We start from the raw sequence: 56385 nt of genomic DNA, 5'->3' as shown, positions 1-56385 counted from the left end.
AATTCAGGACAGGCCACTGACTATCGTCAGGACAAGCTCGGTTTTTTGTCGGCCTTCCCACTTTTCGAATTTAAAGGAAATTCCACATTATATCTTTGAGCCCTGCTGTTCGACATTTGCAATGTTAAACCCCAGATAAAAAGGATTTGCAAAACTGGTTCCGGCCACGATTGTTGAATCGCATCCTTAAACAAAAACCGAACCCGTTAGCACAAAATTTTTTGGTATCAGATGGAAGAATTCCGCTATTTTTTTAGCGCTAAATCCAATGCCGGAAGCAGTTTCAGGGTTATGGAGATGGGCCTTGCCTGAGGCAATCGGATATAGATCGATTACCTTTACCCCGGAATAGGTACCCAGCAGTACCATTGCCAACTATCTCCTTTTACCTGGATGATAGGTTTCCTCCGCCCTTTTTTCCACATCCTCCCGGTAAAAGGCCACCTCTTTGAATTTTCCATCAGCATACATCTGTGCCTGATCGTCGAAATGCGGAGATTTCGGGTCTGCATTCTGACCTCCGGCCAGCAAACTTTTGGCCCTGACCTTTTCACCAAATTCCACTGCTGCTACAAAGCTATTGCCAGAGGACCCGTAGATTTTTTTGGTGTTTTCTTTGGCACTCGCACCAAAGGAGGCCAATGCGCCCCAGCGGCCGGATGCCAGACCCACAGGGAGGCTTTCCTTTTCATCATCAAAGGATAGGTCGATGTCTCCATTTAATCGCTGAAATCGGTTGATTTCCCCCCATTCTGTTTTCCAGGAGCCAAAGTCAGCTTCCAACTGGGCGACGGCCTGTTCAAAAGCAGCAACCACCTCTTCCGGTTCAAAATCCAGGGAGACGCCTGCCTCCTGATTAAATGGGATCAAGGCATAAGAACTACCAATAGACCGGTTAAAGGCCATCCCATAGAAATGAGCCAGGCTCATGGCCACGGATTCCTCGCTGGTCCGGTAGTCCCAATCACGCAGCAAACCAAGAGCTGTAGCCAATTCTCCTTGCGGTTCTCCGACGGTATTATAGGCTTGTAAAAGAATGGGGACAAGGTATTCGAAAGCAGGCAAGTAAGGATCATAGCCCAGGGCAATCAAATCATCCAGGGACAATTCACTGGCTTCCGATAACAATCCAACGGCATGTATGCCTCGAAAGTTTTCGGCATCCGGAGCCATATAATAGGGGTAATCTTCCTTTTTAGGACTAAAAGGACCGGCAGCGGTAAAAGGTGTAGAGTTACAATTCTGTATCCATCCAGTTTGGGGATTATGAATGACGATGCTCTCCTCCACTGTATGCAAACCCAGCCAGTCGGTGGCCGGATTGCTGCCATCTACGGGCCTCGAAAAATCAAAAGCCGTATCTCTTTTGGGAATAAAATTCCCATGAAAATAGGCAATATTCCCTTCGGCGTCTGCGAAAACAGTATTGTTGGAAGAATTGGTCCTGATATCCATCATTTCTTCAAAAGCTTCGTAATTATCCAGTTTGGTCCGGGTAAAGCTTTGTATCAGCGCATTCACAGGATCCCAGTTGATTTTGGTAGCCACCCATTTGTCATCCAGCTGATGGGTTACAGGGCCATGGTGGGTACGGAACATGGTAAAAGACCTTTCTTGCAATCCTTCCGGAGAGCTGTATTTTAGCGTAACCGGAATTTCCTCCACTTTCCTCCACGCATCTCCATAGGCATATTCATAGCCCTCGCCAGACTCCCGTACGGTTTCCATAAACTCATCCATAAAATCCAGGCGGGTGGATGTATGCATCCAGCCTGTTTTTTCATTAAAACCCTGATAAACAAAAAACTGACCCCAGGTAACGGCCCCATAGGCATTCAAGCCCTCTTCACTCACCACATGGATTTCAGGCCGGAAATAAAAAGAGGTGTGCGGATTAATCAGCAATAGGGCATTGCCCGATTTGCTCAATTCAGGTGCGATGGCGATGCCATTGGAACCCTTTGGTTCTGCATAGGGATCAGGGTGTAGCAGCCCATCGCCAAATTCGGAATAGGCCAGGGGCTCCTGATCTTCATAAAAAGCTTGAATTCTTTGGGTGGAAATCCGCTCTATATCTCCCCCAATGGATCCTTCACTGAAAAACATGGGAAACCAGGGTTCATAGTGGGTCAAAACCTGCGGTACTACCTCCGGATGGGTTTCCAAATAATAATTCACCCCATCGGCAAAAGCATCACACAATTCCTGAAGCCATTGGGGCGCTTCCTCATAGGCAGCTTTTGCCTCGGCCTCGGTCATGTAAAGCCTGGCTCTCAGGTCGCTGAAAAGGGCTTCTTCTCCTTCCAGTTCTGCCAGGCGGCCGGTGGCCCAAATGTAATTCCTTTCTACTCTTCTAAAATCATCCTCACATTGGGCATAAAGCATCCCAAAAACCGCATCGGCATCCGTCGAAGCATAAATATGAGGGATACCAAAATCATCCCTGATGATGGTTACCCTCTCAGCCCTTTTTTCCAGGTCATTTGAGGATGTATTGACTGGAGCCTGGCAAGCCCAAAGCAAAAGGGCCAGCAAGGATAATTGTAATTTTCTCATGGTTGGTGGTTAAGCGTTTATACTTGAAGTTACCTCAAATTGGCAAAACTGTTTTGACATGCCTGGTCGCAGACCTGATTTAACTGTCGATCAATAATAGGCAAAAATCATGTTTCAGACAATAAAAAAGAATAATCCCCTGATTTTTTACCTGTAAAAATAAAAAACGGGAATTAAATAGAAAATTTATCTGCCAAAAACAGGCTGATTATTAAAAGTTTACCAAAACTGATTTTTTTTCCCCTTTGGATTATTAAAGGGATATAGGAGTAAACAAGCCAACAGGAAAAGACCCTTGTTTTTCCTGTTGGCTCAAAAAACCTGCTATTTAAATATCAATTTACTATTTCAATTTTTCCGGAACTCACTTCCCCTTTGATAGTATGCGCAGAACCATTCATAATTTTCAAGGTCCCGGATGATTCGCTTTCTCCTACCTTCACCCTTCCGCTACCTGCGTGGATTTCATAATTAAATGCGGAAATATTACTGTTGGTCTGAATGGAAATATTTCCTGAAGAAGCTTTTAAAAAAGTATGTTCACTTAAACCAATATCCCTTCCTGTGGCTTTGCCAGAGCTCAGCGTTACCCTGCCCAAAGCCTCGACCTGTTCCATGTCAATGTTTCCGGAACTCAATTCCGCATTCAAAAGACCCTTTACTCCCTGAAATTCCATATTTCCACTAGATGAAGTAGCATCCAGATTACCATCAACCTGTCTTAGCGTCAATTTTCCAGACGAAAGGTCTGCAATGGTATTACCCTTGATATTGGCTGCCAGCACCTCGCCAGAGCTGGCAGCAAGGTATACTTCGGTAGCTTCCAGATTTCTAGCCCCAACCCTGCCGGAATTTACCTCCAGGTGAATCCTGTCGCCCACTACATTTTCTGCAAAGACTTCACCGGATCCTGCCTGAAGCTGTAAGGACATTTGAATAGGACCGGAAAGCCGGATATGCCCCTCTGATCTGCCCCTTCCCAGGCCATTCTGATCAAAGCTTACATACAGCTTATCCTCTATCACCTGATAAGAGATATTCTTTCCTCCATTGACATTTGACCTGAGTAAAGCATCAAGATAAACATCTTCTTCATCGGGGCTGCCCACATATTCAACAGGTAGAGACCCTGCTTCTACCTCAATGGCAGTAATACCTGCAAAACTTTCTTCATAATCCACCAGCGTTTCCAGTTCCGGATCCAAACAAGAGGTGAATAATATAATGCTGAGCAGCAGTGTCCCGCTGACATTCAAATGCTTTTGGAAAGGGAAATAAAAATTCCACACTTTTTTTTCCAGCTTACCACGTAGTGTTTTCATGAATTCAATCAATAAGTGCTATTAGTTTTTTTTCAAAAGAATTAATCCAATCAAGTGCCAAATTCCAAAAAGCTTTTCTTTTGCGAAATTTAGCCTATTCTACGAATGAACAATTTTTTCAACTGATCGAAAACGGACACAAAAAAATGTTTACCGGACAAAATCAAGGATAAGCCTAAGTAGCTTATAAATAAGCCGAAATCAGGCCGTGAAAGCTAAAACCAGCGAAGTACTCAGAAAACAGGAAAAATTAAACTCCTTGCAAAAGCTTTTCCATCAAAAGATTTCTGACTGAATGCATCTACCTAAAATACACGTTACCCGATTTGCCCCAGGATCCGGAAGTAATCAGACCTGATATTTCCTCAAAATCAGTCCCTAAGCTTTTCTGTTGCAAGGTAGGGCTGGATTTTCCTGCAGTTTCAGTGTTTAGAAAGATTCCTGCTGCATAATCCGGGTTTGATCATTTTTTGTTACTTTTATTGGCATCTGTTATATTGAACCCATGCTATATTTTAAAACTGAATTGGATTAAAAATTAAAAAATAAACTTCCGTTTTTAAAAAAAGTATTTTCGCCCATGATCAGTAATACCCCTCCAGCTCCCTATTATGCGGTAATTTTTACCAATATCCGAACCCCAGGCGATCAGGGTTATGCCGAAATGGCCCAAAAAATGGATGATCTTGCCCGTCAGCAACCAGGGTACCTGGGTCATGAATCGGCAAGAGACAAACTGGGCATCACGGTCAGCTATTGGGAAAGCAGGGAGGCCATCACCGCCTGGAAAAATGAAAGCCAGCACCGCCTGGAAAAATGAAAGCCAGCACCGCCTGGCACAAAAAGCCGGCAGGGAAAAATGGTATCAGCATTTTAAAATCAGAATTTGCAAGGTCGAATCGGATTATGCTTTTTAATCGAATATCCCTTTTCATCCTCACTTACTTTAACCACATGACAAACAAGAATCTTCTATCAATCGGAATTTGCTATCTGATGCTGCTGGGAGCCTGTACCGGACCCAAAGAACAGGCAAGCCATATTTTCACCAATGGCATCATTTACACCGTCTCTCCAGACCAGCCTAAAGTAGAGGCCATTGCCATAAAAGGTGGCACAATCCTTTTCACAGGTAGCCTGGAGGAGGCAGAAAAGTACAAGGGAACAGAAACGGCCGTCATTGACCTGGAAGGTAAAACCATGACTCCGGGATGGATTGAAGGACATGGACATTTCATGGGCATGGGCTACAACGAATTAAACCTGGATTTATCCGACACCAAAAGTTTCAGGGAGATTGCCGAAAGGGTAAAAGTTGCTGCGGAACAGATTCCGGAAGGTGAATGGATTATAGGCCGGGGCTGGCACCAAAGCAAATGGACCGAGTCTCCCGGAGAACAAGTAAACGGATTCCCTTTACACCAGGCCTTGAGTGAAGCCTCCCCGGATCACCCGGTATTTTTGTACCATGTCAGTGGTCATGCAGGCTTTGCCAATGCAAAAGCCATGGAAATTGCGGGCCTGAATCCGCTGGGAAAAGAACAAATGAATGATTCAAAGCAACTGGAAGGAGGCGAAATTATCCGGGATAAAAACGGTAATCCTACAGGCGTTTTCAATGAAAGGGCCATGGGGTTGATCTCCCGGCATATTCCTGAAAGTAGTCCGGAAAAGGACAGGCAGGCATTTGAGTTGGCCCAGGCTGCCTGTTTTCAAAATGGCATTACCGGATTTCATGATGCAGGGATAGGGTCTGCTACCCTTGACCTTTTCCGGCAAATGAAAGCTGAAGGAAAAATGAAGCTCAGAATGTACACCATGATTGCAGGCGGCAACAGGGAATTACTTGAAGAATGGTTCGAAAGGGGACCTGAAATTGATTCCCTGCTCACCATCAGGTCCATCAAATTGAGTTGTGACGGAGCCCTGGGCTCCCGGGGGGCCTGGTTATTGGAAGAGTACAGTGATAGGCCCGGTCATTTTGGTCACGAAACCCTGCCCATGAGTTATGTGCAGGAGGTTGCTGAAAAGGCCCTGCAACACGGATTTCAGGTTTGTTCCCACGCCATCGGAGACAGGGCCAACAAAGAGGTATTGGATAGGTATCAGGCGGCATTTGAAGCTCTGGAGGGAAAAGTTCCTGATCACAGATTCAGGATAGAACATGCCCAGCACCTGCATCCGGAAGACATTCCCAGGTTTGCAGAACTGCGCGTACTGCCAGCCATGCAGGCCATCCACCTCTCTTCAGACAGACCCTGGGCCATCGATCGCCTGGGAGAGCAACGGATTAAAGAAGGAGCATATATGTGGCAGGCGCTTCTAAAAACTGGTATTCCAGTCATCAACGGTACGGATGTCCCTGTAGAACCCCTCAATCCTATGGCTAATTTTTATGCCAGTGTTACCCGAAAAACCCTGGAGGGTAATCCGGATGGGGGTTACGAAGCAGATCAGAAAATGACCCGGGAGCAGGCATTGAAAAGTTATACCCTGGATGCGGCCTATGGCGCCTTTGAAGAAAATATAAAAGGAAGTCTTGAACCTGGGAAATTGGCAGATCTGGTTGTTTTTGACCAGGATATCATGGAAATCCCGGAGGCAGAAATCCTGCAGACAAAGGTTGTCATGACAATAATAAATGGGCAAGTGGTCTATAAACAGTGACATTTATCATGAGGGCAGTCATAATAAAACCCCCAAACAATTTTTAAATTGCAGGAAACAGTTAATTAAATGATCAATAAGATAATCACTTTTAGCGTTCAGCATAAATTCATTATTCTTTTAGCCGTACTGGGCATGATCATTTGGGGACTTTTTTCCTTTCAGCGTCTGTCTATCGGGTCTGTCCCTGACATTACGAGTAATCAGGTTCAGATCATTACTGTAGCCCGAAATCTGGCTACTGAAGAGGTAGAACAATTTATCACTTTCCCAATAGAACTTTCCGTGGCCAATTTGCCCGGCGTGGAAGAAATCAGGTCCGTTTCAAAATATGGCCTATCCACCATTACCGTGGTTTTTGAGGAAGGGATGGGCACCTACCTGCCACGACAATTGATTGGGGAAAAACTGGCGCAGGCCAGCAAAGACATCCCAGCTCATTTTGGCAGTCCTGAAATGGCCCCGATTTCTACAGGACTGGGAGAAATATACCAATATACTTTGGAAACCAAGCCGGGTTATGAAGATCAATATACCGTCATGGACCTGCGGGAAATTCAGGATTGGCTGATCAAGCGGCAGTTGACCGGTATCAAAGGGGTAGTGGAGATCAATACATGGGGAGGTTATCTGAAAGAGTATGAGGTGGCCATGCAGCCGGAAAAACTAAGGAGTCAGGACATCTCTTTATTGGAGGTTTTGGAGGCCCTAAAAGACAATAATGAAAATGCAGGCGGGGCCTATTTGGAAAAAAACCAGTCCAACTACTTTATCCGGGGTGAAGGTATGATTCAATCCCTTGAAGACATCCGGAAAATTGTTGTAACCAATCGAGACGGTTTACCACTTACCATAGGGGATCTGGCAGACGTGCGTTATGGTTATGCCACCCGGTTTGGGGCCATTACAGGCAACGGACAAGGGGAAAAAGTACTCGGGCAGATCATGATGTTGAAAGGTGAAAACTCCTATGCCGTTATCAAAACCGTCAAAGAACGCATTGCCGAAATAGAAAAAATCCTTCCCGAAGGGGTGTATATCAATGGCTTCCTGGACCGCTCGGTGCTTATCGACAAGACCACTTCCACCATACAGGAAAACCTCGTGCTGGGTGCCTTGCTTGTCATCTTCATTCTGGTAATCCTGATGGGAAACTTTCGCAGTGGGTTATTGGTAGCTTCTGTTATTCCACTTTCTCTGCTTTTTGGTATTTCACTGATGAGTCTATTTCAGGTGGATGCCAACCTGCTGAGCCTTGGAGCCATCGACTTTGGAATTTTGATCGATGGAGCGGTAGTGGTGGTCGAGTATGTCGTCTACCAAATGAGTAAAAAGTTTCCCGGATTAAAAGGAAAAGCACAAAAAGAGCAGGTGGACAAGCTGGTTATTGATAGCTCAAACCAGATGATGAATGCAGCCATTTTTGGTCAGATCATCATTTTGATAGTTTTCATTCCCATCTTGAGTTTTACCGGAGTAGAGGGGAAAATGTTTCGACCCATGGCGCTAACCTTTATGTTTATCCTGGGAGGAGCCATGATCCTTTGCCTGACTTATGTGCCGGTTATGGCTGCCCTTTTTGTCCGCCCTTCGAAAAATGAAAAAAGAACACTTTCCGCCAGGATTATCCGAACCCTACACAGTTGGTATGAGCCCGTATTGGTCAAAGCCCTGGAACATTATAAATTCGTTTTAATCACTGCATTGATAGGTTTTGGTATCAGTCTGTTTATTTTTTCGCGACTTGGTGGGGAATTTCTGCCTACACTTGATGAAGGCGATTACGTGATCCAGCCCGTATTGAAGCCGGGCACTTCCTTGTCACAAACCATTGATATCACCACAAAGATTGAAACCATCTTACTGGAGAAATTTCCCGATGAGGTGGAGCAGGTGGTCAGTAGAATCGGAGCTGCTGAAATTCCCACCGACCCCATGTCCATGGAAATGTCCGATATCATTATCAAGCTGAAGGAACCGGTTGATTGGTCAAGGGTAGATTCTAAAACAGAGCTGGCAAACCTTATGACGCAGGAACTCTCCGTCCTCCCTGGCATCACCTACCAGTTTACCCAACCTATAGAAATGCGGTTCAACGAATTACTTACCGGTGTGCAATCGGACCTGGCGATCAAGATCTTTGGGGAGGATCTCGAAACCCTGTATCGCTACGGATTGGAAGCGGCTTCCATTATACGGGATGTAGAAGGAATCGATAATATTAAAGTGGAGCAGTTGGTCGGGTTACCGCAGGTTTCCATTCGCTATGACCGGGATAAACTCGCGCTATATGGTTTAAACATTGCCGATGTCAACCAGGTAATTCGTACCGCCTTTGCCGGGAGCAGCGTAGGCACTATTTTTGAAAACGAGCGCAGGTTTGACCTTGCCCTTCGCCTGGACAGGGAGACCGTGAATACCGAAGTGGTAAACGAGTTGAGCCTGCCGCTGGAAAACGGCGAAAAAATACTATTAAAACAAGTGGCCGACATTAGCTTCCAAGCCGGCCCGGCGCAGATATCCAGGGATGATACTAAAAGGAGAATCGTTTTGAGTCTGAATGCCACCGGAAGGGATGTAGAATCCATTGTCACCGATGTGCAGGCATTGCTGGAAGCTGAGTTGAATTTGCCTACAGGCTATTCTATCGCCTATGGGGGGCAGTTCGAAAATCTGAACGAGGCCCGTGACCGCCTGATCAAAGTAGTGCCCCTGGCCTTATTGTTGATTGCCATTATGCTTTACTTTACCTTTAATTCTGTATCGGAAACGGTTATGGTATTTTTATCCATTCCATTGGCAGTAATCGGCGGAATTGTAGCTCTGTGGATCAGGGGTATGCCCTTTAGTATTTCTGCGGGAATTGGATTTATTGCGTTGTTTGGGATTGCGGTGCTCAATGGTATCGTACTGATCAGTTACCTCAATGACCTGGAAAATAGCGGTGAATCCGATATCCGGAAACGCATTTTGAAAGGCTGCAAAAACCGCTTACGTCCGGTATTATTGACAGCTTCCACTGATATTCTGGGTTTTATACCCATGGCCTTGTCGACCTCAGCTGGTGCCGAAGTTCAACGGCCAATAGCAACAGTGGTAATCGGTGGACTAATCACGGCCTTTTTTCTAACTTTAATTGTGTTGCCAGTGGTGTAATTTGTTGTGAAATCAAAGAAAACAAGGGCCTTTGGCTTAGGAAAAGCCACTTTTTTCCTGATCTTGGTGACCGGGTTTCCCGTGCTTGGTCAGGCTCAGGAAAGTCCAATTCGACCTGACGAAGTGTGGTCCCGGGCATTGGACAACAATTATGAGCTTGCTGCCGCCCGCCTGGAAGTAGACAAGCGGAGCGTCCTGACCAAAACCGCCTGGGACCTCCCCTCCTCTCTATTATTTGTCGGAACCGAAGAAAACCAGCGAAATCTGGAGGGGGACGGGGTGGATGCATTTGGTTTTCAACAATACATTAATTTTCCCGGAGTATATATTGCCCAAAAAAAGGTATTGGAAAAAGAACGTTTGCTCGCGGAAGACACCTACGATTTACAGACACTGGCATTGAAAAAACAAGTGTATAAGGCTTGCTACCAATTGGATTATCTGGCGAAGAAAAAGCAGCAATATGCAGGTTTTGATTCCTTATACCGCAACCTGTTCAGGGCATCCGAAAAGCGGTACACGTCGGGAATGACCAATAAGCTCGCAATGGTAATGGCAAAGGCAAGGTCCGAAAAAATTCGCGTAAACTATTCCCAGATAGACCAACAGATCCAGATTGCTTACCAACAGCTGCAGGAAGTGGTGCAGTCTTCGGATACGTTACGGATCACGGTGCCTCCCCTGGCCTTGGAACTCTCATCACTTCCCAGTCTGAAGGATCATCCCTCCTACGATTATTTGGTTCATCAAAAGGAGCGGTTTGAAGCAGAAAAAAAACAGATGCAAAACAAATTTTTGCCTGGATTTTACCTGCAGTATATGTTTCAGAAAGTGGATGGCGTTAGCGGATTTTTCGGATACCAGGCCGGCATTCAGTTACCACTTTGGTTTGGGCCCACCCGGGCACGGGCGCAATCCGCCCGCTTGTCTGTGTACCAATCCCAAAATAAGATGGATGATCTGAGTATCCGCTGGCAATCGGCAATAAACCAGAAAAGAACAGCCTTGGAAATGCACATCAAAGAGCTCGATTATTATACACGGGAAGCACTGCCACTGGCGAAAGAAATCGTCAGCACGGCTCAAACGAGTTTTGACAAGGGGGAAATAGACTACCTGGAATACATCCGCAGCCTGGAATACGCCACCGAAATCGAATTGGATCATTTAGACCTGATGAATGAATACAACCAAACCCTTCTTGAAATCCGCTATTTTACCTTGCCATGAAATCGGGCATGACAAAAGCGACACACAGAGGAATGCCCCAACAGGCCCGATAGCTATCGGGGGGGTAAACATGCGAGATTCTCCCGAGAGTCGGGACAATTTATGACCACCGAAAAACAAATTATAAGCAGATGAAATCGACACGATTAAAATCATCATTAAACACACAGGGCAATGATGATTTTAATCGTCAAAGATTCCATGTGGCCTATTAAAAACAAATTATAAACACATGAAACGACTTAATCTTTTCATTCCCATTTTAATTATAAGTTGCCAATTCGCCTGCCAGGAGAAGACTAGTAGCGCTGAGGGAAATGTAGATTCTCACGATTCCACTACCCTCAGCGAAGCCAGCGTTCAATTGAGTCCGGAACAAGAAGTCATTACCGGAATCCGTCGGGGAAATTTTCTAAAACAACCCCTGGCTGATTTGGTAAAAGCGCCTGGATTCATCGATTCCCCGCCACAGTACAAAGCTAGTATTAACGCTTTTATCACCGTCTTTGTAGAAAAAATTCACTTTATCGTTGGCGACCGGGTAGCCAAAGGACAGGTGGTAATCACAGCTTCAAGCCCGGATTATGTGTCCCTGCAGCAGCAATACCTGGAAATTCTAAATCATCATGCCAGTCTGAAAAGCGACTTTGAACGCAAGCAAGCCCTGCGGGAAGACAATATTTCGTCTCAAAAGGAATTCGAGGAAGCAAGGGCAGCATTCCAGACGGCCCAGGCAAAAAAATCCGCGCTGGAAAGTAATTTGCAGTTGATGGGTACGGATATTCCCTCCCTGGAGCAGGGTACAATTCAGTCAAAAGTATTTGTAAAAAGTCCTATATCAGGAAAAATTTCCGCCTTACAGACTTCTGTTGGTCAACACAGTGCTCCGCATGAAGTGCTCATGGAAGTGATCAACGCCGAACACCTCCATGTAGAGATGAAAGTTTTGGAACAGGATATTACCAAGTTAAGAGAAGGGCAAGCGGTGGTTTTCACCTTACCTGATTTTGAGGAGCAACTATTTCGGGGACATGTCTATCGGATCGGAAACACCATTGACCCGAAGGCTCGCGTGGTGCAGGTCCACGCTCATTTAGACGAGGAAAACGATTCCTTCCTGCCGGGAATGTATATTAACAGTCATGTGGTAATCAATCAGGATTCCGTATGGTCTGTACCTTCGGATGCCATTGTCCGGGAAGGCAGCGATACCTTTCTTTTTGTATTGCAGGAAACCAATGAATCAGGAAAAGTATACCTGCGAAAACAGGTTCGAACCGGGATCGAAGCCATGGGCTACACGGCCATTTTACATCCTGATGAAGCATTATTTCAAGACAGCGTGGTAGTGGCTGGCACCTATTATTTATCCAATGCGCTAAATGAAGCTGGAGGGCACGATCATTGAAAAAGTTATTCTCCGATCAACTTTTCACTGGTTTTTTCAAAAAGAATGCAGCTAATTTCCTTTTTCAAATGGTAAACCTGAAACCATTCAAAAAACCAGATAACCAATCCTTTATTACCCTGTACAACCTGGCCAGGCATTAGGAAACGACACTTGGAAGTGGCCTTTTTCTTAGGTATGCGGTATAGGATATAGATCGCATCAAGAAACGCCCATTCACAAAAGCTTATTCCATGATTAAATCGCTAAAATGCTATTCTTTTGGTCTTCTTTTAACTATCGTTGGATTACCACTGGCAGCCCAGCAAACCCTATGGGAACCGGTAGCCGACAAGGCATTCCTTCAGGAAAAAAGTGAAATCATTCCCACTGCCACAGCCGTAACACAGGTAGCCCAGCTCGCAGGCCGTTCCTTTGCCGTCTTGAATGGAAAGTTGCAGGAATTAAAAACTGGTCAGCTTCAGCCGCTAGTAAACAGCCCTGCTGGAGTTATTAAGATGGAAGTTTTCGGCAGTAACGCCTGGGTAATGGCTTCTTCCGGTTTTTTCAGGTTTGATGGGAATGATTGGCAAAAAATCAGCGATGACAGCTTTGTTGATGTGTGCCTGCATCTGGACAAGGTGCACGCAGCTACCAGGGATGCCATTTATGTATATGAAGGTGGGAAATTGACCAATATTGAACCTGAAGGCGGATACCTATCCAGTGATGTAACCATGCTGATGGAAGACGGCACCCAACTCCTGGCAGATCCTGTCAAACCGGGTCCCATCACAGCCATCGCCAGCTACAGCGGAACGCTACATATTCTCCAGCCCGGAAAACTGGTACAACTTTCCGGAAAGGTGGTCAACGAGCACCTGATCGACTGGGGCAATTTGCCTTCCAAAAGCACCCACGAACTGCTGAGTATGGGTAGCCGCTTGTTTATCAGTACCGACCGGGGATTGGGCGTACTGAGAGGAGCATCGCTTCAGCAAATCAAAGGAGAAGATGGTCTTCCGGTGGAAGAAACCCGCCAACTGAAGCAGGGATTTGACCGGGATATATGGATCGGTACTCCCAGGGGAGCCATACGCATGCTGGAAGACGACTGGCATTATTTCGGTGCCGATCACTGGCTGCCGGACAACCAGGTCAATGATATTGCAGTGGCAGAAAACGAAGTGCTTATTGCCACGGATGGTGGGATCGGAATTATCCGGTACGAACCATTTACCTTGCGAAAGAAAAGCGATCATTACGAATACTGGCTGGACCAATACGGACATAAGCGGATGGGTTTTATCCATACCATTCATAAATACGAGAATGAATGGGTGCGGGAAATCAGCGATAACGACGGAGCGCATACTGCCACCTACCTTTCGGCCATGAGCTACAAATATGCCGTTACCGGAGAGGAAACAGCAAGGAGAGAAGCGGTGGATGCCTTCCAGGCCATGCTCTGGCTGGAACGGATCACCCCGATCGATGGCCTGATTGCACGATCCATCTGGTCCCGTAAGGGTGATAAAGGAGAAATGGGACGAAGGGGATCCGGCGGCTTGCCTGCCAAATGGAATGCCACCTCAGACAGCCTGTGGTACTGGAAAGGCGATGCCTCCAGCGATGAGATTATTGCGCATTTTTACAGCATGGCCTTGTTTCACGACCTGGCGGCCAAAGGCAAAGAAAAAGAACTGGCCAAAGAGCACATGCGCCGGATTGCCGGATACATCATGGACAACGGCTGGGTTTTGATTGATGCCGATGGCGAACCTACCCGCTGGGGCCGCTGGAACCCCGAATATCTGCTGCGGCCGTACGGCTGGTCAGACCGGGGTGTCAATGGATTGGAAGCGCTGGCATTTTCCTACGCTACCTATGCGCTGACCGGGGAAGAAAGATTCAAAAAAGGCTATGAACAATTGGTGGATTGGGGCTATGCAGAAAACACCATCAAACAAAAAAACACCTTCCCTCCTTCCCAGATTGCCCCCTGGGATGACAATCTGGCCTTTGAGGCCTACAATACCCTGTTGCGCTACGAAAAAGACCCGGACATGCGCTCCATCTACCTGAGAAGCCTGGAAAGGACTTTTGAGATCAAAAGAATGGAAAAGATCCCCTGGTTTAACTTCACCTATGCAGCCATGACCGGCAATGATGCGGACCTGGATGCGGCCGTGCAGCACCTCCGTGAATGGACCCTGGACTGTATCGAGCACAATTACCGAAATTCTCACCGGGATGACCTGTTTGTAGAAGAAGGTTATACCTCCTATGAAGGCGGTGTCAAAGCCATTTCACCCCGGGAGGCGGCCGTCACCCGGGGTGCCAGAAGGGCAATTGTCTTGGATGGTGGGCAAAACAGTAATCGCATCATGGAGCCGGTAGGTTTTATCCGGGATTACTGGATGGGGCGGCATTATGGACTGATTCAGGCGCCCGAAACGGAAGATCCGGAATTGTTGGAAGTGGAAAAAGGTTCAGGGGAAAATTCGGGTGCAGCGCCTTATGCGGGGCCGGATAGGCCGGATTTTTTGTAGAGTAAAGTGAAAAACAAAGGGGAGGTACCAGTGCCCTAAGGGTTGTAGCATGTGCATTATTGACTGCTAAATGATGGCAAAGCCATTGAAATGCTATCTTTTGGAATCGGCTATATTCCTTTTGAAGAGGTTATGGAAGTGAACCATTGCCTGAAATCTGGATTTTGGTGTATGATCAATTGCCTACTGCTTTAGCGGTAGGCATATAGGGTCTATCAGCAGCAGCATCGGCTTTAGCCAAATCTTTTGAACCGCTCGCTTTCCCAATCATATGCCCCGTACATTTTCGCTATTTTGGCTAAAACCAGGGTATTTAGAATTCTGTTTTTTGGAATGTCCTAAATTTCTTTGCAATTGAAGATAATTTGATAAAAATTATGGCTATAGAGTTGTTTGCCAACCGCCTAATTCCAAAAAATTTTTGTCACACATAATATTTTATTCATCATAAAAAACTTATCACCTTATTCAAGGGCAAGAACGATGCGGATATTCTCCATTACCTTTTCTATTAACTCATCCGGCAAGGTTCCAATTTTCCTGGTGAGCCTTTTATTGTCTATGGTCCTAATCTGGTCAATCATGATATCACAGGGCTGATTCAGATTCGCTACACCCTTGTTTAAATGAACCCTTAAAATCTCTGCTTTTGCTTGTACGTTTGTTGTGATTGGACAAACAATAGTTGAAGGGTGTGGAATTTTATTGAGCAGGTTTGTTTGAATGGCCACCACCGACCAAATCATTCTCGGTTCCGTTCCAATCTGAGGAATTAGATCTGCTGTCGTTATTTCTTATTGCTTATTCAGCATAATCAAAGGCTTCAAAATCCTTCAGAACTTTCATGGAATCCGCTTTTACCAGGTTGGATTCTATTTTCAACTTCTTCCCAAGAAGCTGCTTGCGTCGAAATTTATTATAAAAGGAGATTGCTTCGTTAATGTAACGATTCCTGGGTTGTTTCATTCGCTCGCGTATTTTTTAGGTTTCACGAAAAACCAGGTCGTCAATTTTAAGGGATTTATTCTTCATGATAGGTTTTTATTTTACAAAAGTATATATTTTCAGTATATCATTCAAGTATCAATTATTTAAGCCAACATCAGGTTTTTTTGTCAGGGATGTAATTCCCTGAAGTAATTTCCAAACCATTTTGACGTGCACTTTTTCCATTTCTTTGACCCAGAAACCTTTGATGTAAAAAACAAGTACTTCCATTGTGGTAACAAACTGTACATTCAAAAGACTTTATGAACGGGATCGTACTGTGGCAATCGGTTGCTTTCAATGGCTACAGACCTGAGCTAAAAACTAGGATTGCTGACTGCCATTTTACACTTTGGAAGAATCTTCAAACAAAGGTTACCCTCCCATTGATTTACGCCAAAACACGCTGCAACCTCGGCCGGTTATACCGCTGCACTGCAATGGGGTAACCATTCAACACGACATTCAAAAAAAAGAGCCAAAACGACTCCCTGATCCCATAAAAAAATGCCACTGCAGTACCGAAAACCAAAACGACGATGAAAATAATTGCGTGCCCAAATTCCGATTGGCGGGTTTTGTATTCTAATTGTTCTAAGGCAGCCCGGTCCTTTTTTACCGGTCTTGAGGTTTTATTGAGTTTCTCCCAGCCAATCCAAACCAGCAATTTCCTGAAACCGTTCACCCCAAGCCATCGATACACCGTTCCCCCCTTTTCCCACTTTTTGGTCTCAAAATAGTCCGATTGCAATGCGGGCTGCAGGGTTTCGGTATAGGCCAACAGCGCTGTCATCAACAGGAAATTCAATACCCAGGCAAACGAAAATGTATGCAATCCCTGCCAACTGCCTACCGCAATGATGCCGGCAACTACAAAAAGCCAGGTCAGACCCAGGATTGCGTATTTTCGCATCCGTTTTTTTCCCATAGCCCGGTAAATCTATCAGGTAAACAAAAGTGGACCAAAAGGGAGGTCTGCAAAAGAAGAAAAACCCGTTTGCAGCCTACCAAAATAAACTATATTCATACTCCAAATTGCGTCAGGTGGTGGTCCAGGTGCTTGTAAAACATGTTGTTCCATTCGTCTTTGGACAACTTGCCGAAGGACAAGGATTCCCTTCCATCGAAATGATCTGCTCCCAACTCCACGGTTTTGTGCAAATACTGGATCAGGCGTGCTTTCTCAACCTCAAAATCCCGCTCATCTGCAATGATAAACGCCGGTGCCGTACGGACGTTCTTTTTGTAGGGGGTTTCATTTACGACCATTTGATTCACAAAGGCTTTGAGGATTTGTCTCATTAAAAAATTTGGCTTGGGATGTTTGTTTTCATAAGCCATTTCATAGGTCACATTGCAATGGGCCAGCATCTGGGCCACATTCATTTTACCCCATTGAGCAGGGGAATTGGACTTAAGCGAATTAACCCGCCGGATCAGCTCATCTGCCACTTTTTTGTCGAAAATATTGGGTAAAGCCATATTGTCTGTAGTTAGTTTTGGTAATGATACCAGTTTAAAACCAAATTTTTTCCTTGAGCATCAATTGATTACAATTTGTTTCACAGAACCCGGGTCATCCTTAAAATAAATGATACTCCCTCCAAATCAACACCAAAAGGCCTATTCACAATATACCCGTAAAAAGATAATTTACAAAAGCTTGATTTGCCTGAATAATCCTTTCCAAAAAACCATCAGCTGGCTCTTAAACCAGCTTAATTTTTGCTTAAAGAAATTCTCTACCTGGTAAATTTATCTATAGTATCCTGTGGTGCTATTTTCGGTGCACCGGGGAATGAGTTTCATAACGTACGCTATTTTAAATGTAGTTCGAATTTTTTTAACCACATAGTAGTAAATCACACATAGGTAATCCTGGATCCAAAAGGTAGCTAAAAAAAGATTGTCGTACGCAAATCACAAAAAAAGCATTCGTGAAAATGGTTGATTCACAAAAAAATCCCTCCCGACTAGATTCTGGACAGTATCAGCCGACTTGGAAATGGGGATTTGTGTTCGGTGGATTTGGTCAGTACCTCACCAGCCTTGCACTTCTTTAGCCGATTAAAATTTACCAAGTTCAGCTTTGATCACCTACTGCAGGGAGTCTTCCATATCAAGGAAATTTGACGAAGAAACACGAACCGACAGCCTTTTTACAAATTCAACCAATAATTCAACTTCATTACAAATGCCCTTTGTTTGGAAGCAAAGGTGTCCGGGAAATAATTGTCCGTATAAACCACAAACAGATCAGATACCGGGGCATAGCGCCATTGAATCCGGGTATTGATGTTGATATTGTCGATCTGATTGTTGTACTGAATAAAAGTGGTCCAAAACAGGCTTCGGGTAAAAGTAAGATCGATGCGTGGGCCGATCAGGAAGAGGTCGGCATCTGTTTGTGGCTCTGGAAGCCGGATCCGGCTATAGCTCAGGTTCATGGAAATATTCGCCAGGTAACCAATCCGCCATTGTGCCATTCCCGTAAAATTGGCCATGGTCCCGCTGTAATATTGACCTACTTGTCCGGTACCCCTGAGTGCCAGTGCTTTCCTGGGGTCAGTACGAAAATCAATCCCCAAATAGTTGTACCGGTAAGCCGTGCCATCCGCCAGCGGTTCTCCTCCGGTCCGTGTAGGGTCAAAAGGGAAAAACAAATAGGTATATTGGTTATTGGCGCTAAGGGTTACTTCGGCGAAGGAGTGAAACTGCACCAGGTAATTCAGGGTATGCAGCTCATCTGTTACTCCCAGGTATGCATTCCACAAGGTTTCGGACAAGAAGCCGGGACCATGTCTGTTCACATGCTCGGATTCCGGAAAAAAAGTGTACCCTATTTCCGGCGCAATCCGCTGGTATCCCGCCCGGGGTGTGTATCCTACCAAAGGATTGTAGTTTTCTCCCACATTGGAGTAGGCCAGGCCCGCATTGAAGTTCACATCATTAAAGGCCAACTGTGCATGTCCGGTACCAACATCTTCCTGTACCCCTTTTTCAAATGTTCGGTGGTAAAAAAACTTTCCGCTCCAGCGGTTGTCTTTGGAAAAAAGATTGTAGTCTATTCCGGCGAGGCGGTTGTAGTCCCCTCCTTTCAGGTTGGCTCCCCCCCTTTCCATATCCACGGTTTCCCGGTTGATCAGCATGACACCCACATTGGACCTGTTAAAGACTTTCCGTTGGAGGGCAGCAACAGAGAAATTTTTGCCGCTAATACCCCGCAAGGGATCGCTGCCCGTTTGCATGTTCATGGCTCCGATCCTCCAGTCATCGGTCAGTTTCCCACTTAACCTGGCACCATAGAGGATCTGGTTCTGCACATTCTGCCCTGTGGATTCATCCCTATCTACTCCTATCCGGCGAGAGAAAAAGGGCCGGATACGGTCTGTTCCAAAATCAGCAAATAAATCCACATTTTCCAGGAAAAACTGTCTCCTTTCCGGGAAGAAAATTTCAAAGCGATCCAGATTGGTCACCTGCTCATCCACTTCTACCTGCGAAAAATCAGGATTCACGGTCAGGTCCAGGTTCATGGCCGGACCCAGCCCTATTTTGGCATCTCCTCCAAATGAAGGCTTTAACGGTTCGCTAATGCCCTCAAGCGAATTATTCGAAGTAGCCATTGCAGCATACGGTATGACCGAATAATTCCCCCCTGATTTTGGTAGTGGTTCCGGGAAATACAAATTCCGGGAAAAGGCCATGTGGGTCACATTGAAGTTACGGGGAATGGGTGTCCAGGTAGTTTTTTCGGAGTATTTGCTGTCAATCCTGTAAATGTTCACGTTCCAGTTGTCTGTTGCATCTTTGTAGCGCAGCGTAGAGAAAGGGATGGCTATTTCAGCTACCCATCGGTCCTCCAGTATTACCGCCTCGGAATACCACTTGTTGTCCCAGGCCAGGTTAAAATCTGTGGGTTGCAGTCCACCATTCCCCATCATGGCTTCCCGCTGCACCCCATATGGATTTACACCAAAGATGTAGCCATTGGTTTTGTCGTTAAACGTATCAATCACAAAACTGATCCCATCATTTTGATTTCCCCGAAAATCGCGCCGCAGGGAGGTGCTCACGTAGGCCTCCCGGGGTTCCGGGCTGAGCATAATGGCGGCAATGTAAAGGAACTTGTCGTCGTAGGCGATTTTCACCCTGGTTTCGGCAATAGCCGGCAAAGTATCGGTGGGGAAGGTCTGGATAAAATCGGCAATCCAGCCCTCTTCCTGCCAGACTTTTTCATTTAATTCACCATCTATGGCAAGGGATTCTTCTATTTTCACGGCGAACACACCAACAGACTCCTGACCCTGGCTAAGAACAATTAAATTAGTTAAAAAAAATATTAAATGATATAAAATTAGTTTTTTCATGAGGTTTGGTGTTTAAAGACCAATTTAAGCCCTTAAACACCAAACATATTACTTTATTTACATAAATGGTACCTTGAAAGGGTAAACATTTGAAGAAAGCCGTTGTTATTCCTGGTTTTTCAACCAAACATTAATAAAGCCTTCGGGAAGCTCCATTGCTACTTTAAGGTTATCATATTTCATTTTCAAATCCAATTCAACAGTTTCCTTTCCCAAATCTACCTCTCCCAATAATCGATAAAGGTCTGAATTGCCATATCGAAATTGATTGGTTGGAGTAGCCCATATTTTCACCTTTCCACCGGAGCCATAATCCTGCCAGTTCAGTGTCAAATGCTCCCCATTAAGGCTGCCTTTCAAGTGAGAAGCAAAAGCTTCTCCCAATAGGGAGACTCCGTCAATTTCCATGGCCTGATTTTTTGGAATTACCACCCCCATATAGCGGGCTATGGTGGGAAATAAATCTACGATTCCGGGTGTGTTACCGGAAATTTCATTAAATATTTTGTTGGAAATAATCCAGGTTGCCCTTTCTTCATCGGATTGGCCTCCATGATGAAAACCTCCCTCTCCCCTGCCGTGATCGGTGGTGATAGCAATCATCCAATCTTCATCAAATTCTTTCTCCCTTTCCTTAATCGCTGACCAAATCAGTCCCACTTGTCTGTCTGCTTCCTGAATGGCCAGGTCCATTTCCGGGCTGGCACCGAACCTGTGGCCCATATCATCTGTGTATTGCAAGTATACCCAGGTAAGGTCAGGTGCCTTTCGGGAAATATCCTTCGCCGCATAAGCGGCCACTTCCTGATCTATTTTTTTGATGTATTCGCTTTTATCGTCATGGGGATAACCCAGGGTATCTACCTCCAAGCCGTCAAAATGGTAATCCAAATGCAAGCGTCCGGTTGCTTCCAGATTCTCACCCACCAACTTGGTCCGGTTGTCCAGCCAGGTAGAATATACTGCAGTGGTTTTATTGGGGTAATTTTCTTTGAAATGCCGGAAAATAGTCCAGTAATTGTAATTGGGGCGGCGAATGCTGTTTCCCTTTACATTGTGCTTGTTTACCCAAACACCTGTAAGCAGGCTATTGTAACCAACAGCCGAAATGGTGGGGGTTTCTGAATATCCTCCTTTTGCACCTCCTACATGGGCCGGAAAATATCCTCCTTCGGAGATGATTTCGTCCATATTGGGTGTGGGGTTTTTGATCAGCAATTCTCGTTGGATTCCGTCCAGAATAATAAACAAGGCTTTCTTTTCCTGAGCCTTCGTCTGAAAAGAAATTAAAAAAATACCTGCAAAAAGGAATGGAAGGGTATAAATGCTAAGCTTCATAGGATGTTTTTTGTAATAATTTTGTAGGTATAGAAAAAAGTAAGCTGCCCGCAATCGCCGGCAGCTTACTTGTAAGAAACTTTCAATTAATTATTCCCAGCCGAAGATTTGTTCTAAATTCGGGTTCAGAGTTGTCTGTTGAAAGGGAATGGGTCTGTAATAGTACTTGGGATCTTCGAATGTTCGCTCCGCCGTTTCAGTGACCAGTGTACCTCCCTGTGATCCGTTTTCCATGTAAACCGTCACATTGTCATCCACAGTACCAGCTTTGTAATAGATCAGCATTTTTCCCAGGGAGTTGGTCTCCTTCTGTGGGTCACCCGGAACGTCCGCACCCTTGTCAATCAGGATAATGTCTTCAACACCATCCCCTGTCAAATCGTACTTACCAAGACCCGGAAAATACATGCCTTCGGGGATGTTTTCCAATAATTTTCCGGAAGACCAGCGCATCAGGTCATCGTAACGATATCCCTCCAGGGCAAACTCTACTCTTCTTTCTCTGCGAATCTCCAAAATGGCTCCAGTCATGGGCCCACTTACATTGGGATGTTTGGCCGCAAGAAAGGCATCTGGCTGGGCGTTGACCAATGAGACCTGCAAGTCGGGCATACCGGCTCTTTGCCGCAAGAGGTTGACTGAAATATCTGCATCTGCCTGAGTCAGGCTGCCCAATTCTGCCAACGCTTCTGCATAGGTCAGCAAAACTTCTGCATACCGGTATACCGGAAAATCCAAGCTGCCCAATGCCACATTATCCGTGGTATTGTTGTATCCCTTTTGTTGGAAATAACCTGTAAAGTTTCTGCTTAGAATAGGAATAAATGCATCAGGCTCCGGGGCCCTTACCCAACCCGGATATACCAGCGTTTGGGCCATACGGGGATCCCTGTTTTCAAATTCTTCCACATAGCCCAGGGTTTCAAAACCAGGTTGGTCGGTAAACCTGGACCCATCCTGCATCAGGTAGGTTTGTACCAAATCCCTGGACGGAGATTGCTCATAAGTTCCAAAAACAGTATAATTGATATCACTGTTCCTGTCCTTATTCAGGTCATAGGGGTTGAAAAGTATTACTTCCGAATTACCTGATAGATCCTGGCTGTTAAACAAGGCCTTGTAATCACTTCCCGGATTTCCGGTTTGGTGCAAGGAAAAGTTACCGGAGTCCATGATTTCCTTGGACAGGTCTCTTGCCAGTGTAAGAAAATCATTGGCCGATCCCTGAAGGCCCAATTCGTCATGATATTTCCTGAAAGTACCTTCGTACAATGCCACCCGGGCATAAAGGGTTTTTACAGCCCAGTTACCAGGGGTACCTGAGGGTACGTCTTCCCGCACATGTTGGGCAGCAAAGGCCAGATCTTCCATTACCCCATTCATAACGGTTTCTCTGGAATCCCTACCCTTATACAACAACTCTTCATCGGATGGATTTAACAGTTGACCGTACCAGGGTACATCGGAGTATCGCTTGACCATTTCAAAATAAAACACTGCCCGATAGAACCTGGCCAATCCTTCATAATGCTGAATGGCCTCAGGGCTGGCAGCTGCATTGGGGCTATTTTCAAGGAAGTAATTGATATTTCTCAATCTGGCCCAATTCCAGCCTCCGGTGATGTTTTGGGAATTGGGTGTTCCTGTCATCATACTTTTGATTTCGATGGCCCCTGTGGTGGCCATGTTATCACTGCTTTGATCTTGCTGGTATTCAAACATACCGGGCAAGGAAAGCAAACCGTTCACATAAAGCCTCAGGTCTTCCTCGGTTTTGAAAAACTCCTCCGGGGAAATCGATGTCTGTGGATACCTTTCCATGAAGTCTTCATCGCAGGATGCCATGAAGAGCATGCTAAAGGCCAATAGGTAAATGCTATATTTTTTCATTTTATTTCTTCTTTTACAAGTCAATGTTAACACCAAATGAATACCTTCTCTGGAAAGGATATGACCAACCATAACCGTTATTTACGGCTTCCGGATCCACAAAGGATTTGATGGCCGAAAATTCATACAGGTTTTCTCCGGTCACGAAGAATCGTATCCTGCTGGCGTTGATTCTGGCTGCTATTTCCTGTGGAAGGGAGTATCCAAGAGTTAAATTTTTTACCCTCAGATAAGCGGCATTGAGAAGGTAGCCTGTTTGAGGAATATCCAGCCCGGATCCATAATTGTTGTCCGCCAACCAGGACTGCAGTACCGGATACCTGGAATCCAGGTTCTGATCTGCCAAACCAGCATCCAGATAGGATTGACTGTGCTGGGCACGGAGGGCTTCCCCGTCGGCCTGTCCCCTGTAAAAATCCAGGTTCCAAGGATAAATATTGGCATAGGGCTGTTGATATGGACCCCAGAAAATGTAGTGTTGGGGATAATAATCCTGACGACCTACTCCCTGCAAAAACATAGAAACATCAAAACCATTCCATGACACATTCAGGTTTGCTCCCAGCTGGTATCGAGGCCTGCTATTGCCAATAATGCTAAGGTCTTTAGCATCGGTTTCCGTAAGGCCCTGTTCTATTTTTCCATCATTGTTCAGGTCTACATATTTTGGCCAGCCGGGCACAATGTCCAGGGCCCCCCAGGGTACGATTGCCGTTTGGTCCAATTGGCTGATCTCATCTTCCGAGCTGAACATTCCATCATTGACCAATCCCCAGATTTCTCCAACTTCCTGACCTACCCGGTAATTGGACAGCAATCCTTGTTCGTTTTCGTAGCTGGTGATCCATGATCTGGAATCAGAAATGAAAAACTTAGAAGAAAACTGTACGGGATTTTCATAACTGCCAAACTGGTTTCTGTAATTTAATGTCAGTTCCCAGCCTTTGGTTTGCAAATCAGCCGCATTTTGCTGAGGAGGTGAGGTGCCCAATACGCCCGGTAATTCTACAGGGTTGGTGAGCATGTCTTTGGTATCCCGGATAAAGTAATCAAAAGTAGCAAAGAATTTATCCTCCCAGAGTCCAAAATCAACCCCGAAATTGGTGGTAATCACCCTTTCCCAGGTGTAGAAATTGGGATCCACAGCCAGTGCCGGAGCACTGTTCACTACCACTTGCCGGTCGCCTCCAATCAGGTAGTTGGAAAGCCCTGTAGGTAATGCCTGTAAATAGCCAAAGTTAGACACGTTTTGGTTGCCCAGGCTTCCATAAGAACCCCTGAATTTGAGGGTAGGAGCTGCTCCCATGGCCATGTCTTGAAAGAAACCTTCGTCGCTGATAATCCAGGCACCGGAAATAGACGGGAAAAAGCCCCATCGGTTAGAGGAAGGAAAGCGGGAAGAACCGTCATACCGTCCATTGAATTCTAAAATATATTTATTGTCATAGGTGTAGTTGGCCCTGCCAAACACACTTTGCGTCGCATAGGAGCTGTATCCCGGTCGAATAAAAGAATCTCCGGTAGTCAAACCAAGGTAAGGCAAAGAAGAGGATATCAATACTCTTCTTTCTGATTCCACGGAAGAATAGGAATAACTTTCCTGATTGTACCCGGCAAGAATGTTTATGGAGTGATCTCCAAATGATTTGGTATAATTTCCATAAAGATCAAAAATCGTGTTTTGGAGGTTCCCATTTCTTTCTGCCACCAGGCCATCTCCCCCTTCGGTTCTGATGTCATCCGGACCGAAACCAATGTCAAACTTCCTTCTATCCCAACCGTAAATCCACTGCTCTCTTTTAAAACTACCATTACCTGTCACGGTAAGATCACCATCCAGGAAGGTACCTGTGGCCCGGAGGATATTGTGGAAACCGAACATGTCCTCCCGGTTTCTTCCTCCGTCTACTAGTCTGGCGGCAAGTCTGCCTGCATCGGTATTGGCCCAGGTTCCATCGGGGTTTTCAGCAACTTCTATTGGAGTTAGGTAATAAATATCTGTGATGTTATTGGTAGATTCCGCCCTTTTGGTCTGGTAAATGTTAAGGTTGTTGTCCAGTTTCAGCCATTTTTTAGGAGTCGCGGTAATGCGAGCACGCAGGGAATAACGGTCCCAGTTATCGGGCTGCAATTTATTCATGCCGTTTTCCCGGGTGTAATCTCCGGACACATAATAAGTCATGGGAAGGTTTTCATTGTTCGAACTCCCGCTGATGGCCAGACTCTGATTGGTGGAGAAGCTGGCATTGTTAAAAAAATAACCGTACCAGTCATTATTGCCCATATAGGCCCACTGATTGGGATTATTGGGATCTACCCGAACATCCTCCACAGAAGGGTCTGCAGATCGCTCTCTGGCCCATTGGTAGTGAAAATCATTGAAATTGATGTAATTCCATGGTGTGTTGCTGGTCGCCTGGTCCATCACCCTGGAATAAATATAGGGATCTGTTACCGGCTGAGGAAGGACTGTGGGTTTTCCCCAGGAAAAATTACTATTGTAAGAGATGGTTTGCTTTTCCCCACCTTGTTTGGTAGTGATCAGCACCACCCCAAAAGCAGCTCTTGCTCCATAAATGGCAGCAGAGGCGGCATCTCTCAACACTGAAAACGACTCAATATCTGCAGGATTTAATCGTAACAAATCCTCATAGGCTACTGCTATACCATCAATGACGATCAAAGGTCCTCCTCCATTAATGGAAGTAAAGCCCCTGATATTGATATCCGGTACCGTGCCGGGGCGGCCACCGGAATAGGTGATATTCAGACCTGGGCTGGCTCCCTGCAAACCTTGCATGACATTGGCTACAGGTCGGTTGATGATATCTTCTCCGGAAACCTGATCAACGGCCCCTGTCAGGTTGATCTTCTTTTGGGTACCATAGCCCACGACCACCACCTGCTCCAAAAGGGTTTCTTCTGCAGATAAAGTCACGTCTATGGTACTTCGATCTCCGACGATGATATTCTGCGTTTCGAAACCGATAAAGGAGAAAACAAGCTCTGACTGAGCAGAGGCCACTTCAATGCTGTAGGCCCCGTCAATATCTGTAATGCTTACATTATTCCCGCCTTTTTGATATACAGAGACACCTGGTAATGGCAGATCTTCTACCCCATCTTTGACAACACCACTAACCGTAATCTGGGCCAGGGCTGTCCACGTCACCATCAAACTCAGGAGCAAGCTTAAAAAAGCTGCTTTCTTGTTGATGTTTTTGAATTGATGTAAAACTTTTTCCATGTATTATTTAGGTATTGGTGATAAAATATATGCTGATTCGGATCGCAATTTAGGCGACTACTGTTACCTCAATATTAAACCCCTGTTACTTTTCATTTATTGAATATTCATTCAATATTAAATATTTTAAATTAAATAAAAAATCGCTATAAAGAATACTTTTTTGACTAAATTAGCCTTTTTATTTTACGAAGGTATGAAAAAGAAGGTAAAAGCGGAGAAAAAAAAGGAAATCATTACAGGCTTTTATGATTTATCCCGTCTGGAGGGAATTGAAAACGTATCGATTGCCAAAATTGGCAAACACCTGGGCATGCCACCAAGTCTGATCATGCACTATTTCCCAAACAAGAGGCTTTTGGTACTGGGATTGATTGCCCATATACTCCACCAGTATCAACTGATTTATAAGCCAATCATTAACAAGTTGGAAAAAGACCATAAAGTTTACCCCGAACTGTTGGTCAACCGGCTTTTTTCAAGAGAATGGAACCTGCTATTTGATGATGGTGTGTTTTTTAGTTGTTTTGCGATGACATTTCGGGATGAAACCATCAAAAAAGAATATAAAAAGCTCCATATTAAACTACGAAATACGTTAAAAACTTTATTGGACAAAGACCCTGTTTTTGCCAGAGGGGACACGGCATTATTGGCGGAAAAAATTTTTGTAGTCATTGAAGGGGCTTATTATTACCTCTCCCTTATTGAAGATGAAAAGGAATACGAAAGAAAATTAAGTATTTTTAAAGATCAGGTTTTTCAGCTACTTCAAGTGGAAAGTCAATTGATTCTGGATGAAAATGAGTGATCCCAATAAACTACACTTCTGATTGGGGAAAATTCCCGGAATAGGCCATATCCATCTGGGGTCTTATCCGACCAAAAGACCTTCTATAAAAAAACATGCCCGTAAGCCGGTATAAATATTTTATTTTGTGGTACAAATAAACATTATGCGTTTAAGGTTTATCCCAATTATTATTCTTTTGACTATGCTTTCACCCATTCTTTGGGCGCAGGAAATGGGAGAAATTAAGGCTTACCGATTAAAAGTAAATGATTCTCCGGTCATGGATGGTAGGTTGGATGAAAGTTTTTGGAAACAAGTAAATACCGCAACTTCATTCCGGCAACAGGAGCCACTTGAAGGCCAATTGGCAACAGAGCAAACGGCTGTTCAGGTTGCTTTTGATGAAAGAAATCTTTACCTGGGTGTGAGAATGTATGACAGCGAGCCTGGAAATATTAAAGCTTATCAAAGAAGAAGAGATGCGGATCTGGCTACAGATGATTTTTTTGCCTTGATTCTGGACACCTATGATGACCAGCGGTCGGCATTTTATTTTGAGACCAACCCCCTGGGGATGATGGGAGATGGCATTCTCCGAACGGGACAGGGGGCGCAAATCAACAGGGACTGGAACGGCATATGGAGGGTTTGGGTCAGTAGGGATGAAAAAGGATGGATTGCAGAGTTTAGGATTCCTTTCATGACACTGAATTTCAACCCAAATAATGAAACCTGGGGAATTAATTTTTTAAGAACGATTCGAAGAAAAAATGAAATCACCCTTTGGGAAGGGTACAGGAGAAACCAGGGAATAGAAAGGCCGCAGGATGCTGGCAAACTAACCGGTTTGTCCCAAATCAATCAGGGCTTGGGCCTGGAAGCCATTCCCTACGCCATAGCCTCAAGGTCCCAGACCCGGATTGACCCTGAAACCCCTGTGAGGCAGGAAAGTACTTTCAATGCCGGCGGAGAATTGAATTATAATATCAACCCAAATTTAAAAGCAGGAATAACCATAAATACTGATTTTGCGGAAGCGGAAGTCGATGACAGGCAGGTAAACCTCACCCGTTTTCCTATTTTATTGCCCGAAAGAAGGGATTTTTTCCTTCAGGGAGCCAATGTTTTTCAATTTGCCCCATCCAGTAATCCCAATCCTTACTTCAGCAGGCGTATCGGACTCCAGGATGGAAGGACCATCCCCATCAATTATGGGGGCAGGCTTATCGGTAGAATTAACAACACAGATATCGGCATGATCCATGTAAAAACCGGTGAGGCGCGAGAACTCCCCGGCGAAAACTTTACTGTTGCCAGGGTGCTACAGAATATTTCAAGCGAAAGTACGGTTGGTGCCATCTATACCAGAAGGGAAACCGCAGGAGACAGTTTACCTGTAAGAGAAACTTTCGGGGCCGACATCAGTCTGAGTACTTCAAAATTTTTAGGAAACAAAAATTTCCAGTTTGAAACTTTCTTTGTGGGTCATACACCTTCTTTTTTCAATGATAGCAGTAGTTTGATGGACAGGTCTGTCAGAGGGTTTCGGTTTAACTTTCCCAATCAACCCTGGGATGCTCATGTATCGTATCGGGAATTTGGTATTCAATACAACCCGGCAGTAGGTTTTGTTCCCCGTGTTGGATTCAGAAGGCTGCAGCCCACAATAACCTATAACCCCCTGATGGAAAAAAGCAAGATTTTGAGGGAAATCAGCTGGGAATATGACTTTGAATACCTGATGATGATGAATTGGGAACCAGCCACTGTAAATCATGAAATCCGTGTCCTTGGATTAAGATTTGAATCCGGGGACATTCTAAATTTTTCCGCTTTGCACAATTATGAATTTCTGGATTATACATTCGATATCCTCAGGGATGGCACCTATTTGATCCCCGAGGGCAGGTACCAAAACAGGGGTTATTCCATTGAGGCCATATCAGCTCCCTTTAGGAAGATCGGAGGATCTGCCACCTGGACCAATATAGGCTTCTGGACAGGCAGGCAGTCCAATCTGGAAGCAGATATTTTTATGAGACCTATCGTGGGGCTGAACATGACACTTAGCTATATCTACAGTAAAGTTGATCTTGAGCAGGGAAATTTCAAAACTCATTTGTTAAGGTTGAATAGCAGCTATGACTTTTCACCCTGGGTATCCATCAATTTCAACATTCAATACGATAATGTGACCAAGAGATTGGGGACCAATAGCCGCTTTATCTGGATCATCAATCCGGGAAACACCTTATTTATCGTACACAATCATAATTGGCAGCGGTTTATGGACAGACTTCGTCCCATGGAGATACAGTCTACCATCAAATTGGCCTATACTTTTAGATTCTGAAAATTAGGCTTTCCAATATTTTTTAGATTATTTTGGTATCCTATGAAAAAATTTTCCCGGCTTACATTTTTTGGCTGTAATACTTTATTTCAAGGCTGTATAGCAGTTACAATCCTGATTGTTTTTGTGGGTTGTGCAGAAAAAGAAGAATCATACCAACCCTTATCCCCAAAAACTTCGGATATCCTTGATAAATCAAGTAACCTGTTAAACAGCGGGCAATTCAGAAATTCCTTAAACTTTATAGACAGCGCCTACCGGCATATAGAAGATAAAGGCACACTGGATTTATGGGAGAAATACAACTTTTTGAGCAAAATTTATCTGACCTATGACATTGACCTGGACAAGTCCAAGCAATATCTGGACAGCATGTTTTGGCTTTTGGAAGACAGCAGGCATATTTATGAAAAAGAATACGCGCAGACAAAATTTTTGGAAGGAGACTGGTATAAAGCCAAAAAGCAATTTAACAGTGCCTTTGAAAGCTATTTTGAAGGCAGGGAGTTCGCAGGCCAGAATCTAAGCAATTGCCTGATCAGCAACCTCACCTACCAAGTGGGACTTTTCCGGTACCAGCAAAATAAATTTGAGGAGAGCCTTCCGTACTTCAGACAGGCAATCCGGGAAAATGAAGATTGTTGGGGAAATGGAATGCTGGACCAAAATCTCTATTTTCCGCAGATGTACCGCAATACTCTTGCGCTGAGTTTTGAGAAAATGGGTTTGCTGGATAGTGCCGTTGTCCATTACCAAAAGGGGATCAATTTTCTTGAAAATGCTGAAAATAAGTATCCCGGAGAAAAACACTTTATCAGTCTGGCAAAAGGTGTCTATTTTGGAAATCTTGGTGGTGCACTGGCTAAATTGGGACAAGACAAAGAAGCTGAAAAATTTCTTAAAAGAAGCATTGCCATCAATTCCAGACCTGAATATGACAGAAGAGATGCCCAAACATCCAAGGTAAAATTGATCGAACTTTTGATTCGTCAGAGCCGACTGGATGAAGCCCGGACTTATTTGGATCAATTGGATGTAGAACTTACCGAGGCTGAGGTCAAAAACCGTAGCTATATTAATACCCTTATCCAATTGAACAGGGTAAAGGGGGAATATTTTCAAAAATCCGGAGCATCTGACAGGGCCTACCATTTTTTAAAAGACTACTATCATTTGAGGGATTCCATTGAAAAAGTGGATGAAGAACTCCGGCTGGTAGACATGGAGGAATCCTATGAAAATGCAGCCCAACAATATCAACTCTCTATCGTAAACCGAGACAACCATATCAAAAATATTTATTTGGGTGCTGCAGTGGGATTTACGGTATTGCTGGTTGTCTTTTTGGGATTGGCCTGGAGAGGTCTCAAACGGTCCAAAAATATCAACAGGGTAATCAGCCAGCAGAATATAGAACTGCAGGAAACGCTCGGGGCACTGGAACAAAGCCAAGCGGAAAACACCAAAATCATGTACATGGTAGCTCATGATTTGAGAAACCCGATCAGCAGCATGGTCATGATGTCTGATATACTCTTATCGGATGAGCAGATTACAGGTGAGAACAGGGTTTTGCTGGAACACATTAAAACATCCTGCAACAATTCGCTTAACCTGGTATCTGAAATGATGCAATCCAACAAAAATTCGGCTGCTCTTACAAAGGAACCGGTAGAAATAGACCGGCTGTTGAATTATTGTGTGGAACTTTTGCAACACAAAGCCCAGGAAAAAGACCAAAAAATACTGCTGGAAACCATACCTGTGACAGCCTCTGTAAGCCGGGAAAAACTATGGCGGGTAATCAGTAACCTCATCGCAAATGCCATCAAATTCAGTCCAAAAGGGAAATCCATCCGGGTCAGCATGCGGAAAAAATTCAAAAAAATACTTATTTTAATAAAAGATGAAGGTATTGGTATTCCCGAAGAAATAAAAAACCAGGTGTTCGAGTGGTACACCGAAGGGAAAAGACATGGAACAGAAGGAGAAAAGCCATTTGGCATGGGCATGGCAATATCCAAACAAATCATCACTGCCCACGGGGGAAATATATGGTTTGAGAGTGAAGAAAACAAAGGTACTACTTTTTATGTTGAATTGCCCATTTAAAAATAACGAATGAATATCACTACTAAATTGTAGAGAATGAATACCAACACAGTAGCATTGAGTGCCGAATATTCCGGTTTTAAGATAACCATGTCCTAAATGTAAAGTTGTAAATACTGAACTTTTCCGCTGATTAAAAAAAGAAGCCAGGCTGGATTTAAAACGGGATATATTTTTTTCAAAATCAAAACTTTTTATCCGCATTTGGGTATAAGTAAGTGTAAATAAAAGAGACGGTAAAGTCTAAAAGAAGATGGTAGAGGAAAAGGAAATTAAAATTGAAAAAGGTCAATTCAAAGAAGTGAATTTTGATCAATTCGGAATACGCTTGCTTTCGTCAATGTCCGAAAACCCGGATGGGTATGAAGCCATTTCTTTTGAATTATCAGAAAAATGGGCTTCGCTTTATGGCTTATTGAGGGGATTAGCCGAATTGTACAAAAGCCCGGCCGCCTTTCTGACCAATAACCATCCCAATAAAAATTTCACTTTTTATTACAAGTCGACTGCGAAAAAGGAAATTTCGGCATTCTTAAAATACATTTACGAAACCCTGAACAAAGAGATGCTATTCAGAAAAGCCCTTGGTAAACTTTTAAAGACTAAAATCAGGCAAGACAAGGAAAATAAAATGCTTTTCAAAAGTTTGGGCTAAAGATTATGATCCATTTTTTCCACAAAAAATGGTTTGATTAGTCAGATTTTGGTGCAATTTTTGGATCTTATACAGACCAAATAGCAATTGCAAGCGCAAATTATGAACAATTATATCGACCTTATCCAGCAAACTTTTGATTTTCCAACCAAAGAATTTAATGTAAACAACAACCAGCTGCATTTTAATGGGGTAAATTTAATGGATATTATTAAGGAGTATGGGACACCCTTGAAACTGACCTACCTGCCCAAGATTTCCGAAAATATCCAAAATGCCAAAACCTACTTTGGCAATGCCATGCAAACACATGACTACAAGGGCAGCTATACCTATTGTTATTGTACCAAATCCTCTCACTTCAGCTTTGTGATGGATGAGGCTTTGAAAAATGGTGCACATATTGAAACCAGTTCTACTTTTGACATTCCCCTGGTAAAAAACCTGTTCAAAAACGGGAAAATTACCAAAGATACCTTCATCGTTTGTAATGGGTTCAAAAGGGAACTTTATAAACAATATGTTTCCGAATTACTCAATGAGGGTTTTACCAATTGCATTCCCGTGCTGGACAACCTTACGGAGATCGATTATTATCTGGAGCATGTAAAGGTACCCTTTAAAGTTGGTATTCGGATTGCAGCGGATGAAGAACCCAAATTTGGCTTTTATACCTCCAGACTTGGGGTCAGGTACCATGATATCATCAAATTATATGAGGAAAAAATAAAAGACAATCCCAATGTAAGTCTAAAGATGCTCCATTTTTTTATCAATTCGGGAATAAGGGATACGGCGTATTATTGGTCGGAACTGACTCGGTTCATCCAGAAATATGTGGAATTGAAAAAAGTCGCTCCTGAATTGGACACGATGGATGTAGGTGGCGGCTGGCCCATCAAAACAAATGTATTTTTTGATTATGATTACCAGTACATGGCAGATCAGATCATCAAGAATATCAAGTGGATGTGTGCCAAAAACAACACCATTGAGCCCAATATCTTTACCGAATTCGGAAGTTATACCGTAGGAGAAAGTGGTGCGGTGATATATTCCATTCTTGATGAAAAACTTCAAAATGACAAGGAATTGTGGTACATGATTGATGGGTCATTTATCACCCAGCTACCGGATAGCTGGGGTTTAAACCAGAAATACATCATGTTGGCCGTCAACAATTGGGACAAGGAATACCACAATATTTCTTTGGGCGGACTGACTTGTGACAGTATGGACTATTACAATTCCGAAGCCCATCAATTCAATATATACCTTCCCAAATTGGAGAAGGGCAGCACCCAGTACATTGGCTTTTTTCATACAGGTGCCTATCAGGAATCTCTGGGAGGATATGGGGGGATCCAACACTGCCTCATTCCTGCTCCCAAACATATAATTATTGATCGGAAAAGTGATGGAAGTATTAAACATTGGATGTTTGCCCCTGAGCAGGAAAGCAGCAGCATGATGAAAACCTTAGGATATTGATTGAGATTTTTTTCACATTTTTTTTAGGGAGGGTTTGATAACAAATCCAATCTCACACCACAAATTATTCCTGCAAAAAACAAATTCAATTGCTGGAATATGGAAATAAATAATTTGATGAGGGTTCACAATAACCCTTATCAAATTATTTATTTTTAAGAAATTTTAGGAAAAAAGTTATTTTTCAATAACCATTTTGCAAAATCCGGAAAGAAACAAATTGGATAGTGTTTATACTATCAAAAGAGATTTTTTTAGACTCCTGATATTACAATCAACTATTTTTTACCATCCAAAACATCTATTAACCCATTCATCAAAAAAATATTGGAATGCTTTTTGATATTTTAGCAATCATACCCGTCTTATCAGCCAAAAACAAATCAATAGGGCTGGAATGAGGATAAAATTTTATTTAAAAATGAGACTAAAAAATTCAAGTATTAATTATAATCTATTTCTAATACCATTATTTATAATAGGTTCTTTGGTTAATTATTCATGCGACAGCAAAGGAGAACAGGTAAAAGTGGAGACACTATCATTGCCGGTGACCACTGTGAAAAGGGATTCTGCGGTGACTACATTTGAATACCTGGGAGCTATTGAAGGCAAGGTAAATGTTGAGATTCGTCCCCAGGTTGAGGGATTACTGGATGAAATCCACGTTGACGAAGGAGACTTTGTAGAAAAAGGGCAATTATTATTCAGTATCAATTCCCTGCCATATCAGGAGCGGCTTAAAAATGCACAGGCTGCTGTAGAAGTTGAGAAAGCAAAACTAGAAAATGCAAGAATTGAACTTGAAAGACTCCAGCCTCTGATAGACCATGAGGTGATTTCAGACGTACAAATGAAAACTGCTGAATCGAACTACGAGGTAGCTAAGGCTTCGCTCGCCCAGGCCGAAGCGTTGAAGGCAACCAGCCAGATAGACGTACAGTTCACCCAGATAAAGGCTCCTGTTAGTGGGTACATAGGTTTGATTCCTAAGCGGGTGGGAAATTTGGTAGCAAAAGGAGATGATGAGCCCGTAACCACACTATCAGATATAAGTGAAATATACGTGTATTTTGCCATGAGTGAATCTAATTATTTGTTTTATAAAAAAATGAAAGAAGATTCTACTGCCCGGCGGCTTAACCCGCATGTAAAGTTAATCCTGGCGGACGGTACGGTTTATTCGGAAGAAGGGGTAATCGATGCTGATGCCGGTCAAATCGATCGGACCACCGGTGCAATTACCCTTAGGGCAAAGTTTGATAACCCAAACAAATTGCTAAGAAGCGGAAATACCGGCAAAATTATTTTGGAACAGATCCACCCTGATGTGTTGATGGTGCCCCAAAAATCCATCACCAAAGTGCAGGACAAAAATTTCGTATTTACACTGAGTGCAGACAGCACAGCGGAAAGAAAAGAGGTCCACATCAATGGCAAGGCCGGAGAGAATTTCATCATTAAGGACAGCAATATCTCTGAAGGTGAAACCATCATTCAATCAGGTGTAAATAAGGTTAAAGACGGGATGAAGGTGGAAGCCTACCAACAAACCGACCGTCCGTAGGTGATCCGATTTAGCGCAAATTAATTACTTCAACTTTTAGATGTATGATTAAGAAAATAATCGACCGGCCAGTATTTGCCTCTGTAATATCTATACTTATTGTTATTGCGGGACTGATCAGCCTAATGCGGCTCCCCGTAACCCGCTTTCCGGACATTGCACCACCCAGTGTCAATGTAAGGGTAAGTTATCCTGGTGGCAATGCGGAAACCGTAGCCAAATCCGTTCTCCTCCCTTTGGAAGAGGCCATAAATGGGGTAGAAAACATGACCTATATTCGTTCGAAAGCGACGAATTCTGGTAGAGGTAGCATCAATATATTTTTTGAACCAGGTACCGATCCGGATATCGCTGCTGTCAACGTCCAAAACAGCATATCAAGAGAAATTGGGGAACTTCCTCCTGAAGTAATTCAGGAAGGTATTTCAGTAGTAAAACGGCTTAGTGGTAACATTATGACCATTAACATTGTTGCTGAAAGTGAGGACTCTCCCTACGATGAAACTTTTATCCAGGCCTATTCCAGAATCAATGTTAAGCGTGAATTGCTGCGGGTAGAGGGGGTCGCCCAGGCTTCTTTCGTCGGAAGAAGGACCTATTCGATGCGGGTATGGCTAAATCCGGAGAAATTAGCGCTATACGGACTCGTACCACAAGATGTAACCAATCAAATTAACGATCAGAATTTTGAAGCAGCACCAGGACGCTTTGGAGAAACTTCAGAGGAGATTTTTGAAACCATCATTAAGCACAAGGGAAGATTTAGCACGCCGGAAGAATACGAAAATATTGTTATTAAATCGAATAAAGACGGATCTATCCTATACCTCAGAGATATTGCAAGAGTAGAACTTGGTGCATCTAATCTGGGTAGCGACAATACGGTCGATGGGAAACCTGCAGCAACGATCAATATTACCCAAACAAGTGATTCCAACGCAAAGCAAATCGATCAGGATATCCGCGAAGTGATGGAGCGGATTTCCAGGAATTTTCCAGAAGGAATCACTTACGACATATCCTACTCGGTACGAAATCAGATCGATGAATCAATTGATCAGGTGGTGCATACAATATTGGAAGCATGTATCCTGGTATTTATCGTCGTTTTTATTTTTCTCCAGGACTTTAGGTCTACCATAATTCCGGCGATTGCCATTCCGGTATCGTTGATAGGTACGTTCTTCTTTTTGCAATTATTGGGATTCTCAATTAACGTACTGACCATGTTTGCTTTGGTATTGGCTATCGGTATTGTAGTAGATGATGCCATTGTGGTAGTAGAAGCGGTGCACCATAAATTAACCCATGGCAAAATGCCGGCGAAAAAAGCTACGGTGGAAGCGATGAAAGAGATTTCCACAGCCATCATTTCGATTACTATAGTGATGGCAGCCGTTTTTGTTCCAGTGGGATTTATGGAAGGGCCTGTGGGACTTTTCTACCGGCAGTTCGCATATACCTTGATTTTTGCGATTCTTATTTCAGCGGTGAATGCCCTTACCTTGAGTCCTGTACTATGTGCTTTACTTTTAAAGCCTGCAAAGCCTTTTGATGATCAATCGGCCAGTAAAATGGGAAGGTTAAAACATCGGGTATTTACATCTTTTGAATCGGGATTTGAAGCTTTTACCAACAAATATGTACGCTCGGTTACTTACCTACTTAAAAAGAAATGGATACCAATTAGTGCACTTGTAGTGCTATTAGCGCTGACAATAATCATGTTTAGAAGCACACCTGGGGCATTTATTCCGGCTGAAGATGACAGTTTTCTTACTTATTCGCTCACCATGCCTCCGGGTTCCTCCTTACACAGGACATCCGGTCCAATGAACCAGGTGGACTCTATCCTTAGAAATCATCCTGCCGTCAGAAGCGTCAATAGCATTTCGGGGTTCAATGTTATGGAAAACGCCCCGAGCCCATCCTTTGGTATGGGATACATCAATCTCCACCCAATTGATGAACGCGGCGAAACCCAGGACATCAATTTGTTGATAACCGAACTAATAAATGACCTGTCTCATATTCCTGAGGCTGAGATCAATGTTTTTGCCAGGCCAACGGTTCAGGGTTTTGGAGAATTCTCCGGATTGGAAATGATCATTCAAGATAGGGTTGGAGAAAGTTTCACCGATTTTAATCAGGTAGCAGATGAATTTATTGCCACGGTCAACGATCGTCCTGAAATCGAGAAAGCATTTACCACCTTCGATGCTAATTTTCCGCAGTACCAGATGAACATTGATTACGTTAAGGCAAAAAATATGGGCGTCAGTGTACAGGATATGATGAAATCGATCCAAGCTTATTTTGGGAGATTGCAAACGGGAGATTTTAACAGGTTTGGAAGGCAGTACAGAATATTTGTTCAAGCAGATATCCCCTATCGTACGGAAAAAAAATCACTGGATGCCATTTTCGTACGTAGTAAAACAGGGGAAATGGTTCCTGTAAACACAATCGTGTCACTTGAAGAGGTAATCGGTCCGGAAATCGTAAACCGCTACAACCTGTTTAATTCGATTACAGTCAATGCTACCCCGGCAGACGGTTACAGTACAGGTGACGCCATGAATGCCATTGAAGCGGTCGCTGCGGAATTACCGATAAACTATAGTTATGAATGGACGGGTATGAGTCTGGAGGAAAAGGAATCAGGTTTCCAAACAGCCATTATTTTCATCTTGAGTATTGTATTTGTATTCTTCCTCTTAGCGGCCCAGTACGAAAGTTACCTATTGCCATTTGCTGTATTGCTATCGATTCCCTGCGGACTTCTTGGCGTTTTTGTAGCGATTAATCTGGCTGGTATTGACAACAATATTTATGTTCAGGTAAGTATCATCATGTTGATAGGCTTGCTGGCTAAAAACGCCATACTAATTGTTGAATTTGCTTCTCAGAAACGAAGGCAAGGCATGAGCATTTTTAATGCGGCGATTGAGGCTTCCCGCTTACGTATCCGGCCCATCATCATGACTTCCTTTGCATTTATAGCTGGCCTGATACCTTTAATGCGGACCGTTGGGGCCTCTGCGCAAGGCAATAAATCAGTGAGTATCGGTGCGGCAGGCGGAATGCTATTCGGCGTAATTCTAGGGATTTTCATTATCCCTACGCTTTATTTGGTTTTCCAGTATTTGCATGAAAAAACCGCCAGAAAATCACGGGAGAACATTCCTGTTGAGGCTTAAAAATTAATGAATATGTCTTTGATAAAAAACATTAAACGAATATACCTACTCCCCTTTACGGTCGCCCTATTGGTGGCTACTCTTCTTTGGGGTTGCAAATCAGGAGAAAACTACGTAAGACCTGATCTCCAACTCCCCTCTGCCTTCAAAGCCTTGCCGTCAGACCAAACTGATAGTACGGCAGCATTTACTGAAAATATAGCAGAAATAGCCTGGGAATCCTTTTTTGAGGACACTTCGCTGGTGAAATTAATAGATAAGGGGCTGAATAATAACCTGTATTTAAAACAAATTCAAAAGGAAAGTGATATTGCCAATGAAGCCTTTAAGCAGACAAAAGCCAATTTTTTCCCTCAACTTAACACCATTTTTGAAAAAAGAAACGATCGGTACTCTCAAAATTCCACTACCAGGGAGAGTGTCAAATATTACCAGGGGAAAGATACGCCTAATCAATGGTATGTAGCCAGAGCACATAACATAGCGGCAGTTCAATCGAGTTGGGAAATTGATGTTTGGGGTAAACTCCGTCGACAAAAAGAAGCCAACCGCGCACAGTTTCAACGAAGGGAAGCCATTACCAAAGCGGTTGAAACCGATTTAGTAGCGGAAATAGCAACTGCCTATTACAAACTGCTTATGCTTAAGGAACAACAGCAGGTTGCAACTTATAACTTAAGACTCAACGATTCGACATTAAGTATTGTCAAATTACAATTTAGGGCAGGGGAAGTTTCTTCCCTGGCGATAACTCAAACAGAATCTCAGAAAATGATCTCTGCCTCGCTTGTTCCGCAAATAGAGCGGGAACTGGAAATTCAAAAAAATAAATTAAACGAATTACTGGGGGAATATCCCAACGAATCCATAAACGTAAACAAAGGCCTTGGAGATACCAGATTATTAAGCGATATCTACGTAGGTCTGCCACTGGAACTGATAAAAAACCGGCCAGATGTTAATGCTGCTGAATTGGCACTGGTGGAGGCGAATGCCCAGGTAGGCGTCTCTCAAGCCATGCGCTATCCGTCTCTTTCATTGAGTGCCCAGTTGGGTTATGATGCGATTAGTTTTTCCAATGTCCTGAATCCCGGTTCATTATTTGGCGTATTTATCGGTTCATTAACTCAGCCTATCTTTCAAAACAGAAGGCTAAAAACAAGGTACAAAATTTCCCTTGCAGAACGGGATATAGCTGAACTTGCCTTCCGCGAAAAAGTGATACAGGCAGTTTCAGAAATTTCTAACGGCATGGTGACAATTGAAAAACTGGAGGAGGAATATGAATTGGCTGAACAAAGATTGATAAATGCAAGAGAGGCTGTTAAAGAATCGTATTTATTGTTCAGCAGTGGGTACGCAACTTATCTGGAGGTGATCAATGCACAAAGTAATGCACTTGAAAGTGAATTGTATATGGTCGATGTGAAAATGCAGATGCTTGTAGCAAATATTGAATTGTACAGGAACCTGGGTGGGGGTTGGAATTGATTGACAAATGGTTCGTTCTACATCTAGAATGAGAAAAGGAATACTATAGGGAAATTAGGAGCATTTGTTCCAACAACGTGAAAAAAATTCCTGTTGTATGAATTCACTACTCGATGGGTGAGATAAACAATAATACCGATAATAAAAGAAGGATTTTAAGCTGGTTCAACGTACAAGTCAATCTGAAGTTCAATGATCTCCTCTACTCTCACCAAGCCTCCCAGCCGACTGGGAGCTTCCAGTTCCAATTCTTCAAAAGACAACTGAACTTTACCTTGCAATTTCTCCCGGTTCCGGTCAAAGAACACGTTATTTAACTTCAAATCTTTACCAACAAGGTTAATGGCCAAATCTCCATAGATGTTTTTTTGACCCCGAAAAAGACGCATTACCCGTACTGCACAAACAGGATATTGATCAGCTTTCAAGGTTCGGCGAAAATCACTGTTCAATAGGAAATTGCCACAACCAAATTCCTTAACCGGTATATTAAAATCAAGACTGATATTAGGAGTATTTCCCAAATATAAGGTATCGCCAATCTCTTCCATGCCGTAGCTGCATTCAAAATCACCAATAGAAGTTTTTCCCTTTACGATGATTTCTTTTTGCTGGATGATAAAAGCCTCCTTTTGAAGGCTTCCCATCCACAGGATACAGCAAAATAAAAGACTGGCGATACGCATGATTTAATGTAATATAAAAGATTAAAACCCTATGACACCTTCAATCATCAGTCCATTGAACTTACCACCATTTCGTATATCGGTAGCGGCAAAGTCCTCATAATTTTGGCTTACATACTCTAATTTAGCTAAAATATTTTTGGTAATAAACCAGCCTCCTCCGATCTGCACCCGGGAGATGGAAGGTTCCAGTCCATTGGGCATTTCTCCGCCGACCTGATTGTACCTGCCCGCCAGGTAAAACTTATCCATTGCACCAAACCGGTAAACGGCATCCAGGCCAACCTGATTCCAGGTCCTGTCTTCAGATTCATTGGCAGCCTTCCCTTTGGATTGCTCCAGGGTACCAAATAATTCCAGCCCCTGAAATTCAACAAATGGATTTAGCACCAATGCAGTGACATTGTCCCGCATACCGGGATTAAAACGACCGGAGGTAAAATTACCTGAAGTAGATGCAAGGGTATTTTCCATGGCCAGATAATACCTGGACCCTGCCCTGTCACCTGACCAAAGGGTATTGTTTACCGATCCGGCGGTGGTATAAACAGATCCGGTTAGCCTCAGCCTTACATCATTTTCAAGGGTCTTATCATATCCAAGTTTCCCGATAAATGAAGGCTTTCTCCGGCTAGGATTGGTTACCCCACCCTGGATTTCACCACCAGTCATGGAGGCGACTGCCAGAAAACCATTGTCTTGAAATATGACTTCAGCACCTATTTCTGTAGCAAATGCATCCATGATATAATTGCCTACAAAAGGGTTGTAAAAGGCATTTCCATTATCCGATCTCCTGTAGTGAGAATCACCGTAATTGATCTCCATATGACCCACTTTAATGGTCACTTTTTCCATGATTTGGTCGAATACAGGGCTGTTCAAAAAATGGAGCTTGTCAAACTGCAGGTATCCTCCTTTAACCCAGGTCTCGGGGTGGTGCCTGGAGGAAAGGTAGGTGATCAAATTCAGGCGTATCCCATCGGCCAGCGCCACATCAATGTTCAGATTAGCGGTGGCCAGGTTAAATCCCGAGCCTATATCCATTAGTTGGTTGGTATTGACACCATTTTCATTCATCACCGGGTTAGCGGAATTTTCATGGCTTAGGGATTGAAACTGTTGGGCAAAAGCCCCTCCAATCCTTACCCTAACCCCATCAAAGGCCACGGTATCTGCTTTTCCGGTTTCAAATACATTGATACCTCTCTGGTCGTAAGCTCTCCAAAATTGCATGTCCCGCTGCTGGGCCATGCTTCCAAAAGACCATAAAATGGCTGCTGTGAGTAATATAATCTTGTTTCTCATGATAATAAAAGTTTTAATTTACTGGGTTAAGATTCAAATCAATCGTTATCGTCATTTCATCGCCGGTCTTGATCGTTCCAAAAACAGCGGTGGGGGGATCCACTTCAAAATCAGTCAATTTTATCTGGGCGGATCCATTTACCCTTATTTCATTTCCATCGGGTGATACACTTAATTGAAAGGGCACGGTCCGTGTTTCGCCAGCAATCTGAAGCCTTCCAGTAGCTTTCCAGTCATTGCCCCCATCCTGGTTGGCCTCAAGCAGTGTAAAGGAAATGTTGGGATGATCACTTTCTTTAAGGGCCTTGTAGGCATTGTTATCCATTTGGCCTTTCCCGCTTTTTAGGGAGGCTACAGGCATGGAAAACCTGGCTGAACTTATACTGGTTACTTTTCCGGCAGAAATTCTCAGGGATGCAGTCCCTTCTGCTTTTGAGGAAACCATGTCCCAGTCATGAAGAGTGGAAGTACCGGAAACTTTCATTTCTGGCTTTCCAGAAATTTCATAGGACTGTTGGGCAAATGCCTTGGTGGAGATTACTCCTGCAGTAATCATTACCAACAACAGGAAATTCTTTAAAATGTGACGCATAATTGTATGGTTTAGGCCTAAAATCTCAGTATTCTATGGATAAAAACCCTGATTGTTTGTTTTGATAGGTCAAAGGTAAAGAGTAGTTCATTTCTAAAACATGAGCAAAGTCAGTAAAAAATATGATCTAATTTTGGGTCTTAAAAGTGTGTACCGCACTACATTTATTCCTTAATCCGAACCAGGGCATATCATATTACAAGAAGTTTCTTACAAACTCAGGAAAGAAAAACACTTAAATATGCCTTAAGCATGCCTATTCCTAAATATTGACGCAGGTGCCAGCTTATTAATCGGAACGCTTCAAATTTCAGTCCGCACCCTACCGATGAAGTATTTTTTAAATGTCTGTAAATCAATTCATTGAAAAAAAAAAAATTCTCATCCCGATTTCTGCGTTTTTCAAAAGATTAGGTATGAGAAACAATCTAAAAGCACCTTCAATTAAAAAAAATGAGCTGGGAAATCACAAAAAATAGATGATAATAATTATTAATTAGTTAGTTGTGTCAGTTAAAAAAATAAGCTATGAAATAGAATTTCATAGCTTAAGTCAATTAACAATAAACCCAAAATAACCAAGTTGTAAAAGAAGGATTTGAACCTCCCATGAAACTAATCATCTCCGGTCCCTTTAATAAGGTATTACAAGTTTAAATCCCTTTGATTTAATAATACAAAGATATAGAAAAAATATTATTTTAAAAAAGAAAGACTGTCTTTTTATAAAAATTTACTTTAATTAATTTTTTTCCCCGAAAAATTACGGATCATTCAATCTTGAACCTAAAAAATCCTTTTGTTTTAACAATATTATATTTCGTTACAATAGATATTTAATGGTTAAATAATACAATATTTTAATAATTTAAAAAAACCATCTTCATTGATTAAATTATCCTTCCCATACCATTATCCATTGACTTAGCGAAGCTGCCATTTAAAATTAATTCTCCACCATTCAAATTTTACGTAAAAACTGCATCATTAGGACCTCAAAACTCAAAAAAGGGTACAAATACCCATTTTTTCGTATCTTTAAATTTACGTATTGAATATTTTCATTTCTATACCTGAAAAATGACCAAACCATTCATTATAGCTGTGCTTTTATTGCTGCTTTCATGGAAAAGCATGGCACAAGAGGGTACAAACCAAATAAATATCGGATTCGATGCAGGGATAACCCTGAACGAATATTATCAGACTCAATTCCCTGCAGGTTTTGGTGCGTCCCTAAAGGGACTTTATGGACTGGGGCTAAACGGCCAGGTTTCCCTGACTGGAAACTACCTGTATTTTCCATTGGACCCGGCTTATATTTTACCGGCTGGTGAAAATCTATCACTTCATCTAATCCCAGTTTTGGCCGGTTACCGGTTGAATTTTGAACCTTTTTTCTTTGAACCCCAATTGGGTGGCACCCTTTTTATCAACCATTACAAAAACGAACCCAATACTTATTCTGAAAGTAATTTGGAATTCACTTTTGCTGCAGAATTAGGCTATATATTTAACAATGTAGAGTTGGGTATACGTTACCAACATGCAGGGCCCGCTCCTTTTCAATTGGCTTTATTAGGCATTCGGGCAGCTTATATACTTCCTATAGGGCTTTAATCAATTCCTATTAAAAAAACCGGTAGAAATATATCCCTACCGGTCTTAGTATATTTTAAGGGATACAAAAAAATCAGGTCGTGTACACAGAATTGAACATGACATAATCGGTGGTAAGGTCAGATCCCCAGCCCACTGCCTCTTGCTTACCGGTGTTGAGTTCCAGGCGAATTTTAACATGGGATTCCCTCAGCAATTTTTTCATGTGGTTTTTGTCAAAAGAGGTGGGGTTACCCCTTTCCAATACCAATACCTGATTGTTTGCATCTCCAAGATATAGATTGGCTTTTTTGTAATTAAAACTTATGCCAGCATTTCCACAGGCAGCAATGATTCTTCCCCAATTCGGGTCCCTGCCAAACATGGCTGTTTTTACCAAGGTAGAATCCGAAATTGCCCTAACCAATTTCATGGCTACATTTTCAGATATGGCTTTGCAAACTTTATACTCAATAAATTTCGATGCTCCTTCTCCATCGGAAACAATCAGCTTCGCCAGATGAATCAATATCTCCTGTAATTTTTCTTTGAAAATCAGAAACAGGGGATCAGTCTCGCTGGTCACTTTTTTGTTTCCTGCCATACCATTGGCCAGTATAGCTACCATATCATTGGTAGAGGTATCTCCATCTACCGTTATCATATTGAAAGAGCGATCTACACAATATTTAAGGGTCTTTTGCAGGAGCTTTTCATCAATGGCAATATCAGTAGCCAAAAAACTTAGCATGGTGGCCATATTGGGATGGATCATTCCTGATCCTTTGGCAATCCCACCTATAGAAATGGTATTTCCCTCCCATTCAAAATCCACAAAGCCTTCCTTGGCAAAGGTATCAGTAGTCAAAATGGCATTGGCCAAAAAAGAACCTGCCTTGGTATCATTGGATAATTTGGGAACGGTAGATTTTATCCCTTCCACGACTTCATCTGTCGGAAAAGGTTCCCCTATCAATCCGGTAGAAGCAACAATCACATCATCGGGTGAAATATTCAGGGCCTCTGCCACGGTATCTGCCATGGCTTCGGCTCCTTTGCGACCCTGCTCGCCTGTACAGGCATTCGCATTTCCCGCATTACATACAATCACCTGAGCTTTATTGTTTTTCAGATTTCTTTTGGTCACTTTAATGGGCTCAGCCTGCACTTTATTTTGAGTTAAAGTAGCCGCAGCCGCAGCCGGTACTTCAGAATAGATCAAAGCCAGATCCCTTCTCATGGATTTGATCCCCGAATGGGCTCCCCAACACTTGATCCCCTTTACACTGGTAATATTTTTTATCATTCTTTCTATGCTTTTATGGTTGCATGGGTACCTGATTCAAACCGGTGGATTCCTCCAATCCCAGCATGAGATTCATGTTGTGCACGGCTTGTCCGGCAGCCCCTTTAACCAGGTTGTCAATCACAGTCACTACAATCGCTCTTTTGGTCCGGTCATCCCAAAATGGATAAATATCGGCATAATTGCTTCCCCGAACCTCCTTGATGGAAGGGGCCTGATTTCTTAGCCTTACAAACGGCTTGTTGTTGTAAAAATCCTGATACATTTTATCAAGTTTTTCCTGATTCATCGCTCCTTCTACACTAATGTAGGCTGTTGCCAAAATACCCCTGTCTACTGGTAATAGATGTGGGGTAAATTGTAAATAAACCGATTTTTTCAGTAAAAATGAAAGCTGTTCCTGAATTTCCACCGTATGCCGGTGATTGCCAATACCATAAGCTTTGAAATTATCATTGACATTTGAGAAATGCGTCGTATTACTGGCTTTAACCCCCGCACCTGTGATTCCTGACTTGGCATCAATGATTGCTCCTTTGGCATCCACTTTCCCGCTTTGAAACAAAGGGGCAAGGCTCAAAATAGAAGCCGTTGGATAACAGCCGGGATTCGCCACTAAGGTAGCCGACTTTATGCGTTCTTCATGCAATTCAGGCAAGCCGTAAACAGCATGTTCAAATCCCCCGGGGTATGTGTGATTTTTTTTGTACCAGTCTTCATAAACCTCCGGAGTTGAAAGCCTGAAATCTCCAGATAAGTCGATGATTTTTACTCCGGAATCTTGCCAGCGTTTTACAAATTCCATGGAAACCCCATGTGGAAGGGCCAAAAAAATCACATCCAAACCAGCCACATCCACCTCATCCGCACTGATCAGTGTAAGGTCTAAAATTCCTGAAAATTGTGCGTGAAGATCAGAAAATTTTTTCCCCTGATGAGATTCAGAAGTGATACTGACAATCTCTATTTCCGAATGATTGACCAAAATCCGGGCCAGTTCAGAACCCGTATATCCAGAAGCACCTATGATACTGGTTTTATATTGTTTACTTTTCATTTTGCTCTACAGATATTATGATTGCTTTTAATTTGTCCAGAACCTTTACCAGGTCTTCTTCCGGAATATTTAGTGGTGGAACCAGGCGCAACACGGATTCTGCGGTGGCATTGGCAATGACGCCATCTTCCATCAGGGCTTTCACAATGGGCGCAGCTGGTCGGTCCAACTGAATGCCGATCATCAATCCTATACCTCTTACTTCCTTGATCATAGGATGATCCTTTGACCAGGAACGGACGATGCTCATTAACCAATCCCCTTTGTCCTTAGCTGCCTGACAAAGGTTTTCATCCAGAATGGTTTTGATGGTAGCCAGTGCAGCAGCCGACGCAAGGGGATTGCCGCCAAAAGTGGTTCCATGGTCTCCAAAATCAATGGCTGCACCTACTTTTTCATTACAAAGGAAGGCTCCTACGGGCATCCCACTGCCGAGGCCTTTCGCCAAAGTCATGATATCCGGCTGAACGCCAAAATGATCCTTGGCAAAAAGATGGCCTGTCCGTCCAATTCCACATTGAATTTCATCAAAAATCAGAAGTACATCATTTTCATCGCATAATTTTCTTGCAGCCTGCAGATAGGCCTTTTCGGCTGGAATAATACCTCCTTCTCCCTGTACAGGTTCCAGGATGACTGCTGCGGTATCGGGCGTAATGGCATTCTCTAAAGCCTTGATGTCATTGAAATCCACTTGTACAAAACCGGTTGGAATGGGCGCAAAACCCTTTTGATATTTTGCCTGCCCGGTGGCGATGGTTGCCAGGGTCCGGCCATGAAAAGAAGTTTTCATAGAGATGATTTCTCCCCCTTTTTGCTTTTTTGAAGCATACTTTCTCGCAACCTTAATCGCTCCCTCCACTGATTCAGCACCACTATTGGTTAAAAATACGTAGGACAAACGACTCAGGTCTACCAGTAATTTACTGAGTGCGACCTGCGGAGGACTCACGAAGAAATTGGAAATATGCATCAATTCGCCTGCTTGGTCGCAGATAGCACTCACCACCTTGGGATGGCAATGTCCGAGATTATTTACCGCAATTCCTGCAAGCATGTCAATATATTCCTTTCCATCCGCATCCCAGACCCTGCTACCCTTTCCTTTGATAAGTGCTAACGGGAAGCGCTTAAAAGTAGGTAAGTAATGTTTTTTATCTTCCTCATATAAATATTCATTCGAAATCTGCATGTTTATTGAGTTATGGTTGTTCCTATAGTTCTTTGATTGATAATATAATCTGAAATCTGATCGGGCTGTGTGCCATTTAAAATGACGGCTTTCTTTACACCTGCTTCTAAAGCTGCCACACAGGATTCAATCTTTGGTATCATCCCACCTTTTATCGCTTTACCATAATATTGTGGAATGGTTTTTAGATTGACTTCTTTCAGAATAGAGGCAGGGTCAGGGTAGTCCAGGTATAGGCCATCCACGTCTGTGAGTACAATATAAGCATCTACTTCCATAGCTGCTGCAATTTTTCCTGCAAATACATCCCCATTGATATTGAAATCATGGCCTTTTTCGTCTGAGGCAATACAGGTAATCACAGGAGTAAAACCATTATCAAGTAAAATTTTTAACAACAAAGGGTTTACGACTTTTACATCCCCTACCTGCCCAAGGTCCACCTGACTCTCTTCACCTGCCTCATTGCGTGCCAGGTGCCATCTTTTTTGCGCTATGGCCAGTTTGCCGTCCTTTCCGGAAAGGCCTACTGCCTGCAAGCCCTGCCGATTGAGCAAATTTACCAACGAGCTGTTTACTTCTCCTTTCAGTGTTTTTTCTATACAGCTCAATGCTTCCGGGCTGGTATGTCTGTGGCCATCAAAAAATTGTGAGGTTATACCTGCATCTTCCAAAGATTTGTTGATAAAAGGACCTCCTCCATGAACCAAAATCACCTGGACGCCATGATTTTGCAAGGTTTTTATTTTTTGGGCAATGGCTTCTTTTAATTCCTGGTTGACCATTGCATTCCCACCATATTTGATGAGAATCTTTCGGTATTCCATTATATTTTAATTTGGTTGAAATTCGATTTAAAAAAACATTGCAAAATAAAAAAGCAATAATTATACCAAGGAAAAAAATTTATATCGAAAAGAGGATAAAAAATAAATTGATTAGAATATTTTTATCCATTATTCAAATAATCAAAAACTTAAAAAAATTACTGACATCCTGTCATCAGGAAACTTCTCTATTTTTCGATCTCATAAGTACCCGTCAGGATAACCTCTTCTTCTGCCAATTCAACGAAGAAGCGCCCACCTCTGGGACTCAACTGATGAGCTGTCATGTTTTTCTTATTCAATTTTTCAGACCAATAGGGCACAAGAAGTGCGTGGGAAGATCCGGTGGCATGGTCTTCCAGTTGCTGCACATGGGGCACCAGGGTCCGGCTTACAAAATCAACCTGATCCCCTTTGGCTGAAATGGCATAACCAAATATATCTGACTGTCTCAGTCGGACAAAATCGGGTTGCATTTGGGCTACTGCTTCTTCGGAGTCTGTTATGATCAGGTGCTTGTTGGCTGTTTTATACATTTCCAAAACCGGGATTCCCAGGCCATCGAGAATGGCTTGGGGAGGATTTATTTTCTCAAGCACAGGAATCGCCTCCAGATGCATGGAAAACCTTCCCCCGGCAAACTTCACCCCAATAACGCCTCCCTGAAAATGAAGCTTAACTTCACCCGTAGCATTTTTTAGTGCCAGAAATATGCCTGCAGCAGCTGCACCATGCCCGCAAAGACCAATTTCTTCATCCGGTGCAAACCACCTGACGTTGTATTTCCCTTGGGTATCCTGAAACAGGAAGGAGGTTGCGGGCATACCAATTCTGGAAGCTTGCTCTTGCATTTCCTTCTCTTTCAATGCAGTTAGGGAAAGCACAACAGCAGCAGGGTTTCCCCTAAAACCCAACTCAGGTGCAGTGAATACAGCAATTACAGTCGGTTTCATAAGTTTGTATGTATTTTAGTTGGCACGCCAAAAATAGGGAGTAAACAATACCAAAATGGTAAACAGCTCCAATCTTCCCAATAACATCAAAAAACTGAGAAATAATTTCGAAAAGGGGGAAAAAAAGGCAAAATTATCCACTGGGCCCACCCTGCCAATGGCCGGCCCCACATTTCCAAGAGAAGTAGCTACAGCTCCAAAAGAGGTAATCATGTCGTAACCAGCAAGAGACATCACTATGGATCCCAAAACAAATATCATGAGGTAGAGCAGTAAAAAATTCATGATATGGGTGATGACTTTACCCGTGACCCGCTCTCCATTGATTTTTAATGGCACCACGGCACGGGGATGTACTATGCGCTTGAATTCCAAGGTGGAGTTTTTTACAAAAGTTAGGTGCCTGATAAACTTGATTCCTCCACTTGTAGAACCGGCGCAGGCACCAATAAAAAGCATCATAAAAAAAATGACCGTCAAACCATTGCTGTAAGCGGTATAATCTGCTGTTACATAGCCTGTAGTTGTTATCAGGGAAACTACCTGAAACATGGCTTCCCTTAAGATCTTCTCCGGATTGCCTGGTACCAAATAATAAATGGCCATCGCAATCGCTATAATTAAAGCTAATAATGATATCAAATAAGCTCTAAATTCATCACTGGCCCAAATCCTCTTAAATCTGCCTTTAAAGGCAAAATAGAGAAGCGTAAAATTCGTGCCTGCCAGAAACATAAAAAGGATGGCTGTATACTGGATTAGGGGATTATCAAAATACGCCATGCTTGCATTTTTGGTAGAAAATCCCCCTGTAGACATGGTGGTCAGCGCATGATTCATGGCATCAAAAAAAGACATTCCTTCAAGATAATACAATACTACGAGAAGAACTGTCAAGCCTACATATATGTACCAGAGCCGCTTGGCCGTTTCCCTAATCCGGGGATGGACTTTATCAGACGTAGGACCTGGTGATTCAGCAACAAACAGCTCAATCCCCCCAATTCCCAAAAGAGGGAAAATGGCCACCGTTAAAACAATGATTCCCAGGCCTCCTATCCATTGGGTCATACTCCGCCACAATAGAATTCCCTCCGGAAGTTGCTCAATATCCGTTAAAATCGTTGCACCAGTGGTGGTAAACCCTGACACGGTTTCAAAAATAGCGTCTGACACCACGGTAATACTTCCACTAAAAATATATGGCATCATCCCAAACACGGACATAATGATCCAACTCATGGCCACAATCATATATCCCTCCCGCTTTCTGATATTTTGATCCTGCTTGGCAAAGGAATAAAAGAATGTCCCCCCTACAACGAGACAAATCAACGAGGAGCCAATTAGCGTTATCTGGTCACCGCTTCGGTAATAATAAGAAAAGGCAATACTTGGAGACATCAGGACACCAAGGAGCATCATCAGCCCTCCCATTACTTTTAGAATAGCCTTGTAATGGATCATGGTCAATTAAATAGTTTTTCCAAAACGGGCTTGGCTTCAGGAAGTGCCAAAACGATGGCTTTATCATTTAGCTTTAACTGGAATTCCCCATCAGGAATAAACACTTCCTCTCCCCGGATTACTCCCGCAACAATAGCCGAATTTGGAAAATGGAGGGCTTTAAGGTTCTTTTTGGTCAGCCGGTTATTTTTTGTCACCAGGTATTGCACAAATTCTGCTTCCACGCCATGAATTCCGGATACCGCCTCTACCTTTCCTTTGGTCAGATAGCGGCTTACGTGATTGGCCGCCACCAGTTTTTTATTGATCAGGGAATCCACCCCTATGCTATGCGAAATATGGATATATTCCCGGGTATCCACATGGGCTATGGTTTTATATACACCATGGTTTTTGGCACTCAGACTGGTAATAATATTGGTTTCTGAGCTATTGGTTAGCGCCAAAAATCCATCCATGGTCTCCAATCCCTCCTCAATCAGTAGATTGATGTTTTTGTAATCCCCATGAATTACCAGGGTAGCATCCAGCCTTTCAGCCAGCCACTTACAGCGTTCTTTATCATTGTGGATAAGGGTGATACCATATTCATGTTCCAATTCTGTCGCTGTAGAATAGGCCAGGTCATCTCCCCCAATCAGCATCAGGCTATGTATTTCTTTCTCCTTATGCCGCACCAATTTTTTGACAGTATCAACGGACTTGTTATTGGAAATAAAAAAGACGTGGTCATTATTTCGGATATAGGTATCCCCTCTTGGAATGAGGGTCCTGTGGTCCCGTACGATGGCAATGATACGAATATCTTTAAATATCGGATCAGTAGCAGCATCGGACAGCTTTTTATTCACCAATGGTGAATTGTATTCCAGGGTTATTCCCACCACGCTCAATTTACCCCCTTCAAATTCGATAACATCAGAAAAAGTAGAACGTTTTATCAAACGCGAAATTTCCTTGCTGCACAGCATAGATGGAGAAATAATGGAATCTATGCCCAGGTTTTCGAAGTATATTTTATTTTCAGGATATAAATAATCGTGGTTTCGAACCCTGGCGATTACCTTCCTTGCACCCAATTGCTTGGCCAAGATGGCGGAACAAATGTTCGTCTTTTCAGAGGTAGTGACCGCCAGCATGAGTTCAGCATTATGGATATTGGCCTTTTTCAGGATATCTATGGAAGCTGAGTCCCCCTCAATGGTCAGTACATCTAGTCGGGACCCAATATTGTCCAGAACATCTTTGTCCAAATCGATCAAAATGATGTTCTTGTTTTCGTAACAAAGCTGTTCCGCCAGGTGGTACCCCATATCTCCTGCTCCCGCAATCACAATATTCATTGCCATAGGCTAACTTTCTACAATCTGGTCACAATATTAGGTAAAAAAGATGCAAGACCAATACTTATTTCTTAATTTTCCAATATTTTGTGTTTTCGCCAAATAAAAATTGGAAATCAATCGATTCTTTCAAAAACCAAAGCAGTCCTGTTGGTCATATAAATGCTGAGCATCTGATTTTGGTCGGTAAAGTAAGTCATTTTACCATCAATTCTTCCAAATCCGCCAAATTGAGGGTCATCAGAATTCAAAATTAGCCTGTATTGACCCATCGCAGGTGCTCTGAACTTGTAATCGGGAATGGAGTCCTGGGGATTAAATGAAACCGCAAATAAAAGCTCATTTCTCCGATATATCAATACCTTGTTTTTGGGATCAGCGTGGAGTTGCTCAGCGAAAGGGCTGGGAAGGATGCGATGCTTCTTTAACATGTGAACCATGGCCTTGTCCCAGTTTTCCAAAAACCTGTATTTGAGTTTTGGGTCTTTGGCCAGGCTCCATTGCCTGCGGGCGTATTGAAAACTCCAGTTATTGCCTTCTCTGGGAAAATCAACCCACTCGGGGTGTCCAAATTCATTTCCCATAAAATTGAGATATCCTTCACCCCCCAGACTACTGGTAAAGATACGGAAGAGCTTGTGCAAGGCTAGCCCCCGGTCAATGATGATGTTATCATCTTCAACCTGCATGTGAAAATACATTTCCTTATCCATCAGCCAGAAAGCAATGGATTTATCACCCACCAGTGCCTGATCGTGTGATTCTGCGTAGGCAATGGTTTTTTCCTTATACCTGCGGTCACTCAATTCCTTCCAGAATTCCAGTACATCCCACTCTTCATCCTGCTTTTCCTTTAAAGTCTTGATATAGAAATCCGGAATGCCCATGGCCATGCGGTAATCAAATCCAACTCCTCCTTCTTCCGGATTCCTGCACAATCCCGGCATGCCACTGACTTCCTCAGCAATGGAGATGGCTCCGGGTTTAACCTCATGAATCAGGGCATTTGCGAGTTGCAAATAAATGATAGCATCCCAATCCACATCTTTATGGAAATACTTCTCAAAATGGTCAAAGGTGATTAATCCATGGTGGAAATACAACATGGAAGTAACTCCGTCAAAGCGAAATCCATCAAAATGAAATTCTTCCAACCAGTATTTTAGGTTTGAAAGCAAAAACCGCTTGACCTCCCATTTGCCATAATCAAATAATTTGGAGTCCCATACTTCGTGATAGCCCCTGGGGCCTGAGTGAAAATAGTGGTGGTCCGAGCCATCAAATTCATTGAGTCCTTCGGAAACATTCTGAACTGCATGTGAATGTACCACATCCATGATTACGGCCAGACCCATATCATGGGCTTTATTGACCAGGTACTTTAAGTGCTCCGGCGTACCAAACCTGCTGGAGGGACAGAAAAAATTGGATACGTGGTATCCAAATGAACCGTAATAGGGATGCTCCATTATTGCCATCAACTGAATGGCATTGTATCCCAGTTTTTTTATACGGGGCAAAATTTTATCGGCAAAATCCAGATAAGTACCAACGGCTTCCTCTTCCTGCCCCATGCCTACATGGCACTCATAAATAAGTGGCCCCTCTTTCTGATAACGCATAAAAAAATCATGATCCGTCCATTCAAACGGCCGGTCAGGAAACCAGAGTTGCCCTGAAAAGTCCTTGTTGGCCTCATCCTGAACCACACGCCTGATATACGCCGGAATACGGTCCCGGGCAGTACCTCCTCCCTGCACATGAACTTTGATCAGGCTTTGATGAACAAAGCGATCCTTATAGGATTCAAAAGGCAGAAAAATCTCCCAAACCCCCCATTGGTTTCTTTCCATTGGATGAGAAGTCCGGTCCCATTCATTGAACTCTCCGATTAAAAACAGGGCATCGGCCTCCGGTGCCCATTCCCTGTAAACCCAACCGTGTCGATGGGGATCGAAATTAATTCCAAAATACTCATGGCCACTGGCAAATGCGGAAAGGCTTCCGTCCACATTCACCAACTCCTCTCTGGCCAATTGAAACCTCACCCACCTTTGATATATTTCTTCCTTGTAATCTTCCAACCAGGGGTCTTCTTCAACTATCTTTAGTTTCATTTTTATATTTTTTTATGCGGTGAGATGAAAACTCGCATGTTGCACATTTATCCCACCTGTGACTTTCTAGTCCGGCCTGTTTGCCTCAGTCAGGATCAATTATAAAACTGTTTTAGACCTGATAATCCTCCAATTCAATCAGGGAACTACCGGGAAACCCTCCGATTTCCAAAGATCTATTCCCCCTTCCAGATGGTAAACATTTTTAAACCCGGCATCCATCAGCTGTTCGGCTGCCCTGGCACTTCTACCTCCTACCTTGCAATACACCAAAACGGGTCTTTCTTTGTCAAGATCAAGTTCTTCTATTTTTTGTTGAAAACCTTCTTGCAGGAAATCAATATGACTGGCACCGGTAATGATCCCTTCATCTACTTCTGCCTGCGTACGAACATCCAGAACCAATGGATCTATTTGGGCCTCTGCCAAAGAAAAGGTCTGAGGGTCCAAGCCAATTACCCCTTCATTTCCTTCACCGAAAGTGAAGTTTTCAAGGTTGTTTCCAGTATTGAAAGGATTGATCCTGGTATATCTTGAATTTTCAAATACTACCTGATACCTGCTATCCCACCTTTGATCAGGAATGTAGTAGTCCGTACTTATCAGCTGAGCTCCGCTTTCGAATGCTTTATTCCTTCTCTGTGTGTCGTTGGTTCTGGCTTCCTGCGTATCGGCATCCGCCCTTGTTCTTACCAAATAACCCTTTTCCACCAAGTCCCTGATTTGCGCTTGCTGGCTTACTGGATCATTGAGAATAAAGATCCCTGCCATAGGGTGGTCTTCGGCTACCGTTACAAAAAAAACACCACCCTCTCGGGCCTCCAGTGTGGACAAATAAGCTTCCTGCTTCTTCGCTTTTTCATCTAGAATCCAGATAAACTTACCTTTGGCCTCCTCAAGTTCGGGCCAGCCATTTGTTGTGATTGCCGTCCTCAGGTCGGGCTGACTACCCTTTACATCTGCTGGTCTGATTAACTTATCCTTTCCCAGATGATAAAAAATGGCCTGATCCAATGCCTGAAAAGCCTGTTTGTCAAAAGGAAGTGCCTCGGTCAAGCCCTTTTCCGGATAATTCTGATCCTTGGCATTCAGGGTAATAAAAACGGGGAGATGGTTTGGATGCAGGTCTGACCAACTTTTCAATTCTTTCAGGTAATCCTCTAACAAGGGGTGGTGACTTCTGTAGTCAATATCCTGCACGTGAAAAACCTTAAATCCGGGGGTGCCAAAATCCGGATCAATTGCTTCTCCGGTCATCTTTACCCCCAAAGGCTTACTAAACCTAGCACCTTCCGGATCATGGTAGACATCCAATTCTAACAAACGCAAGCCCATATCCAGTTGTTGCCAAATGCCTGGATGGCTGTAATCCAGGCTGGCCGCCAGACCGGGGTTTTCTGAACTGATTTGATCCATTATGACCTGGGGAATAGCTTTCTTGTAGCTATTGTGGCTTCCAATAAATTGGATATGATTGATTCTAACAGGTTCCGGCAGCTCAGTTGGTTTTTGTCCACATGAGCAAATGATAGAAAAAACAGCAAAAACAAGGAGTCTGAAATACATTTTATCCG

At 43.3% G+C, this 56385-nt stretch carries 37 protein-coding genes; 15 read left to right on the top strand and 22 right to left on the bottom strand.

Annotated features, from left to right (window positions below; translation table 11 throughout):
- Positions 1-375: 375 nt before the first annotated feature.
- Positions 376-2556 carry a penicillin acylase family protein gene (locus tag HUJ21_RS16310; protein ID WP_291371652.1) on the bottom strand — a complete coding sequence of 727 codons (2181 nt, stop codon included), beginning with the start codon at positions 2554-2556 and terminating at the stop codon, positions 376-378.
- 335 nt (positions 2557-2891) lie between these two features.
- Positions 2892-3878, bottom strand: coding sequence for a DUF4097 family beta strand repeat-containing protein (locus HUJ21_RS16305; protein WP_291371650.1), 987 nt, complete (start codon positions 3876-3878; stop codon positions 2892-2894).
- A 580-nt stretch (positions 3879-4458) separates the two neighbouring features.
- On the opposite strand from HUJ21_RS16305, the gene HUJ21_RS16300 reads away from it, so the two are divergent.
- The 6 genes from HUJ21_RS16300 to HUJ21_RS16275 all read left to right on the top strand — a co-directional run bounded on the left by HUJ21_RS16300 (position 4459) and on the right by HUJ21_RS16275 (position 14870).
- Positions 4459-4698, top strand: coding sequence for an antibiotic biosynthesis monooxygenase (locus HUJ21_RS16300; protein WP_366483702.1), 240 nt, complete (start codon positions 4459-4461; stop codon positions 4696-4698).
- Between the two features lie 134 nt (positions 4699-4832).
- Complete coding sequence (locus tag HUJ21_RS16295; protein ID WP_291371648.1) at positions 4833-6545, top strand: amidohydrolase family protein; 1713 nt, start codon at positions 4833-4835, stop codon at positions 6543-6545.
- A gap of 69 nt (positions 6546-6614) precedes the next feature.
- The gene (locus HUJ21_RS16290; protein ID WP_291371646.1) at positions 6615-9701 is read left to right on the top strand and encodes a CusA/CzcA family heavy metal efflux RND transporter; all 3087 of its coding nucleotides are present in this window, start codon (positions 6615-6617) and stop codon (positions 9699-9701) included.
- 6 nt (positions 9702-9707) lie between these two features.
- Complete coding sequence (locus HUJ21_RS16285) at positions 9708-10931, top strand: TolC family protein (protein ID WP_291371644.1); 1224 nt, start codon at positions 9708-9710, stop codon at positions 10929-10931.
- Between the two features lie 232 nt (positions 10932-11163).
- On the top strand, positions 11164-12339 hold the full coding sequence (locus HUJ21_RS16280) for an efflux RND transporter periplasmic adaptor subunit (RefSeq protein WP_291371642.1): 1176 nt from the start codon (positions 11164-11166) through the stop codon (positions 12337-12339).
- Positions 12340-12572: 233 nt separating this feature from the next.
- The gene (locus HUJ21_RS16275) at positions 12573-14870 is read left to right on the top strand and encodes a hypothetical protein (protein ID WP_291371641.1); all 2298 of its coding nucleotides are present in this window, start codon (positions 12573-12575) and stop codon (positions 14868-14870) included.
- Positions 14871-15334: 464 nt separating this feature from the next.
- Here the strand turns inward: HUJ21_RS16275 and HUJ21_RS16270 are convergent, their stop codons facing one another.
- From HUJ21_RS16270 to HUJ21_RS16235, 8 genes are all read right to left on the bottom strand, one after another.
- Entirely contained in the window at positions 15335-15661 is a 327-nt protein-coding gene (locus tag HUJ21_RS16270; RefSeq protein WP_291371654.1) for a type II toxin-antitoxin system PemK/MazF family toxin, read from the bottom strand.
- 10 nt (positions 15662-15671) lie between these two features.
- The gene (locus HUJ21_RS16265) at positions 15672-15836 is read right to left on the bottom strand and encodes a hypothetical protein (RefSeq protein WP_291371639.1); all 165 of its coding nucleotides are present in this window, start codon (positions 15834-15836) and stop codon (positions 15672-15674) included.
- 412 nt (positions 15837-16248) lie between these two features.
- Positions 16249-16770, bottom strand: coding sequence for a hypothetical protein (locus HUJ21_RS16260; protein WP_291371637.1), 522 nt, complete (start codon positions 16768-16770; stop codon positions 16249-16251).
- A 110-nt stretch (positions 16771-16880) separates the two neighbouring features.
- Positions 16881-17339 (bottom strand): DUF1569 domain-containing protein, encoded by a 459-nt coding sequence (locus HUJ21_RS16255; RefSeq protein WP_291371635.1) that lies wholly within the window; start codon positions 17337-17339, stop codon positions 16881-16883.
- Between the two features lie 677 nt (positions 17340-18016).
- On the bottom strand, positions 18017-20227 hold the full coding sequence (locus HUJ21_RS16250; RefSeq protein ID WP_291371633.1) for a DUF5916 domain-containing protein: 2211 nt from the start codon (positions 20225-20227) through the stop codon (positions 18017-18019).
- Positions 20228-20332: 105 nt separating this feature from the next.
- Positions 20333-21565, bottom strand: a complete 1233-nt coding sequence (locus HUJ21_RS16245; RefSeq protein WP_291371631.1) for an alkaline phosphatase family protein — start codon at positions 21563-21565, stop codon at positions 20333-20335.
- Positions 21566-21655: 90 nt separating this feature from the next.
- The gene (locus tag HUJ21_RS16240) at positions 21656-23455 is read right to left on the bottom strand and encodes a RagB/SusD family nutrient uptake outer membrane protein (protein ID WP_291371629.1); all 1800 of its coding nucleotides are present in this window, start codon (positions 23453-23455) and stop codon (positions 21656-21658) included.
- Positions 23456-23468: 13 nt separating this feature from the next.
- Complete coding sequence (locus HUJ21_RS16235) at positions 23469-26702, bottom strand: TonB-dependent receptor (RefSeq protein ID WP_291371627.1); 3234 nt, start codon at positions 26700-26702, stop codon at positions 23469-23471.
- Positions 26703-26898: 196 nt separating this feature from the next.
- On the opposite strand from HUJ21_RS16235, the gene HUJ21_RS16230 reads away from it, so the two are divergent.
- The 8 genes from HUJ21_RS16230 to HUJ21_RS16195 all read left to right on the top strand — a co-directional run bounded on the left by HUJ21_RS16230 (position 26899) and on the right by HUJ21_RS16195 (position 40364).
- Entirely contained in the window at positions 26899-27513 is a 615-nt protein-coding gene (locus tag HUJ21_RS16230) for a TetR family transcriptional regulator (protein ID WP_291371625.1), read from the top strand.
- 184 nt (positions 27514-27697) lie between these two features.
- Positions 27698-29848, top strand: coding sequence for a carbohydrate binding family 9 domain-containing protein (locus HUJ21_RS16225; RefSeq protein ID WP_291371623.1), 2151 nt, complete (start codon positions 27698-27700; stop codon positions 29846-29848).
- Positions 29849-29890: 42 nt separating this feature from the next.
- Entirely contained in the window at positions 29891-31960 is a 2070-nt protein-coding gene (locus tag HUJ21_RS16220) for a tetratricopeptide repeat-containing sensor histidine kinase (protein ID WP_291371621.1), read from the top strand.
- A 253-nt stretch (positions 31961-32213) separates the two neighbouring features.
- The gene (locus tag HUJ21_RS16215; RefSeq protein ID WP_291371619.1) at positions 32214-32615 is read left to right on the top strand and encodes a hypothetical protein; all 402 of its coding nucleotides are present in this window, start codon (positions 32214-32216) and stop codon (positions 32613-32615) included.
- 102 nt (positions 32616-32717) lie between these two features.
- Complete coding sequence (locus HUJ21_RS16210) at positions 32718-34106, top strand: arginine decarboxylase (RefSeq protein WP_291371618.1); 1389 nt, start codon at positions 32718-32720, stop codon at positions 34104-34106.
- A 487-nt stretch (positions 34107-34593) separates the two neighbouring features.
- The gene (locus HUJ21_RS16205; RefSeq protein WP_291371616.1) at positions 34594-35673 is read left to right on the top strand and encodes an efflux RND transporter periplasmic adaptor subunit; all 1080 of its coding nucleotides are present in this window, start codon (positions 34594-34596) and stop codon (positions 35671-35673) included.
- 44 nt (positions 35674-35717) lie between these two features.
- Positions 35718-38873 (top strand): efflux RND transporter permease subunit, encoded by a 3156-nt coding sequence (locus tag HUJ21_RS16200; protein WP_291371614.1) that lies wholly within the window; start codon positions 35718-35720, stop codon positions 38871-38873.
- 12 nt (positions 38874-38885) lie between these two features.
- On the top strand, positions 38886-40364 hold the full coding sequence (locus tag HUJ21_RS16195; RefSeq protein ID WP_291371612.1) for an efflux transporter outer membrane subunit: 1479 nt from the start codon (positions 38886-38888) through the stop codon (positions 40362-40364).
- Between the two features lie 155 nt (positions 40365-40519).
- Here HUJ21_RS16195 and HUJ21_RS16190 read toward each other — a convergent pair whose 3' ends face one another.
- Genes HUJ21_RS16190 through HUJ21_RS16180 form a run of 3 tightly spaced genes read right to left on the bottom strand, consistent with a single transcriptional unit; the run spans position 40520 to position 42950 of the window.
- On the bottom strand, positions 40520-41050 hold the full coding sequence (locus HUJ21_RS16190) for a hypothetical protein (protein ID WP_291371610.1): 531 nt from the start codon (positions 41048-41050) through the stop codon (positions 40520-40522).
- A 21-nt stretch (positions 41051-41071) separates the two neighbouring features.
- Positions 41072-42358: a hypothetical protein gene (locus HUJ21_RS16185; RefSeq protein WP_291371608.1), complete on the bottom strand. Its 1287-nt coding sequence runs from the start codon at positions 42356-42358 to the stop codon at positions 41072-41074.
- A 13-nt stretch (positions 42359-42371) separates the two neighbouring features.
- Positions 42372-42950 carry a YceI family protein gene (locus HUJ21_RS16180; RefSeq protein ID WP_291371606.1) on the bottom strand — a complete coding sequence of 193 codons (579 nt, stop codon included), beginning with the start codon at positions 42948-42950 and terminating at the stop codon, positions 42372-42374.
- Between the two features lie 1080 nt (positions 42951-44030).
- Between HUJ21_RS16180 and HUJ21_RS16175 the strand changes: the two genes are divergently transcribed.
- A complete protein-coding gene (locus HUJ21_RS16175) occupies positions 44031-44570 on the top strand; it encodes an outer membrane beta-barrel protein (protein ID WP_291371605.1) in 540 nt (179 codons plus the stop codon).
- Between the two features lie 73 nt (positions 44571-44643).
- Here HUJ21_RS16175 and argJ read toward each other — a convergent pair whose 3' ends face one another.
- From argJ to HUJ21_RS16130, 9 genes are all read right to left on the bottom strand, one after another.
- A complete protein-coding gene (gene argJ / locus HUJ21_RS16170; RefSeq protein ID WP_166151209.1) occupies positions 44644-45855 on the bottom strand; it encodes a bifunctional glutamate N-acetyltransferase/amino-acid acetyltransferase ArgJ in 1212 nt (403 codons plus the stop codon).
- Between the two features lie 13 nt (positions 45856-45868).
- On the bottom strand, positions 45869-46912 hold the full coding sequence (gene argC / locus HUJ21_RS16165; protein WP_291371602.1) for an N-acetyl-gamma-glutamyl-phosphate reductase: 1044 nt from the start codon (positions 46910-46912) through the stop codon (positions 45869-45871).
- On the bottom strand, positions 46902-48104 hold the full coding sequence (locus tag HUJ21_RS16160; RefSeq protein WP_291371600.1) for an aspartate aminotransferase family protein: 1203 nt from the start codon (positions 48102-48104) through the stop codon (positions 46902-46904). The genes argC and HUJ21_RS16160 overlap by 11 nt, the downstream gene beginning before the upstream one ends.
- 2 nt (positions 48105-48106) lie before the next feature.
- Positions 48107-48931 (bottom strand): acetylglutamate kinase, encoded by an 825-nt coding sequence (gene argB / locus HUJ21_RS16155; protein WP_291371598.1) that lies wholly within the window; start codon positions 48929-48931, stop codon positions 48107-48109.
- A gap of 188 nt (positions 48932-49119) precedes the next feature.
- Positions 49120-49884 (bottom strand): PhzF family phenazine biosynthesis protein, encoded by a 765-nt coding sequence (locus HUJ21_RS16150; protein ID WP_291371597.1) that lies wholly within the window; start codon positions 49882-49884, stop codon positions 49120-49122.
- A 15-nt stretch (positions 49885-49899) separates the two neighbouring features.
- Positions 49900-51351 (bottom strand): potassium transporter TrkG, encoded by a 1452-nt coding sequence (locus HUJ21_RS16145; protein WP_291371595.1) that lies wholly within the window; start codon positions 51349-51351, stop codon positions 49900-49902.
- 2 nt (positions 51352-51353) lie between these two features.
- A complete protein-coding gene (gene trkA / locus HUJ21_RS16140) occupies positions 51354-52700 on the bottom strand; it encodes a Trk system potassium transporter TrkA (protein ID WP_291371593.1) in 1347 nt (448 codons plus the stop codon).
- 110 nt (positions 52701-52810) lie between these two features.
- Positions 52811-54811 carry an alpha-amylase family glycosyl hydrolase gene (locus HUJ21_RS16135; protein ID WP_291371591.1) on the bottom strand — a complete coding sequence of 667 codons (2001 nt, stop codon included), beginning with the start codon at positions 54809-54811 and terminating at the stop codon, positions 52811-52813.
- A 138-nt stretch (positions 54812-54949) separates the two neighbouring features.
- The coding region (locus HUJ21_RS16130) for a Ca2+-dependent phosphoinositide-specific phospholipase C (RefSeq protein ID WP_291371589.1) at positions 54950-56385 on the bottom strand (1436 nt) is incomplete at its 5' end.

The organism is Cyclobacterium sp. (genome assembly GCF_014762705.1).
Lineage (GTDB): Bacteria > Bacteroidota > Bacteroidia > Cytophagales > Cyclobacteriaceae > Cyclobacterium.
The sequence above is the reverse complement of the archived record's forward strand: the minus strand, read 5'-3'. Positions and strand labels throughout refer to the sequence as shown.

Bases quoted from the DNA above. Each gene is read 5' to 3' on its own strand.
- HUJ21_RS16310 (WP_291371652.1), bottom strand. From the start codon at position 2,556: ATGAGAAAATTACAATTATCCTTGCTGGCCCTTTTGCTTTGGGCTTGC.
- HUJ21_RS16305 (WP_291371650.1), bottom strand. From the start codon at position 3,878: ATGAAAACACTACGTGGTAAGCTGGAAAAAAAAGTGTGGAATTTTTAT.
- HUJ21_RS16300 (WP_366483702.1), top strand. From the start codon at position 4,459: ATGATCAGTAATACCCCTCCAGCTCCCTATTATGCGGTAATTTTTACC.
- HUJ21_RS16295 (WP_291371648.1), top strand. From the start codon at position 4,833: ATGACAAACAAGAATCTTCTATCAATCGGAATTTGCTATCTGATGCTG.
- HUJ21_RS16290 (WP_291371646.1), top strand. From the start codon at position 6,615: ATGATCAATAAGATAATCACTTTTAGCGTTCAGCATAAATTCATTATT.
- HUJ21_RS16280 (WP_291371642.1), top strand. From the start codon at position 11,164: ATGAAACGACTTAATCTTTTCATTCCCATTTTAATTATAAGTTGCCAA.
- HUJ21_RS16275 (WP_291371641.1), top strand. From the start codon at position 12,573: ATGATTAAATCGCTAAAATGCTATTCTTTTGGTCTTCTTTTAACTATC.
- HUJ21_RS16265 (WP_291371639.1), bottom strand. From the start codon at position 15,836: ATGAAACAACCCAGGAATCGTTACATTAACGAAGCAATCTCCTTTTAT.
- HUJ21_RS16260 (WP_291371637.1), bottom strand. From the start codon at position 16,770: ATGCGAAAATACGCAATCCTGGGTCTGACCTGGCTTTTTGTAGTTGCC.
- HUJ21_RS16255 (WP_291371635.1), bottom strand. From the start codon at position 17,339: ATGGCTTTACCCAATATTTTCGACAAAAAAGTGGCAGATGAGCTGATC.
- HUJ21_RS16250 (WP_291371633.1), bottom strand. From the start codon at position 20,227: ATGAAAAAACTAATTTTATATCATTTAATATTTTTTTTAACTAATTTA.
- HUJ21_RS16245 (WP_291371631.1), bottom strand. From the start codon at position 21,565: ATGAAGCTTAGCATTTATACCCTTCCATTCCTTTTTGCAGGTATTTTT.
- HUJ21_RS16240 (WP_291371629.1), bottom strand. From the start codon at position 23,455: ATGAAAAAATATAGCATTTACCTATTGGCCTTTAGCATGCTCTTCATG.
- HUJ21_RS16235 (WP_291371627.1), bottom strand. From the start codon at position 26,702: ATGGAAAAAGTTTTACATCAATTCAAAAACATCAACAAGAAAGCAGCT.
- HUJ21_RS16230 (WP_291371625.1), top strand. From the start codon at position 26,899: ATGAAAAAGAAGGTAAAAGCGGAGAAAAAAAAGGAAATCATTACAGGC.
- HUJ21_RS16225 (WP_291371623.1), top strand. From the start codon at position 27,698: ATGCTTTCACCCATTCTTTGGGCGCAGGAAATGGGAGAAATTAAGGCT.
- HUJ21_RS16220 (WP_291371621.1), top strand. From the start codon at position 29,891: ATGAAAAAATTTTCCCGGCTTACATTTTTTGGCTGTAATACTTTATTT.
- HUJ21_RS16215 (WP_291371619.1), top strand. From the start codon at position 32,214: ATGGTAGAGGAAAAGGAAATTAAAATTGAAAAAGGTCAATTCAAAGAA.
- HUJ21_RS16210 (WP_291371618.1), top strand. From the start codon at position 32,718: ATGAACAATTATATCGACCTTATCCAGCAAACTTTTGATTTTCCAACC.
- HUJ21_RS16200 (WP_291371614.1), top strand. From the start codon at position 35,718: ATGATTAAGAAAATAATCGACCGGCCAGTATTTGCCTCTGTAATATCT.
- HUJ21_RS16195 (WP_291371612.1), top strand. From the start codon at position 38,886: ATGTCTTTGATAAAAAACATTAAACGAATATACCTACTCCCCTTTACG.
- HUJ21_RS16190 (WP_291371610.1), bottom strand. From the start codon at position 41,050: ATGCGTATCGCCAGTCTTTTATTTTGCTGTATCCTGTGGATGGGAAGC.
- HUJ21_RS16185 (WP_291371608.1), bottom strand. From the start codon at position 42,358: ATGAGAAACAAGATTATATTACTCACAGCAGCCATTTTATGGTCTTTT.
- HUJ21_RS16180 (WP_291371606.1), bottom strand. From the start codon at position 42,950: ATGCGTCACATTTTAAAGAATTTCCTGTTGTTGGTAATGATTACTGCA.
- HUJ21_RS16175 (WP_291371605.1), top strand. From the start codon at position 44,031: ATGACCAAACCATTCATTATAGCTGTGCTTTTATTGCTGCTTTCATGG.
- argJ (WP_166151209.1), bottom strand. From the start codon at position 45,855: ATGATAAAAAATATTACCAGTGTAAAGGGGATCAAGTGTTGGGGAGCC.
- argC (WP_291371602.1), bottom strand. From the start codon at position 46,912: ATGAAAAGTAAACAATATAAAACCAGTATCATAGGTGCTTCTGGATAT.
- HUJ21_RS16160 (WP_291371600.1), bottom strand. From the start codon at position 48,104: ATGCAGATTTCGAATGAATATTTATATGAGGAAGATAAAAAACATTAC.
- argB (WP_291371598.1), bottom strand. From the start codon at position 48,931: ATGGAATACCGAAAGATTCTCATCAAATATGGTGGGAATGCAATGGTC.
- HUJ21_RS16150 (WP_291371597.1), bottom strand. From the start codon at position 49,884: ATGAAACCGACTGTAATTGCTGTATTCACTGCACCTGAGTTGGGTTTT.
- HUJ21_RS16145 (WP_291371595.1), bottom strand. From the start codon at position 51,351: ATGATCCATTACAAGGCTATTCTAAAAGTAATGGGAGGGCTGATGATG.
- trkA (WP_291371593.1), bottom strand. From the start codon at position 52,700: ATGGCAATGAATATTGTGATTGCGGGAGCAGGAGATATGGGGTACCAC.
- HUJ21_RS16135 (WP_291371591.1), bottom strand. From the start codon at position 54,811: ATGAAACTAAAGATAGTTGAAGAAGACCCCTGGTTGGAAGATTACAAG.